Source organism: Gilliamella sp. B3801 (genome assembly GCF_026536645.1).
GTDB lineage: Bacteria > Pseudomonadota > Gammaproteobacteria > Enterobacterales > Orbaceae > Gilliamella > Gilliamella apicola_I.
In genome coordinates this window covers 1-57,671 of sequence record NZ_JAFNNR010000008.1, presented here as the reverse complement: position 1 = coordinate 57,671, position 57,671 = coordinate 1, and the positions used below count along the sequence as shown (strand labels likewise).

60 protein-coding genes and 1 pseudogene are annotated in these 57,671 nt (G+C 40.1%); 52 read left to right on the top strand and 9 right to left on the bottom strand.

Annotation, left to right across the window (positions count from 1 at the left end; genetic code table 11):
* Positions 1 to 193 precede the first annotated feature (193 nt).
* The 11 genes from J3U14_RS08420 (at position 194) to J3U14_RS08370 (ending at position 7,728) form a co-directional block, all read left to right on the top strand.
* Entirely contained in the window at positions 194 to 817 is a 624-nt protein-coding gene (locus J3U14_RS08420; RefSeq protein ID WP_267352255.1) for a DNA cytosine methyltransferase, read from the top strand.
* On the top strand, positions 750 to 1,328 hold the full coding sequence (locus J3U14_RS08415) for a DNA cytosine methyltransferase (RefSeq protein WP_267352254.1): 579 nt from the start codon (positions 750 to 752) through the stop codon (positions 1,326 to 1,328). Before J3U14_RS08420 ends, J3U14_RS08415 begins: the two co-directional genes overlap by 68 nt.
* Before the next feature lie 136 nt (positions 1,329 to 1,464).
* Positions 1,465 to 2,394: a phosphoadenosine phosphosulfate reductase family protein gene (locus J3U14_RS08410; RefSeq protein WP_267352253.1), complete on the top strand. Its 930-nt coding sequence runs from the start codon at positions 1,465 to 1,467 to the stop codon at positions 2,392 to 2,394.
* A 319-nt stretch (positions 2,395 to 2,713) separates the two neighbouring features.
* On the top strand, positions 2,714 to 3,094 hold the full coding sequence (locus J3U14_RS08405; RefSeq protein ID WP_267352252.1) for a hypothetical protein: 381 nt from the start codon (positions 2,714 to 2,716) through the stop codon (positions 3,092 to 3,094).
* Entirely contained in the window at positions 3,091 to 3,777 is a 687-nt protein-coding gene (locus tag J3U14_RS08400; RefSeq protein WP_267352251.1) for a hypothetical protein, read from the top strand. Before J3U14_RS08405 ends, J3U14_RS08400 begins: the two co-directional genes overlap by 4 nt.
* An 81-nt stretch (positions 3,778 to 3,858) precedes the next feature.
* Positions 3,859 to 4,671 (top strand): GTPase, encoded by an 813-nt coding sequence (locus tag J3U14_RS08395; protein WP_267352250.1) that lies wholly within the window; start codon positions 3,859 to 3,861, stop codon positions 4,669 to 4,671.
* A 75-nt stretch (positions 4,672 to 4,746) separates the two neighbouring features.
* Positions 4,747 to 5,139, top strand: a complete 393-nt coding sequence (locus J3U14_RS08390) for a hypothetical protein (RefSeq protein WP_267352249.1) — start codon at positions 4,747 to 4,749, stop codon at positions 5,137 to 5,139.
* A gap of 144 nt (positions 5,140 to 5,283) precedes the next feature.
* Positions 5,284 to 5,817, top strand: coding sequence for a DUF2958 domain-containing protein (locus J3U14_RS08385; RefSeq protein ID WP_267352248.1), 534 nt, complete (start codon positions 5,284 to 5,286; stop codon positions 5,815 to 5,817).
* Between the two features lie 18 nt (positions 5,818 to 5,835).
* A complete protein-coding gene (locus tag J3U14_RS08380) occupies positions 5,836 to 6,135 on the top strand; it encodes a hypothetical protein (RefSeq protein ID WP_267352247.1) in 300 nt (99 codons plus the stop codon).
* Positions 6,136 to 6,211: 76 nt separating this feature from the next.
* Positions 6,212 to 6,949: a hypothetical protein gene (locus J3U14_RS08375; protein ID WP_267352246.1), complete on the top strand. Its 738-nt coding sequence runs from the start codon at positions 6,212 to 6,214 to the stop codon at positions 6,947 to 6,949.
* A gap of 92 nt (positions 6,950 to 7,041) precedes the next feature.
* Complete coding sequence (locus J3U14_RS08370) at positions 7,042 to 7,728, top strand: hypothetical protein (protein WP_267352245.1); 687 nt, start codon at positions 7,042 to 7,044, stop codon at positions 7,726 to 7,728.
* 114 nt (positions 7,729 to 7,842) lie between these two features.
* Here the strand turns inward: J3U14_RS08370 and arsB are convergent, their stop codons facing one another.
* From arsB to J3U14_RS08345, 5 genes are all read right to left on the bottom strand, one after another.
* The gene (gene arsB, locus J3U14_RS08365; RefSeq protein ID WP_267352244.1) at positions 7,843 to 8,898 is read right to left on the bottom strand and encodes an ACR3 family arsenite efflux transporter; all 1,056 of its coding nucleotides are present in this window, start codon (positions 8,896 to 8,898) and stop codon (positions 7,843 to 7,845) included.
* A 56-nt stretch (positions 8,899 to 8,954) separates the two neighbouring features.
* The gene (gene arsA, locus J3U14_RS08360) at positions 8,955 to 10,709 is read right to left on the bottom strand and encodes an arsenical pump-driving ATPase (RefSeq protein WP_267352243.1); all 1,755 of its coding nucleotides are present in this window, start codon (positions 10,707 to 10,709) and stop codon (positions 8,955 to 8,957) included.
* Between the two features lie 68 nt (positions 10,710 to 10,777).
* Positions 10,778 to 11,137, bottom strand: a complete 360-nt coding sequence (arsD, locus tag J3U14_RS08355) for an arsenite efflux transporter metallochaperone ArsD (RefSeq protein ID WP_267352242.1) — start codon at positions 11,135 to 11,137, stop codon at positions 10,778 to 10,780.
* Positions 11,134 to 11,643, bottom strand: coding sequence for an arsenate reductase ArsC (locus J3U14_RS08350; RefSeq protein WP_267352241.1), 510 nt, complete (start codon positions 11,641 to 11,643; stop codon positions 11,134 to 11,136). Before J3U14_RS08350 ends, arsD begins: the two co-directional genes overlap by 4 nt.
* 2 nt (positions 11,644 to 11,645) lie before the next feature.
* Positions 11,646 to 11,966 carry an ArsR/SmtB family transcription factor gene (locus tag J3U14_RS08345; RefSeq protein WP_267352240.1) on the bottom strand — a complete coding sequence of 107 codons (321 nt, stop codon included), beginning with the start codon at positions 11,964 to 11,966 and terminating at the stop codon, positions 11,646 to 11,648.
* 369 nt (positions 11,967 to 12,335) lie between these two features.
* Here J3U14_RS08345 and J3U14_RS08340 point away from each other — a divergent pair, with 369 nt between their 5' ends.
* The 21 genes from J3U14_RS08340 to J3U14_RS08240 all read left to right on the top strand — a co-directional run bounded on the left by J3U14_RS08340 (position 12,336) and on the right by J3U14_RS08240 (position 36,930).
* A complete protein-coding gene (locus tag J3U14_RS08340; protein ID WP_267352239.1) occupies positions 12,336 to 13,817 on the top strand; it encodes a SulP family inorganic anion transporter in 1,482 nt (493 codons plus the stop codon).
* Positions 13,818 to 13,829: 12 nt separating this feature from the next.
* Positions 13,830 to 14,672 (top strand): universal stress protein, encoded by an 843-nt coding sequence (locus J3U14_RS08335; protein WP_267352238.1) that lies wholly within the window; start codon positions 13,830 to 13,832, stop codon positions 14,670 to 14,672.
* A gap of 450 nt (positions 14,673 to 15,122) precedes the next feature.
* Entirely contained in the window at positions 15,123 to 15,689 is a 567-nt protein-coding gene (locus J3U14_RS08330; RefSeq protein ID WP_267352237.1) for a DUF3577 domain-containing protein, read from the top strand.
* A gap of 148 nt (positions 15,690 to 15,837) precedes the next feature.
* Positions 15,838 to 16,227, top strand: coding sequence for an ATPase (locus tag J3U14_RS08325; protein ID WP_267352236.1), 390 nt, complete (start codon positions 15,838 to 15,840; stop codon positions 16,225 to 16,227).
* A gap of 17 nt (positions 16,228 to 16,244) precedes the next feature.
* Positions 16,245 to 16,703 (top strand): antirestriction protein ArdA, encoded by a 459-nt coding sequence (locus J3U14_RS08320; RefSeq protein WP_267352235.1) that lies wholly within the window; start codon positions 16,245 to 16,247, stop codon positions 16,701 to 16,703.
* Between the two features lie 177 nt (positions 16,704 to 16,880).
* The gene (locus J3U14_RS08315; RefSeq protein WP_267352234.1) at positions 16,881 to 17,339 is read left to right on the top strand and encodes a hypothetical protein; all 459 of its coding nucleotides are present in this window, start codon (positions 16,881 to 16,883) and stop codon (positions 17,337 to 17,339) included.
* A 74-nt stretch (positions 17,340 to 17,413) separates the two neighbouring features.
* On the top strand, positions 17,414 to 18,343 hold the full coding sequence (locus J3U14_RS08310; protein WP_267352233.1) for an ArdC family protein: 930 nt from the start codon (positions 17,414 to 17,416) through the stop codon (positions 18,341 to 18,343).
* Between the two features lie 137 nt (positions 18,344 to 18,480).
* Positions 18,481 to 19,419 (top strand): DUF1281 domain-containing protein, encoded by a 939-nt coding sequence (locus J3U14_RS08305; RefSeq protein WP_267352232.1) that lies wholly within the window; start codon positions 18,481 to 18,483, stop codon positions 19,417 to 19,419.
* Between the two features lie 218 nt (positions 19,420 to 19,637).
* Positions 19,638 to 20,135, top strand: a complete 498-nt coding sequence (locus tag J3U14_RS08300; RefSeq protein ID WP_267369623.1) for a hypothetical protein — start codon at positions 19,638 to 19,640, stop codon at positions 20,133 to 20,135.
* Positions 20,122 to 20,811 (top strand): hypothetical protein, encoded by a 690-nt coding sequence (locus J3U14_RS08295; RefSeq protein ID WP_267352230.1) that lies wholly within the window; start codon positions 20,122 to 20,124, stop codon positions 20,809 to 20,811. The genes J3U14_RS08300 and J3U14_RS08295 overlap by 14 nt, the downstream gene beginning before the upstream one ends.
* Before the next feature lie 17 nt (positions 20,812 to 20,828).
* A complete protein-coding gene (locus tag J3U14_RS08290; protein ID WP_416380169.1) occupies positions 20,829 to 21,557 on the top strand; it encodes a TIGR03759 family integrating conjugative element protein in 729 nt (242 codons plus the stop codon).
* Positions 21,542 to 22,087: a transglycosylase SLT domain-containing protein gene (locus J3U14_RS08285; protein ID WP_267352228.1), complete on the top strand. Its 546-nt coding sequence runs from the start codon at positions 21,542 to 21,544 to the stop codon at positions 22,085 to 22,087. The genes J3U14_RS08290 and J3U14_RS08285 overlap by 16 nt, the downstream gene beginning before the upstream one ends.
* Positions 22,088 to 22,101: 14 nt before the next feature.
* Entirely contained in the window at positions 22,102 to 22,629 is a 528-nt protein-coding gene (locus tag J3U14_RS08280; protein WP_267352227.1) for an integrating conjugative element protein, read from the top strand.
* A 28-nt stretch (positions 22,630 to 22,657) separates the two neighbouring features.
* Positions 22,658 to 24,796, top strand: a complete 2,139-nt coding sequence (gene traD, locus J3U14_RS08275; protein WP_267352226.1) for a type IV conjugative transfer system coupling protein TraD — start codon at positions 22,658 to 22,660, stop codon at positions 24,794 to 24,796.
* The gene (locus J3U14_RS08270; protein ID WP_267352225.1) at positions 24,789 to 25,529 is read left to right on the top strand and encodes a TIGR03747 family integrating conjugative element membrane protein; all 741 of its coding nucleotides are present in this window, start codon (positions 24,789 to 24,791) and stop codon (positions 25,527 to 25,529) included. Before traD ends, J3U14_RS08270 begins: the two co-directional genes overlap by 8 nt.
* A 177-nt stretch (positions 25,530 to 25,706) precedes the next feature.
* On the top strand, positions 25,707 to 27,947 hold the full coding sequence (locus J3U14_RS08265) for a type VI secretion system Vgr family protein (protein ID WP_267352224.1): 2,241 nt from the start codon (positions 25,707 to 25,709) through the stop codon (positions 27,945 to 27,947).
* Positions 27,947 to 28,735, top strand: coding sequence for a DUF4123 domain-containing protein (locus J3U14_RS08260; protein WP_267352223.1), 789 nt, complete (start codon positions 27,947 to 27,949; stop codon positions 28,733 to 28,735). Before J3U14_RS08265 ends, J3U14_RS08260 begins: the two co-directional genes overlap by 1 nt.
* Positions 28,736 to 28,779: 44 nt before the next feature.
* A complete protein-coding gene (locus tag J3U14_RS08255) occupies positions 28,780 to 33,918 on the top strand; it encodes a peptidoglycan DD-metalloendopeptidase family protein (RefSeq protein ID WP_267352222.1) in 5,139 nt (1,712 codons plus the stop codon).
* Complete coding sequence (locus J3U14_RS08250) at positions 33,908 to 34,921, top strand: hypothetical protein (RefSeq protein ID WP_267369621.1); 1,014 nt, start codon at positions 33,908 to 33,910, stop codon at positions 34,919 to 34,921. Before J3U14_RS08255 ends, J3U14_RS08250 begins: the two co-directional genes overlap by 11 nt.
* Positions 34,902 to 35,927, top strand: a complete 1,026-nt coding sequence (locus J3U14_RS08245) for a hypothetical protein (protein ID WP_267369620.1) — start codon at positions 34,902 to 34,904, stop codon at positions 35,925 to 35,927. The genes J3U14_RS08250 and J3U14_RS08245 overlap by 20 nt, the downstream gene beginning before the upstream one ends.
* Positions 35,928 to 36,084: 157 nt before the next feature.
* On the top strand, positions 36,085 to 36,930 hold the full coding sequence (locus J3U14_RS08240) for a hypothetical protein (RefSeq protein WP_267369619.1): 846 nt from the start codon (positions 36,085 to 36,087) through the stop codon (positions 36,928 to 36,930).
* 37 nt (positions 36,931 to 36,967) lie between these two features.
* Here J3U14_RS08240 and J3U14_RS08235 read toward each other — a convergent pair whose 3' ends face one another.
* The gene (locus J3U14_RS08235; protein WP_267352078.1) at positions 36,968 to 37,846 is read right to left on the bottom strand and encodes a hypothetical protein; all 879 of its coding nucleotides are present in this window, start codon (positions 37,844 to 37,846) and stop codon (positions 36,968 to 36,970) included.
* Positions 37,847 to 37,935: 89 nt separating this feature from the next.
* On the bottom strand, positions 37,936 to 38,232 hold the full coding sequence (locus tag J3U14_RS08230) for an HU family DNA-binding protein (protein WP_267352079.1): 297 nt from the start codon (positions 38,230 to 38,232) through the stop codon (positions 37,936 to 37,938).
* A gap of 235 nt (positions 38,233 to 38,467) precedes the next feature.
* Here J3U14_RS08230 and J3U14_RS08225 point away from each other — a divergent pair, with 235 nt between their 5' ends.
* The 11 genes from J3U14_RS08225 (at position 38,468) to J3U14_RS08175 (ending at position 47,306) form a co-directional block, all read left to right on the top strand.
* Positions 38,468 to 38,791: an RAQPRD family integrative conjugative element protein gene (locus J3U14_RS08225; RefSeq protein ID WP_267352080.1), complete on the top strand. Its 324-nt coding sequence runs from the start codon at positions 38,468 to 38,470 to the stop codon at positions 38,789 to 38,791.
* Positions 38,788 to 39,027 (top strand): TIGR03758 family integrating conjugative element protein, encoded by a 240-nt coding sequence (locus tag J3U14_RS08220; RefSeq protein ID WP_267352082.1) that lies wholly within the window; start codon positions 38,788 to 38,790, stop codon positions 39,025 to 39,027. Before J3U14_RS08225 ends, J3U14_RS08220 begins: the two co-directional genes overlap by 4 nt.
* 62 nt (positions 39,028 to 39,089) lie before the next feature.
* Positions 39,090 to 39,410, top strand: a complete 321-nt coding sequence (locus J3U14_RS08215) for a TIGR03745 family integrating conjugative element membrane protein (protein ID WP_416380164.1) — start codon at positions 39,090 to 39,092, stop codon at positions 39,408 to 39,410.
* A gap of 9 nt (positions 39,411 to 39,419) precedes the next feature.
* Positions 39,420 to 39,890, top strand: a complete 471-nt coding sequence (locus J3U14_RS08210) for a TIGR03750 family conjugal transfer protein (RefSeq protein WP_267352085.1) — start codon at positions 39,420 to 39,422, stop codon at positions 39,888 to 39,890.
* Complete coding sequence (locus J3U14_RS08205; RefSeq protein ID WP_267352086.1) at positions 39,887 to 40,555, top strand: PFL_4703 family integrating conjugative element protein; 669 nt, start codon at positions 39,887 to 39,889, stop codon at positions 40,553 to 40,555. The genes J3U14_RS08210 and J3U14_RS08205 overlap by 4 nt, the downstream gene beginning before the upstream one ends.
* Positions 40,552 to 41,460, top strand: coding sequence for a TIGR03749 family integrating conjugative element protein (locus tag J3U14_RS08200; RefSeq protein ID WP_267352088.1), 909 nt, complete (start codon positions 40,552 to 40,554; stop codon positions 41,458 to 41,460). The genes J3U14_RS08205 and J3U14_RS08200 overlap by 4 nt, the downstream gene beginning before the upstream one ends.
* Entirely contained in the window at positions 41,450 to 42,847 is a 1,398-nt protein-coding gene (locus J3U14_RS08195) for a TIGR03752 family integrating conjugative element protein (protein ID WP_267352110.1), read from the top strand. The genes J3U14_RS08200 and J3U14_RS08195 overlap by 11 nt, the downstream gene beginning before the upstream one ends.
* On the top strand, positions 42,828 to 43,277 hold the full coding sequence (locus tag J3U14_RS08190; protein WP_267352089.1) for a TIGR03751 family conjugal transfer lipoprotein: 450 nt from the start codon (positions 42,828 to 42,830) through the stop codon (positions 43,275 to 43,277). The genes J3U14_RS08195 and J3U14_RS08190 overlap by 20 nt, the downstream gene beginning before the upstream one ends.
* Positions 43,277 to 46,162, top strand: coding sequence for a conjugative transfer ATPase (locus J3U14_RS08185; protein WP_324169820.1), 2,886 nt, complete (start codon positions 43,277 to 43,279; stop codon positions 46,160 to 46,162). Before J3U14_RS08190 ends, J3U14_RS08185 begins: the two co-directional genes overlap by 1 nt.
* 245 nt (positions 46,163 to 46,407) lie before the next feature.
* Complete coding sequence (locus tag J3U14_RS08180; protein ID WP_267352090.1) at positions 46,408 to 46,761, top strand: DUF3085 domain-containing protein; 354 nt, start codon at positions 46,408 to 46,410, stop codon at positions 46,759 to 46,761.
* 146 nt (positions 46,762 to 46,907) lie between these two features.
* The gene (locus tag J3U14_RS08175) at positions 46,908 to 47,306 is read left to right on the top strand and encodes a hypothetical protein (RefSeq protein WP_267352092.1); all 399 of its coding nucleotides are present in this window, start codon (positions 46,908 to 46,910) and stop codon (positions 47,304 to 47,306) included.
* 201 nt (positions 47,307 to 47,507) lie between these two features.
* On the opposite strand, the gene J3U14_RS08170 is transcribed toward J3U14_RS08175, so the two are convergent.
* A complete protein-coding gene (locus J3U14_RS08170) occupies positions 47,508 to 47,786 on the bottom strand; it encodes a hypothetical protein (RefSeq protein WP_267352094.1) in 279 nt (92 codons plus the stop codon).
* Positions 47,787 to 47,999: 213 nt separating this feature from the next.
* On the opposite strand from J3U14_RS08170, the gene J3U14_RS08165 reads away from it, so the two are divergent.
* From J3U14_RS08165 to J3U14_RS08145, 5 genes and pseudogenes are all read left to right on the top strand, one after another.
* A complete protein-coding gene (locus J3U14_RS08165; RefSeq protein WP_267352096.1) occupies positions 48,000 to 48,407 on the top strand; it encodes a TIGR03757 family integrating conjugative element protein in 408 nt (135 codons plus the stop codon).
* Complete coding sequence (locus tag J3U14_RS08160) at positions 48,397 to 49,329, top strand: TIGR03756 family integrating conjugative element protein (protein WP_267352098.1); 933 nt, start codon at positions 48,397 to 48,399, stop codon at positions 49,327 to 49,329. The genes J3U14_RS08165 and J3U14_RS08160 overlap by 11 nt, the downstream gene beginning before the upstream one ends.
* A 79-nt stretch (positions 49,330 to 49,408) precedes the next feature.
* Entirely contained in the window at positions 49,409 to 50,725 is a 1,317-nt protein-coding gene (locus J3U14_RS08155; RefSeq protein ID WP_416380165.1) for an integrating conjugative element protein, read from the top strand.
* Between the two features lie 12 nt (positions 50,726 to 50,737).
* Positions 50,738 to 51,100, top strand: a complete 363-nt coding sequence (locus tag J3U14_RS08150) for a hypothetical protein (protein WP_267352102.1) — start codon at positions 50,738 to 50,740, stop codon at positions 51,098 to 51,100.
* Positions 51,101 to 51,109: 9 nt separating this feature from the next.
* Positions 51,110 to 52,641, top strand: a pseudogene (locus tag J3U14_RS08145) (conjugal transfer protein TraG N-terminal domain-containing protein).
* A gap of 35 nt (positions 52,642 to 52,676) precedes the next feature.
* On the opposite strand, the gene J3U14_RS08140 reads toward J3U14_RS08145, so the two are convergent.
* Positions 52,677 to 53,039, bottom strand: a complete 363-nt coding sequence (locus J3U14_RS08140; protein ID WP_267352103.1) for a DUF3742 family protein — start codon at positions 53,037 to 53,039, stop codon at positions 52,677 to 52,679.
* A gap of 225 nt (positions 53,040 to 53,264) precedes the next feature.
* Here J3U14_RS08140 and J3U14_RS08135 point away from each other — a divergent pair, with 225 nt between their 5' ends.
* The 4 genes from J3U14_RS08135 to J3U14_RS08120 form a co-directional block, all read left to right on the top strand.
* Entirely contained in the window at positions 53,265 to 54,554 is a 1,290-nt protein-coding gene (locus J3U14_RS08135; protein ID WP_267352104.1) for a hypothetical protein, read from the top strand.
* A gap of 151 nt (positions 54,555 to 54,705) precedes the next feature.
* The gene (mobH, locus tag J3U14_RS08130) at positions 54,706 to 56,661 is read left to right on the top strand and encodes a MobH family relaxase (protein WP_267352106.1); all 1,956 of its coding nucleotides are present in this window, start codon (positions 54,706 to 54,708) and stop codon (positions 56,659 to 56,661) included.
* Between the two features lie 138 nt (positions 56,662 to 56,799).
* A complete protein-coding gene (vgrG, locus tag J3U14_RS08125) occupies positions 56,800 to 57,483 on the top strand; it encodes a type VI secretion system tip protein VgrG (RefSeq protein ID WP_267352108.1) in 684 nt (227 codons plus the stop codon).
* A 103-nt stretch (positions 57,484 to 57,586) separates the two neighbouring features.
* The coding region (locus tag J3U14_RS08120; RefSeq protein ID WP_072075904.1) for a transposase at positions 57,587 to 57,671 on the top strand (85 nt) is incomplete at its 3' end.

Here is a 57,671-nt window from a genome sequence, read left to right as displayed (position 1 = left end):
TTTGACGATGGTCACGGCCTACGAAAACTAGTTATGCGTAAAAGAAAATTAGTATTGACTAAGAAAACGATTTAATCAGCTCTCAGTAAAATACAAGTTAGAGGAAGTTTGTATTTAATAATGTGACTAATGGTCTAACTTAGCAGTATCTCCTGTGTGGCATGTGCCACATTAACTTTTTAGGAGATACACTATGTTTGTATTGAGCTTATTTGACGGAATTAGCTGTGGGCGTGTAGCGCTTGATCGAGCGAAAATTACCGTCACTCGTTATTACGCATCGGAAATAGATAAGTTTGCTATTCAGGTGAGCCAGAATAACTATCCTGATATTATTCGTTTAGGGGACGTTACGCAGTGGCAAAATTGGGATATTGATTGGGCCAAAATTGATCTGGTATTGGCTGGTTGTCCTTGCCAAGCCTTCTCATTTGCCGGTAAACGACTTGGCTTTGATGATCCACGAGGGCAACTCTTTTTTACCTTTGTAGATATTTTGAATCATATCAAGTCACTAAACCCTAGCGTAAAATACCTCCTTGAAAATGTTCGCATGAAAAAAGAACATCAAGAGGTCATTACCGAGTATATGAAAGTAGAACCACAGATGATTGACAGTAATTTAGTCAGCGCTCAGAATCGTAAACGACTGTACTGGTTTAACTGGCAAGCACCACAACCCGAAGATAAAGGTATTTTACTGGCTGATATATTGTTACCCGTCTTCTCTGAAGACTATTTATGCTCTGATGGATGGCATCATTGGTGGGAAAAAAAAACAATTTCAGCTACAAAAGAAATACTCACAAATTGGTAATCTAGCCAATAAAGCTATAACACTTACCAGCCGTATGTATGCCAACTGGCAAGGCAATTTCATCGAAGTTTCGCAATATTTCATCTCTCAGCAACAAACCGAAAAACTCATTTTAAACGAAAACGCCACACGCAAAGTGGGCTATTTTGGTAAAGAACATCAATCTAGTCGTGTTTACCGTATCTTTGATAAATCTATTACGTTGAGTGCTCAAGGTAATCAAACGGGGTTTTATCTATTCAAGTGCAGAACACCTAACAAAGAAAACGTTAGAGGTGATGGAAGGCGCTTTGGCGAGGGTGATAAGTTTTATACCTTAACAACCGTTGATCGGCATGGCATTTTAGCTTATCCGTATATCAGGCGGTTGCATCCTGTAGAGTGTGAACGATTACAAACACTGGATGATGGTTATTCGGATGGGATTTCTGATAATCAGCGCTATCGCTGCCTTGGTAACGGATGGACTGTTGATGTCATTGCCCATCTTTTAAGCTACATGAAAGATTAACTCACTCAATAACATGCGCCCATTGATGGGCGCATCACCTATTAGAAAAAAAAGACTTATTCATTTTATATTGAATAAGGTAACACGTTTACATTTAGTCATGATAGTCATTGTTTATATTATTAGAGACATAGCAATGACGAAAAATTTATACAATATTATTTCGATATCATCAGGTAAAGACAGTACCGCGTTATTATTAAATGCCATCGAGCGCGAAGTACCAAACCTAACTGCTGTTTTTATTGATACAGGAAATGAACATCCTATCGTTTATGATTATATCAATTACCTTAGTCAAGTAACCCAAATTCCTATAACAACAATAAAGGCCGACTTTACTGATGAAATCGCGAGGCGTATTAATTTTATAGCTAATGACTGGCCAAAAAACGGGATTTCTGATGCTATTTGTCAACAAGCCATTGAATTATTAAAACCGACCAATAACCCATTTTTAGATATGTGTTTATGGAAAGGAATGTTTCCATCGGGCAAAAGACGATTTTGTACAGCAGAATTAAAGCTTTATCCCATCTATGAACAAATTTATCTGCCATTATTAGATGCTGGTAATAGTGTAGAAGTCTGGCAAGGTGTTCGTGCTGATGAATCTCATAAACGAGCGAAACTTCCACTGCGTGATTGTGTAGGCATATTTAAAAATGGAGCGGAGCACCACAATTATCGCCCGTTGTTAGATTGGACAGTAGAAGAAGTATTTTGGCAACATAAAAGGCATGGGATAAAACCTAACCCACTTTATAAATTAGGCATGGGGCGAGTGGGTTGTATGCCATGTATCTACTGTAGGAAAAGTGAATTGTTGCAAATAGCAATGCGTTTTCCTGAGCAAATAGAGCGCATAATTGAATGGGAAGCTTTAATTTGCAAAGTGAGCAAAACAGGAAAAGCGACTTTTTTCCCTTCTAGAAAAAATCGAGGCGACGGGATTATCAACGTAGTCAAATGGTCGGCGACTAAGCGAGGATCGAAACAAATAGATCATGACAGAATTAATGAAGCACAAATTCAGTGTCATTCGATGTATGGATTATGTGAATAACCTTTCTCAAAAATATACAAGCTTCAGTTTATTTTTTTTCTTTAAATAAATTCAATAATTATTAAAGTTAGCTCTATGTTTCGCTAACGTGGTTAGCAACATGACCCAGACCGATCTAACCTTTGATTCGGTGGTAGGCCCCAGAGCCTATTTGGTTAGACCACCCACATTAGTTTCCGCTCCGGTGGGGGATCATTGTTAATGCAATGAAGGTTACATGAATTTAACTTGACTTAAATGACTTTAAAAAACACTGCATCCCTGCGGGAAACTTTCCCGTAAAGGTATAAGTTTCTTGCATTGATATTTGGAGAAACTTATGACAGCAGCACTGACCAAAAACTTAATAAAGTACATGAATCGTATTCAAGAAGTAGTAAAAACACGCCTGTTTTTAGAAAATTGGAAAGAAGCCATCGACAATATTGGTTTTGCGTTTTTTGATAATGGGACTTCGTTAGAAGAAGCGTTATTACCGATTGACTTAAAACCGAATCTCAATGTGATTAACCAATTAGCTCAGTGCTTGTCTTGTGATGATCGTCTGTTTTTGAACGTATTGCTTTATTTTTATGATGCAACGCTCGTTTCTAAGCACACAATTATTCAATTGAGTACACTCGATGAGAGACGTAAAAGACTACTGATGCATTTAGTTGAAAATTATTTACCTACTCATTTTGAGGAGGTGAAACAATGAAACGTTATCAAATTAAACGAATATTAGCGTTACTTGATGTTGAAACTAATGCGCTACTATTTATTCCTTTACATGAACAACAGGATTATTTACGCCCTGTTTCAATTACCGAGAAAATTTATTTCAATGAACAATTTGCTTTGGTTGCAAATGATTCATTAATACCGAAGGAACTGTGGTCACAGTGCCCACGAGAAGGTAAGTTTCTGAAACATTGCTATCGAGTAATTGATACTAGCAATGGGATGGAAAATATCTCTCTTGGCATTTATCTAGATAGGGCTTCTGCTCAGTCAATGATCGACCAACTAGTCAATTCTTCAAGTTATGGAAAAGTGTGGGAAATCAGTACCAGACATATAACACGCGAAGCTCTCAGTTATTTACAACAGGAGATCGATAAACAAACGGAATATCAAGCTCTAAATTTTGAACTTTTTGCAATTCCGGGGATTATTGAAGATTTTGTGGCAGTCAAATTAATGGCAATGCCTTGGACAGATGAAAACTTATTCTATCAGTTCGATTTTACAAGGCAAAATTTAATAGAAAGACAAAAACAGGCAGGCTTGCCTGATTGTTTTATTGAATTGTTACATAAAGCCGCACAAGAAGAGGTCCGGATCTTAGTTTTTGATTCGCTTGAAGATCCCATAAATGGGCTTGAAACTTACGACAAATAATCGCTTAACCACCCAATGGGGAAATTATCTCCCCGTGGGAAATAATTTCTCCTTATTTTTTAATTAATTTGGAGAACACCCATGTTAGACAGACAAGAAATCAAAAACACAATCGCTAAACTTGCAAGCCCTCATTTGGGGCGTAATATTCGTGAATTTCGTTATCAAATCATCGATAATTATCATGAACCCAGTGCATTATTAGGTATGGTCTTTGACCATAAACCCTTTGAGGGCAAAATTGTTGCATACACCGATACCATGATGCTGGTCAAAATCAGTCTTAAAGAATTTCGGGTTATTGATTTAACGTATGTGACTGAAAAACCGGCTGTCGGTAGTAAAATTTTAGTTACGCCTTATGCGAGGCGTAATTTCAATCAAAAACGCATTGATGAACCCGAAAAGGAAATCAAAACCACCCGTGATGGTAGTCAGTATGTGGTGACACATCATGTATTAGGTGGTAAAGATGTCGAATTACCACTGCCGATTACAAGAGAGGATATTCAGTGTGATTCTTTAAAAGAATTAATTAATCAACTGGAGCAATTACCCGCCCCAGATGGATTAAGAAAAATTGCCCATGTGTTAGTCGATGCCGGCGCAACCGATTTTACGGTGGTTGACCCTGCATACAAGAACATTGTTGAAACACCACCTAGCGTTTCGTTTACGGTGGACAATCCTAAATGTTGTGGACGTGTTGCGATTAACTATGACCGCTGTGCGGATGCTTATGATATTGAGCACACACACAATGGCCAAGTGATTAAGCGTTTGGAAAATCTTTATTTTGTTGATTTAGCTTCAAACCTTGTTGATTTAATCGATGATGGTGCTTGGCAGCAAATTCATATTGAAGTACTTAAAAAGAGTAAAACAACACATTAATTTGTTTTATAACGTTGTTAACCCATTGGGAAATGTCCCCAATGGGGCATTTCCCTCGACTAAGAGGAACATGAAATGCAGCAACAAGAAATAATCGAACTAGAATTTAACAAGCAATACCTTGAAAGGTATCTTTATCAAAGTCATGAGTATGATGATACCCCTGACGATTTAACGGTAAGTTTTGATAGGTCCTTAATTAAGCAAGCTGAAGAAATTTTTAAACAGTATCCTGCGTTATTTAACGTCACTTTTGATGCTTGTGTGACAAGTAATAGCTTTGAAGGTAAGTTACGCACCGATTTAATTCATTTTTACAACCAGACTAATGCCATTTATATCAGTTTTCGAAATGACTGGACTGGCTGTGTTTATGAGTTATGCCTGTCAGATAGATTAGATACATTAGCAATCGAGCAGTTATCCCCACTTTCTGTTTATGAAACGGTGGATAACCTTGCTAATTAACCGAAATAAAACAACTTAATGAGATTGCTTACTAAATAAACAGTTAGTTAACTAATCAGTTAGGTTATCAATTCATTGTTCACCCTATTGGGATATCTCCCAATGGGGGATATCCCTTTTTTATTTAACTCAAGGAGATATTCGATGACAAATCAAAAAACACTGGCGGAATTAAGTGAAGCCGTTACTCAATTTTTTCCAAAGATTCAATTACAAATCATTATTGATGCCTGTTTTGATCATGAAAATGATGAATGGCAGGTAAATCAACAATACTATCGGGATTTACTACAAGGTTTTGCTGAAATATTTCAGAAAATGCCAAAGACCTATGAAACAAATCCAGAGCAATTTGATGAAAACGGCAATGAAATACTCGAAGAAGATGCCTCTTCAGGTGGTAATGCTATTGCCTATCTGCATTATTTTGTCGGTGGCTGCGATTGGTGGATCACTGAAAAAGATATGGAAGAAGAACAGTTACAGGCATTTGGTGTTGTCAAGTTAGGGAATAACCGTCCTGAATTTGGCTATATCAATTTGGTTGAACTCTCAAACAGTGTGATAAAGCATTCCAGTGGGATGCCGTTATCTGTCGAGCTGGATTTCCATTGGCAACCCAAAAGGCTAAAGGATATTCCAGAGCTTGCCTCATTATTTCCTAACGTCCATCAATAAACTAAGCGGTGATATCTTATGTTTTATGAAAATGATATTCCTCAACCTATTGGTGAACTGGAAAAAATAGCGGATGGTTATGGTATTCGTATTACCGATGTGGATATTTGGCAGCAGGCTAAATGGAGTGAAAACCCACCACATTTAGGGAATGTGTATGTCAGTTTATTATTTAGCCAACTGGCTGAAAAAATAAATGAACACTACCCAAACCTTGAGGTGGACTACTTTATTAATGGTCTTGATACACACTTTTATCTTAACCGAGAAAGCATCACCAGCGTGAAACAATTTAATGCGCTAATTGCCAACAATTAAACCATTAAATCAATAGTTACCCATTGGGAAACAGTACCCAATGGGGCTGTTTCCTTAAACAATTAAGGAGCCAACAATGATACAACGTTTTGTTAATTTTAATCCGTTTCAACGAGGATTTAGCGATTTTAAAATCGAGCGGCTAGCAATGGTGTACACCCAAGATTTACCTTGGTGTTTACATCACGCATCGATACATCCCTCTCACGAGGCAATGAAAGATTTTGAATTTGAAAATCAAGAAGCCGTTTTTGATGATCATCATGTCAGTCTGATGCAATGTGTTGGTAAGACCCGGCTAGATGAATGTCGTTATCGCGGGCAACTCATTAAAATTATCTATCGCGTCTTAGCAACAGAATATGCCTCTCAAGTGATTATTGGTGAAACGTTGAGTTTATTAGAGGCTGAGCGAATGATTTATAATATTCAAATACAAACGGGGCACTATAACCGCTGTTTTGAAATTAGTAGCTCACACCTGCCAGCCAATGATTTAAGAGACTTAAAAGAACGGGCAGAAGAAATTCCTCAAATTGTGGATGCGCCATTTTTACTCGACCTGTTTTTGATTAACAATGAGCGCAATGATAATTTCGATTTAGGAATTCGTCTTAATCGAACACCTTGGACTGAAGATGATCTGCTACAAAAAGTATTGTGCAGTGGTTCAACAGATTTGCGTGAGGACTATCTTGAGGACGGTCTTTCAACGCAGTTGATTGGTTTATTATTACTTGCCGGTAAAGCGGATGTCCGGCTCATTATTTTTAGTGATAATGCGCCCATCTTACCAAGGCTTGCGACTTACTGATTTAACGATTTAATCGTTATTACCCATCGGGAAGTTTTATTCCCGTTGGGAATAGAGCTTCCCCTTATTTTTATTTTATAAGGAGAAATACCATGAGTCGATTTGTAGCGTGTTTAACTGATTGCGAGCAAACCCTACTTGCCGATCTTTGTTACGAATTTATACAACAAAAAGGCGAATTACCAAGTGATGATGAGCTCTATCACATCATTAAACAAAGTCATTCGCTAGATGATGCATTCCATCAAATTAACCAACTATTTGCAATGAAAACTAAGGAAGCCTTATTAAATGCTGTTTCTATTCATCATCGTTATAAAATAGCCGAAAAATTAATCACCAAATTTAAACAAAGCACCGACAGCCCTGCTGATGACAGCTGTTCTTTTCAATTCAGACATTATGATATTGAAAATCCTGATATGGAAAGTTTATTGAATCTTTATGATTATTTAGAAACGATGGAAGTAAATAGACTTTCACCAAACATGAATATTCAGAAGACGTTAATTTTAGATGTTAGTAAGCAAGTGTCTGATTCAGTACTTGATGTTGTCGAGGAGGGCGTTTATTTGCCTGTGGTCGATAGTAGTTGTGGAGAATCTGAAACTATCATCATAGAGCTAGCCTTTTTGCGTGATATGGCAAAAAAAAATGAGAATACGAAACAAATACTTGAAGATTTATACAACGTATTAGCGGAGTCACGAGCTGATTTAAACGCTGTATTACACCAATGTGAGCCTTACTTGTTAGTTCTTCAGGTAAGTTTGGCATAAACAATACAGGAAGAGAACTTTTTCTCTTTTTGAACTGAACCCATAAAGTTGGACAGTAAGTTTACTAAGTATAAAAGATTGTGCTCTAATTTGTAGCACAATCTTTTTATTTTACTATGAATGAAAGTATTTCTTTCTAATCCATAAAGAAACATTAACCAGAAGAATGAGTACAGGCACTTCTACTAATGGTCCAATTACTGCCGCAAAAGCTACGGGAGAAGCTAAACCAAAGGCTACAATAGCCACTGCAATGGCTAGTTCAAAATTATTACTTGCAGCAGTAAAAGACATAGCAGTAACTTTTGGATAACTTTCATTGGCTAACTTACCCATTGTAAAACTTAAGATAAACATGACAACAAAATAGATAGTTAGAGGGATCGCAATACGAATAGCGTCTAAAGGTAGCTTAACAACTTCATTACCTTTTAAGCTAAACATAGCCACAATAGTAAATAGTAACGCAATTAATGTAATAGGGCTGATTTTAGGTAAAAATTTATTTTGATACCAACCATCTCCTTTTACTTTTCGTAAAAAGTAACGAGTTAAAAAACCTGCTAAAAAGGGTATACCTAAATAGATAAGAACTGCTTCAGCAATAGTGCCAAAACTTACATTAATCACACTTCCCGCTAAACCAAATAAAGGCGGTAAGTAAGAAAGATAAAACCAAGCAAAGAGACTAAAAAATAGAATTTGGAAGATAGAGTTGAAGGCAACCAGTGCAGCAACATACTGATTATCCCCCTCAGCTAATTGATTCCAAACCAGCACCATAGCAATACAACGCGCAAGGCCAATTAAAATCACACCGGTCATGTATTCTGGATAATCGCGTAAAAAGATAATAGCCAAAAGAAACATTAAGGCGGGACCAATTAACCAGTTCTGTATTAATGATAAAGTGAGGATTTTTTTATCTTGGAAAATTTTAGGGAGTTCTTCATAACGTACTTTTGCCAAAGGTGGATACATCATTAAGATAAGACCAATAGCAATAGGTATATTAGTAGAACCAACAGATAATGCATTAAGCTTATCTGGCAAGGATGTAAATACCGTACCTAAGATAATACCTAAAGCCATTGCAGCAAAAATCCATAGCGTTAAGTAGCGGTCTAAAAAAGACAGTTTTTTTACAGGTGTGTTCGTTGGGCAAGTCATAATAATTTAACCTATATTATTTGGCTGATTAGTTAACTAACCAGCGCTTCTCTTTATCAATTGGCTAATTTAGTTAAAGCATTGATACCTATCGGCTCTTCTGCCTGTAATGGTACTATTGCTGTTCGTTTAGCATATTCAGTTAATACCTTCTGAATTTGAGGTATCTCGCTTTGCGCACGTAATTGCAGTAGTTCTGATGAGGTTTCAGAGGCCGCAACACTGTTATTAATTATCCATGCCCAAGGCTCTATACCAGCACGACGTAAGTCATCTTGTAAATGAGCTGCCTCGAGTACTGGAGTTGTTTCAGCTAAGGTAGTAATAATCACCTTAGTATAATCAGGGTCTTGTAAACGCATCATGGGTGTAGTGAAATGCGTTTGACTCTTAGCCATTTGTCTAGTGACCTCTTTGTGATAAGCCCCTGTGGCATCAAGTAATAGCAACGTATGCCCAGTGGGTGCAGTATCCATCACTACTATCTTTTTACCTGCCTCACGGATAGTGCGTGAAAAAGCTTGGAATACTGCAATTTCTTCAGTACAAGGTGACCTTAAATCTTCCTCAAGTACCAGACGATCTTGCTCACTCATATCCTTACCTGTGGTTTCCAAAACATGCTGACGATAACGTTCAGTCTCTACTTTAGGATCAATGCGACTAACAGCAAGATTAGGTAGTTGTTTATCGAGTGTGTTGGATAAATGAGCAGCAGGGTCTGAAGTTGAAAGATGAACATCCAAACCCTTTTGTGCTAAATGCACGGCTATTGCTGACGCCAATGTTGTTTTACCAACACCACCTTTACCCATTAGCATAATTAAACCATGCTGTTGAGTCTCTAATTCTTTTAGTAATTGTGCTAATGAGGCGACATCAGGCAGTTGGTTATTATATTCAGCCATCCTAGATTGTGATGTTAAGCTACTATCAAACAGTTGGCTTAATGCTTTAACACCCACCAAGTTAAAAGGTTTTAATGGTAAGTAATCAGTAGGTAGTTTTGTTAGTTGGCTTGGCATTTGCTCAATAGCCTGTTGCTCGCGGGCATAAATAGCGCTAGCCAATATGTCGTTTGTGGCCTCTTGTTTACCTAGTACACCATTAACAACTAAATATTGATTATGTATACCTAATGCAGCTAATTCTTCATACGTGCGGGCAACTTCTAATAACGCCGTTTTCTGTGCTCTGGCTACCAAAACCAATCGCGTTTGTTTGGCATCGGCTAAGGCATCCACGGCATTTTGATATTGTGCTTTTTGTTTTTCTAAGCCAGCTAAAGGTCCTAAACAAGAACTACCCTCTGGATTATCACTAATAAACTCACTCCATGCACCAGGTAGTTGTAACATACGGATCGTATGCCCAGTTGGTGCAGTATCAAACACAATATGATCAAACTGTGCTAGCAATGCTTGATTAGTCAGTAAACCCGTAAACTCATCAAAGGCAGCAATTTCTGTCGTACAAGCCCCTGAAAGCTGTTCTTCAATACCCACTACCACCTCATCAGGTAGTATCCCTTTTACAGGGTCTACAATACGTTTTCTGTATTGCTCTGCCGCTGCTTGTGGATCAAGCTCAATAGCAGAAAGATTCGGCACTGCTTGAATTGGTTTAATTGTTGTACCAATAGTTTGTTCAAAAACTTGTCCAACATTTGAAGCAGGATCTGTACTGACTAATAACGTATGTTTTCCTTGCTTAGCTAATTGAATGGCTGTTGCACAAGCCAGTGAGGTTTTACCAACACCGCCTTTACCCGTAAAAAAGACAAATGGAGAGATATGCGCTAAAAAATTCATCTTAAGCACCTTTAAAGTTAATAATTAAAAAATGTATGTATTATTAGCGTAAACACGCCTAAATCAAATTAACAGCAGCCAGTTTTACTACCACAACAAGGTTTAGTTGTTTCTTGCTCATCTAATTCAATATTTGCCCATTGAGCTAATTCTTTACGTGTAGGGTAACGTCCTGCAAGAGCTACCTCTCCATCAATAAGAATAAGCGGTAACGAGTTAGAACCTGAACGCTCTAAAAACTTTTTTACTATCTCATTCTGAGCAAAAGCCATTGGTTGTTGAGATAAATTAAAACGCTCTATGTTTATGCCTTGTTTTTTTGCCCAATCCAAATCAGCGGCAAAAGTAACTAATACAGAATTTACTTCTGTACCACATACACCTGTACTACAACATAAAGCGGGATCATAAACTTGAATTGAAATCATTTTATTACTCCATCAACTATTAAAATATTTTCGTTAAAAAAATGTTGTCCAACGTCATTAAGAAGCTTTTGCAATTTATCATTAGATAATCCATCGAGAGGTTGTTGCAAGAAGAAAGTAATTGCTTGCTTAAGTTGATTGAAGGTTTGTTCAAAAACAGCTGCAATTTCTTGTTCTGTTCCTCTTGCTTTAGCAGGGTCAGTTAACCCCCAATGACTTCTTATTGCCTTACCTAAATAGATAGGACAGGTTTCACCTGCTGCCGAAGCACAAACTGTAATCACAATATCAGGCGAACTTTTTAAATCATCCCAAGACTTACTAAATAACCCTACGGTATTAATATGATGCTGTTGTAATATAGTAATTGCACTAGGATGAATATAGCCAACAGGCTGGCTACCTGCACTCACAGCACTCCATCCAGTCGGAGCGAGATTATTGAAAATTGCCTCAGCCAAGGCAGATCGGCAGGAGTTACCTGTACATAAAAAAAGAATTTGCATAGTTATATAGCTTCCTCTTTACAATCAGTTTTTCCTGACTGAGCAATGCAACATTGTTGAGTTAAATAGCTAGCTAAATTTTTCATTAATGACAAGTTTGCACGGTAACGTAAAAAGCGACCTTCTTGCACTACAGATATAAGTTGGCAATGAGTAAGTGCTTTTAAATGGAATGATAAGTTAGAAGCCGGTAAACCTAATTTAGTAGCAATTTCACCAGCCACTAATCCTTCAGAGCCATAACGAATCAGTAAACTAAAAATATCTAGGCGAGTGGGGGAGGAGATACATTCAAAATATTTTGCAGCTTGTGTTGTATTCATAATAATCATTTCTATATTTCAACTATAGTTAAAATATAAGGTAGATAATAACTTTTGTCAACTACTATTATTTGTTAGATATATTCTTATAGTATTTAAGATGACGATTTTACATCATTGTATTAGAGAGATTTCTCCTTGTTAAATAACGTTAATTTCATTATTATAAGAAATCTGTTTTTTTACCGTCACTGGAGAATGCCTGTGTAAATTTTTTGCGATAGAGTTCAATAAATAATAAATAATAAATACTCGCGTGATACACAGAGATTTTACTTCCAATCTATCTGAAAAGCTTTGATACTGAAAAAGTATATTGTTTATCATGCTGTAATTTTCTTCTTTTTGTTTTTAATGGTTTTTAATTCAATGCAATCTTTACATAAACAATGGTTTTCAAATATTAGAAATGATGTTTTATCCGGTATCGTGGTAGCACTTGCTCTTATTCCAGAAGCAATTGCCTTTTCAATTATCGCAGGTGTCGACCCCAAGGTTGGATTGTATGCTGCTTTTTGTATAGCTGTTATTACCGCCTTTACGGGAGGTCGCCCGGGGATGATTTCTGCGGCTACCGGTGCAATGGCATTATTAATCACTAGCTTGGTTAAAGAGCATGGGCTAGACTACTTATTGGCTGCTACCATTTTATGTGGTATTTTGCAGATTATTGCGGGCTTCCTAAAACTAGGTAACTTAATGCGCTTTGTTTCTCGCTCTGTGGTGACGGGCTTTGTTAATGCATTAGCTATCTTGATTTTTTTAGCACAACTTCCTGAACTGACCAATGTAACATGGCACGTTTATGTGATGACTATTGCAGGGCTTGGTATTATCTATCTTTTCCCGTATATACCTAAAGTAGGTAAACTTCTTCCTTCACCGTTAATATGTATTCTTATCCTTACAGGTATCTACATGTATACTGGAATGGATATACGAACGGTTGGTGATATGGGCACACTACCCACAAGCTTACCTACCTTTTTATTCCCTAATGTACCTTTGAATTTTGATACGTTACTAGTTATCCTACCTTACTCCATTTCATTAGCGGTTGTTGGTTTATTAGAGTCAATGATGACAGCAACCATTGTGGATGATATTACAGATACACCCAGTGACAAAAACCGAGAGTGTAAAGGTCAAGGTATTGCTAATATCGTGACGGGCTTTTTTGGCGGTATGGCAGGCTGTGCCATGATTGGGCAATCAATTATCAATATGAAGTCAGGTGGACGTACCCGTTTATCCTCAATGATAGCAGGTATTGTATTATTGTTATTAGTCGTATTTTTACAAGACTGGGTAAGTCAAATTCCCATGGCTGCGCTAGTTGCTGTAATGATAATGGTTTCAATAGGTACTTTCAGTTGGGGTTCCATTAAAAACCTTAAGTCTCATCCACTTTCAACCAATATTGTGATGCTATCTACAGTAGTAGTGGTTGTGTTAACCCATAATCTTGCCTATGGCGTATTTGTGGGCGTATTACTGGCATCGTTGTTTTATGCCAATAAAGTAGCTCATTACCTTCATATCAAAACTGAACAACCAAGCAAAGATCAGCGTATTTATAAAGTGTATGGGCAAGTATTTTTTGCTTCTTCTACTAAATTTATTAGTTCATTTGATTTTAAAGAAGTCGTACAAAAAGTAACGATTGATCTTACCTTGGCTCATTTTTGGGATATTACGGCTGTAGCCGCCTTAGACAAGGTTGTAATCAAATTCCGTAGAGAAGGTACGCAAGTGGAAGTATTAGGGCTTAATCAAGCCAGTAGCACTATTGTTGATCATTTTGGTGTATATGATAAGCCAGATGCTGGGCAAAAACTAAATAATCACTAAGAGGAAATCACCATGAATAAAATAATGACCTGTATTGATGGTTCCAATATATCATTTACTGTCAGTGATTATGCGGCATGGGCAAAAAATAAACTTAATGCGCCCGTAGAGCTACTACATGTATTGGATAAAGAGCAATACCCTACCGAGCAGAATCTTAGTGGAAGTATAGGGTTAGGAAGTAGAGAACAACTGTTGGATGAATTAGTTAAATTAGATGAGCAACGTTATAAGATAGCCTTAGAACAAGGGCGTTTAATTTTAGAAGATACTCAGCGTTATATGTTAACCAAAGGTATTTATGATCTTGAAATACGACAAAGACATGGTAGTTTAGTGGAAACATTAGCTGAATTGGAGAAAGAATATCAACTCGTGATACTGGGTAGGCAGGGTGAGCAGACTCAGTCTACTTACCAACATATCGGTAGCCAATTGGAAACTGTCATTCGCACTATTACAAAGCCGATACTGGTTACACCGTCATACTATATAGAGCCAACAAATCTCATGTTAGCCTATGATGGTAGTATTCAAAGTGATAAATGTGTATCAATGTTGCTCAATAATCCGTTATTCAAATCATTACCTATACATTTAGTGACTGTTGGATTAAGCCTAGAAAATAAATTATTAACCGCTAAAACTAAATTAGAACAGCATAAATTCAAGGTGCAAACAGCTATATTATCTGGTGAAGTGGATTTGAAATTAAATCAATACCAAAAGCAACAAGAGATCAGTATGTTATTAATGGGAGCTTATGGGCATACTCGTCTAAGACAGTTCTTTGTAGGGAGTACTACGACTAATATGTTGAGGTATGCTAATGTACCTATAATGCTTTTTAGATAGTCTTATAAGTTAGTGAAAATTTTAGGGTGTTGGTTGCGTTATTTTTTAATAACTCAAGTGTAAACTTTGATAATAAGTACTTGAAACTCTAGAGTGATTCGTTAAACATATTGGCATATTAGTTGCTATTAGAAAATAAAAGATAAGTAAAAAAGCAAGTGTCAATTCCGATTTTTTATTGTGTCAATACAAATATTGGAGAAAATAGCTCCATGTTTCGCTAACGTGGTTAGCAACATACCCAGGCTGGCACAACCTTTAAGTCGGCGATAGACCTTAGCGTCTATAGGTTGAACTACCCACATTAGTTTCCGTTCCGGTGGGGGATCATTGTTAATGCAATGAAGGTTACATGAATTTAAATAAGATATCTTATCAAAACCCTTGCGGGAAACCTTTCCCGCTGGAAATAGGTTTCTCGTTATTTTATTAAATATGGAGAAATCTATTATGTCTAGACAACAAAGCAACCGCAATACACGTAATAACAATAGAAATCGTAACCAAACAAATCAAGAAAACGAAGGTTTTTTTGATTTGAAACTAACAGGTATCGCCTATGTCAATCGACTGGCAGAAAGAAAGTCACAAGATGGAAGTTTATTCACTACTTGTACGCTTGCCGTATTGATTGGTCCCAAAAATACCGAAAAACGACAATACCGTTACATTGATGTGGTCGTTATTGGAGAAAAAAACGTAGATTTACTTTGGCAATATGAACAAGACATTGCTGATGAACGTAATGTCATGATTAAATTTTGTTTGAGTGATATACAAGCTTCAGCCTACGATCGTGATGATAACACCTTAGGTGTCAATCTTCGTTCTAAACTTTACGCAGTTGAGAAAGTGTGGGTTGATGGTGAATTAACCTTTGAAAGTCCTAAACCAAAAAATGATGAACAAACCCCAGCGCCTAGTGAAAATCGTCAATCATCACAACGAGCAGGAAATCGTTCATCAAATAGAAACACTTCACAACGTCAAAATAGACGCAGTACCAGAGCTTCTTAACTGACGCTTTTGCTGATGACTTGATACCTTGTGTATTGAGTCATCGGCCTTATTCAAAAACAGATTGTTCCTCATCCCATCACGGGCATTGTCTTCGTCATGGGGAAGTGCCTTGTTTGATTCATGTTAATCCTATAAGGAGCTTATTATGAGCAGTAAATCACACGTCTCATTAGAAAAACACCAATGTATTGTTTGTGGCAAACTATTTGATACCGGCGCACTACTACTGGACAGACGACTTAAACCAAGTATGGAAATTTGTACTGTAACGGATTATGGTTTATGTCCTGAACATCAGTCCAAATTTGATGAAGGTTTTGTGGCACTCATTGAATGTGATCGCGAGAAATCGGATTTATCGACTGATCCCCAATCCGTAAAACCAGAAGATGTTTGTAGAACGGGTCTGGTAGCTCATTTAAAACGTGACGTTTTTGATAACGTTTTTAATGTACCAATTGCTGATTCAACGCCCCTTGTATTTGTCGATCAAGGCGTTATTGGACAATTACAATCCATGATTGAAAGTGCATAAACCCAGAGGTAATAGCAATGGATAATAATCAAGCATTCTATTATATCGACGGTGATCCACTTAATGGTAATTGGATTGATTTGGATGACATCTATGATCACGATGATATCCGTGAGGCGTTGGCTAAAGACAATATTATTCCTCGCAACAGCGATGGAAACCCCGATTATGACGGAGACTTATTGGTAGCCGACATTGAAGGAGAGCTCCCCGCTATTTGTTATGAAGGCGATGGAAGCTTTAATCTAGCACGGTTTATTGAAGTACGAGATAGCGGTATTGAGCAATCACAAGCGGTAGCATTTATTGAATTGTTTGAAACCTGGGATGAAGATAAATGTATTAGTTATTATGTTGGCCATTTTGACTCACCCGATGATTTTGCAAGAAATCAACTTGAACAATCAGGCGCATTACAAGCTATTCCAGATGACCTTCAAAGCTACATTGATTTTGAACGATATGCCGAGCAATAACTGCTTATATGCAGTTATTGTCAGTACGATGGTCATTATTTTTATAATTGGTAATTAGCATTACTACACTACCATTACAAAGGCCAACCGGTCGTTACTAACCTTAATTAAAACCACCCAATGGGGATTGATATTTCCTGTCTGGGCGTGTCTATCCCCATATCTATTTGGAGAAATATGATGGGATATACACATTACTTTACACAAAAGAAACAACCCTCAACTGAACAGTGGCAGGCACTTAAAGAAAAAGTGATCCGCGTGTTTAACGTTATGCGAACAACGCCGGATGATCGTTTTCGTGTGTGCGATGGCTCAGGTGAAATAACACTTTATCAAGCTCAAGACTTGTTCATAGAGCAAGGTCAAAGTATTTGTTTCAATGGTGCTACTAAATTAGGACTGGACCATGAAACCTTTTATTTAACTCAAAAGTGCAATAAAAACTTTGAATTTTGTAAAACGGCTCGAAAACCTTATGACTTTTTAGTTGTAGCGGTGCTTATTCTGGCTGATTATTACTGTCCTAATTGCTATAACATCAGCTCAGATGGCAGTAAAGACGATTGGCACCCGGTTAGCGAATGGTTGGCTAAGTATCTTTTAAAAGCCTATCCCTTACCTAAAAACATTTAATCATCGATTTATTAATATCAACCCTGATAGGGACTTACTCTATTAGGGTAAGTTCCTACTTTCTGGAGCTTAAAATGACAATAAATAAACGTGAAGAATTATTTAACAATGTAACCCTCAAAATTATTGATGCTTTAAAGCAAGGTGTAAAGCCTTGGCAAAAGGCATGGACGACGGAAGGATGTGGTGGTTTCCCGCAAAATGCATTAACAGGCAGAAGTTACAGTGGTATTAATGTCTTTCTGTTGTGGCTTGAAGCTTACTATCATGATTATCGCTGTAATCGATGGTTAACCTTCAAACAAGCAATTGAGGCGGGGGGTAAAGTTAAAAAAGGTGAAAAATCCACATTGGTTGTAATGTGTAAACCTTTTAAAGCTGCAAAACTTAGCGATGAAGGTGAGCCTATCATTGATATGGAAGGTAATGAGGTACTGGAAGATAAACTCTATACAACGGGATTTCATGTGTTTAATATTGACCAGTGTGAAAACTTGCCGGAATCAATAACGAAAATCCCGGAACACAAACTAATAGATGAAGTATCACGTAATAACCTCATTGAGCAGTTTATCGAAGCGACACAAATCAACATCAAGCATAAATATCAAAGTAAAGCCTATTATCGACCATCAACTGATAACATCATGATGCCATTGGCGAACCAGTTTAACAGTATCAACGATTATTATGCGACGTTGTTTCATGAAATGACTCATGCAACAGGGCATAAAAATCGTTTAAATCGAGAAGGAATTGTTAATACTAACAGTTCTATTGATAAACAATGCTACGCTTTTGAGGAGCTTGTTGCTGAAATTGGCGCTGCTTTTTTATGTGCTGAATTTGGCATTGAGGGTGATATGCAACATGAAAGTTATATTGCGTCTTGGCTTCAAATTTTAGAAGTCGATAATCATGCAATTTTTAGAGCTAGTCGATTAGCGCGAGAAGCCTTTGAACTCCTCATTGCTGATCAGCAATCAGAGCAAAAAGTAGCTTAAGATTGTTATCAGTTTTAAATGTGAAAAATTAGAAGTTAAAGAATTTTATTAACCGTTTTACTAACCCCTACAGGGATAACAATCCCTGTAGGGGATTTGATATCTCTGTTTTTATTACTTTATTAGGAGATATCATTATGCCAAATTGGTGTGTTAATTATGTGAAAGTTTCAGCAAAACCTGTAACCATTGAAAGTATTTTTGATTTTATCAATAGCTCACAAGCGTTTAGTAAGTTATATAACCTAGCATTTAATGCGTCAATAAAATTGTTTGTTGCAGGACAAGCAGGAATGTTGAGAGCTGTTACTAAAATAGATCATCCTATTTATTGCGAATTGTTTAAACAACAAAATTATGGAGTGGGTGAAGATAATAAAGTAAATCGTGCTTTTACTCGATTTGTTGATATGTTAATTTTGAAAACGCCAATGATGGAAGATGTGTGTATGGAAATATTGGCGCTTTTTAAGCAATCAAAATTAGCAAATATTCGTTGGACGGATATTCCTGAACATAGTAAACAGATTATTACCGAAACTTATATTAATCAATCATTTGATTGGTTTCATCGAATTGGTAAAAATTTCAATGTGGCTGATGAATGGGATAGAGTTTCAAATAATGTTCAAGAGGAAGATGGCAGCATAATTTTAGATGCTTATTCATTGATTCCTTTACCGATAGATGTTGCAATAAATAGTTTTAACGGTAGGTTGTTGCCAAAAGTGACAAGTAGCTATGATTGGAATATTAACAATTTAGGAACAAAATGGTCATCCTTTAACATTGATATTATCGACTATACTAATGATTATCTTTGTTTCGAATTTGATACTGCTTGGTCACCCTCGACAGAGGTTAGTCAAGCGTTATCCAAACGATATCAGTGCTATATTGAACATATCTACGCAGAACAAGGTTGTTGTTACTGTGGTTTGCAAGAGTTTCAAAATGGTACGCTTATGGGTGGATTAACTAATGATGATCTGCTCTTTTCTGAAGAAGATGAGGATGGTTTTGTCGATGTTATTGGGCCGTCTTATGTCATGGCATTGAGTCATTTTGGTGGATAGACAAATTAATAAAGCCCTCTCACGAGGGCTTTTGCTTGTCTGACATTCTTTTTTTCAAATAAAAAAGCATTCCCTATTTTTCATTTATCACAGATTCACTCCGTTATATTTGTCACTCTAGGTTTCTTTTTTATTAACCATGAAGAACAACCATGCAAATAAATCAAACCAAAATAAAATCTGTATTTCATTTTTTATCTATTTCCATTTTAAGTGGTATGTTGATAACCGGCTGTACTCAAAATCGTTCGTCGCCTCTACTACAAGATCCAGTAGCTACATCATCCCTGGTAACGAAACATCACTATAAGTTAGAACGAGAGGAAAGCATTCCTGTTATTCGTTATGGGCGTTATCGCTTGGTTGAAATCGTTGCAAAGCCTGAACAAAGGGCATTATTGAGCCAAATCGTCGATATTAATATTCCTTTGAACACTAAAAACAAAACTACCGTCAGCCAAGGCATTAAATACTTACTGCTTAACTCTGGTTATAGCCTTTGCAGTAGCGAAGCGATTGAGCCATTAAGTCGTTTAGAACTCCCCTTAGCGCACTATCATTTAGGACCCATTCGTTTAAAAGAGGCGCTTGATGTGCTAGTTGGAAATGCCTGGCAGATGGATGTTGATGATAGAGAACGAACCGTGTGTTTTACGCCAATCAACGCATTAATTGATGCTCAGTCTAGCAAGGAAGTTAGTCATGAAGCTCGATAATACTTTATTGAAAAGATCCCTTGTGTTTGGATTGTTTATAGCTTTAGTGGTTTGGTTAAGTTTGCTCACACAAAAAAGTAGCCAACATAACCAAACGTTGACGGCAGTGAATCAGAAACTGGCTAGCAATGAAGCTAATATCAATTATCAACGTGTGAGTGAAAAGCTCGATGAACTGTCAGAGCAAGTAAATTTTGCACAAGATAGCAACAGTGAACTGGTTAAGCAAGCTCAGCTCAGTGAAGTGCAAGATGAGTTAAGAAATCGTATTGAGCAAGTCAGTAGACAGTTTGATGATACCGTTAGTCATGTGCAACTGCAAAAACTGCATGTTGATGTGACGACGCAGTTAGCAACGCTCAATGAGCAATTAGCCGCGTTATCAGCCAAGGTGATAGAAATACAAAGCGATGCACCGAAAGCTCAAACCTTAGCAGCAACAAAAAACAAATCCAATACTTTAACTTCAACGGCTCCGTTTATTATTCAGGGGAAAGAACTACGCGCGGGGGAGTGGGCTATCTCTATCTTGTCCAGCAAACAAAAAAATATCGAATCGTCCGTATTACTCACCGTAGGTCAATACTTTGATTCATGGCAGTTAGTCAAGATTGAAGAAAGTCATGCCGTTTTTAAATTAAAAAATCAAAAACGTCGTTTAGCTATTCCCCGTTAATTACCAAAGGATGCACCATGAACTTTTTTAAATATACGTGTTTATTTGTCTTTGGAGTAGGTTTTATTACGGCCTCACAAGCCGCCATTTCAGTTGAGCAAGCGCAGGAAATTAATACCAAGAATCAAATGAGTGAAATCGCGCAAACGATCCAAGCTAAAGAATGGGGGTTGTCCGATGAAGAATGGCAGCGTTATCAGACGTTAATGGATGGGCAACTGGGTATCTATTCGCCTAATATCGATCCGTTGACTGCGCTGGGTATTTCAGCAAGAAGTGAACAAGAGCGACGACATTATGCAGAACTGCAAGTTATGGCAGAATCAGCGCGCATTAATCGAGAACTTGCATATCAGCGTGCTTACGATGAAGCCTTTAAACGTCTGTACCCTGATTTATTGCCGGTGAACTTTAATCAAACTTTAGCCTACAGTCCGATCATCAATACCAACCACACTCAAAACAACCGATTGGCGGTGTTTGTAGAAGATAATTGTACTCATTGCGAACAGAAAGTGCAGGAACTACTGGTACAAGGTGTAGCATTTGACCTCTATATGGTCGGTAGTGGTGACGATGATACCGTAATCCGTCGTTGGGCAAACAAGATAAAGATAGAGCCAAAAAAAGTTTTTTCTCGTGAAATTACGTTAAACCACGATGCGGGGCGTTTCCAATTATTGCAAATAGGTGGTTCTTTACCGGCGGTGCTCAAAGAGGTTGATGGTCAGTGGCAGCGTCAGTAATTAAATCCGTTATCCTGTTTTATTATTTATGCATTGCGGTGGGGTATTGCGTGGCAGAAGTACCGCCACCCGCTTATATTCTTGCCGCTAATAACGCTAATGTTCCACCAGAAATACTTTACGCGGTTGCGCTCACGGAAAGTGGCACTAAAATCGCTAATGGTGAACTGCGCCCGTGGCCGTGGATACTCAATATTAAAGGCAAAGGCTATCTGTTTAAGAACCAAAACGAGGCTTGCGATACCTTGAGGCAAGCATTAACCACAACCTCATCGAAACGGATTGATGTGGGGGTTGCGCAAATCAATATCGGCTACCACGGGCACTATGTTACTAGCCCGTGCGAATTGCTAGAGCCTTACACCAATTTACGTATTGCAGCCATGCTTTTACAACAACATTACCAACAAAGTAATGATAATCAAAATTGGTTAATTGTGGCGGGTAAATACCATGCACCGAATAATCCTGCCAATGCAGCACGTTATCGCAGTAAAGTTAAAAAGCACCTTATTAACCAATCACGATAACCAAGGATTAACTGATGCCGACTTCATTCAAAACATTCATATTATTGATAAGTGTATTCATTTTTTTTAATGCGAGTGCGCAAGCCAAACTGGTTATTATTGCAGATAGAGGCGGGGAGCAGGCACAACCTTATTATGATGAATTGGGATTATCCTCACTCTCAGTAGATGAGACAATTGATAATAAAAATACCCCTGTATTGACTCCAGTGACAGTAGCGCAAATGCTACCTGTGATTTCAACCAAGCTGACACCGGGTCAAGTGGCAACAAGACCTATTAAAGCACAAGGATTAACGCCTTTTTTTATCATTGGTAGTGATTCGCTATCAAAAAAATGGTTACTTGCACGTAAAAATGAACTGATTAATTTGGGCGCTAAAGGACTGGTGGTCAATGTACAAACTAGCGATGAGTTAGAAGCGTTACAGGCCCTAGTCCCTGAGCTGCTGTTACAACCGACCTATGGGGATGATATTGCAGAGCGTCTTAATTTAGCACACTACCCCGTACTCATTACCTCTGAAATCATCACACAGTAGCAAATCGTAACAAAGGATAAGTATCACTATGTCAGCCGATAGTGCCAATGAAGTATTACTCAGACCCGCCGTAGAGCTTTATAGCGTTGCTATATCCGTTGCGAGTGCGATGCTGTGCCTTTTTGCGCCGTGGGCCATTGCGCTCTCATGGCAAATTGGACTGGTGACAGCGAGTGGTTTTTTATTATTTGGTGCAGTAAGGTTACGTGATGCGTATGTGGTTCTTCGTTATCGCCGTCATATTCGCCGGCTACCGCGTTATGAAATCACCTCAAGCGAAATCCCCGTTAGTCATCACCGACTATTTTTAGGGCGTGGTTTTAAATGGCAACAAAAACACACCCATCGTTTAATGCAAACTTATCGCCCTCAATTTCGTCGCTTTGTAGAGCAGCCTTATGCGTACCAACTAGCCCGAAGACTGGAAGAAAAACTCGAATTTGCGCCGAATTATCTGCATTGGCTAATTCGTATTACGGCGCTAGATAGCCCCTTCAATCCCGTTAGACCTTTGCCGCCTGTGGGTGGAATGCCAAGATTACACGGCATTGAACCGATTGAAACCGATGTGTCTTTACCCTTAACTGAGCGTGTAGGACACACATTGGTACTCGGCACCACCCGTGTCGGAAAAACAAGGCTAGCAGAACTACTCGTGACTCAAGATATCCGCCGTGGCGAGGTGTGTATTTTTTTTGATCCCAAGGGCGATGCGGATATGCTGATTCGCATGTATATCGAAGCCAAACGCGCCGGACGAGAAGAGGCATTTTATGTTTTTCATCTTGGATGGCCGGATATATCCGCACGTTATAATGCGGTAGGTCGGTTTGGGCGGATTAGTGAAGTCGCTTCACGTATTGCAGGACAACTATCTAGCGAAGGGAACAGTGCTGCATTTAAAGAATTCGCTTGGCGATTTGTTAATATTATCGCAAGGGCATTAGTTGAACTTGGGCATCGTCCGGATTATCTACTGATTCAGCGGCATGTGATTAATATTGACCAATTGTTTATTGAATATGCACAATACTTTTTTGCCAAAACTGAGCCTAAAGCATGGGAAGCGATTGTTCAAATTGAATCAAAACTCAATGACAAAAATATTCCACGTAATATGCAAGGACGTGAAAAAAGAGTGGTGGCACTGGAACAATACCTCTCGATTAGTCCTAACTACGACCCGATTCTTGACGGTTTGCGCTCTGCCGTTCGCTACGATAAAACCTACTTTGATAAAATCGTTGCTTCACTGTTACCTCTGCTTGAAAAGCTCACCACCGGAAAAATAGCGCAGTTACTTGCTCCCAATTACAGCGACCTTACCGACAGTCGCCCTATCATCGATTGGATGCAAATTATTCGGCAACGTGCAATTGTGTATGTTGGACTCGATGCGTTATCTGATACCGAAGTAGCCGCCGCAGTCGGCAATTCCATGTTTGCCGATTTAGTCTCTGTTGCTGGACATATCTATAAATTTGGTGTGGATGAAGGTTTACCTATTACTACTCAAGGAAAAATCCCGATTAATGTTCATGCGGACGAATTTAATGAACTGATGGGCGATGAATTTTTACCGATGATTAATAAGGGCGGCGGTGCTGGTTTGCAAATTACGGCTTATACCCAAACAGCTAGCGATATTGAAGCCAAGATTGGTAATAAAGCAAAAGCAGGACAAGTCATTGGTAATTTTAATAACCTGATTATGCTCAGAGTGCGTGAAACAGCAACCGCAGAGCTTCTAACAAATCAATTACCAAAGGTCGAAGTCTATACCAGTACCATTATCAGCGGTGCAACCGATACCTCAGACCCCCAGGGCACATCAGCATTCACCTCGAATACCACTGACCGTTTAACCGCAACCAGCGTACCCATGCTAGAGCCGGCACATATTGTTGGACTTCCGAAAGGACAAGCGTTTGCATTACTAGAAGGCGGTAATCTTTATAAAATACGAATGCCACTGCCCAAAAAAGACCCAAAAGAAGAAATCCCCAAAAATATCGAAACACTCGCGCAGTATATGCGTCAGCATTATACGGAATCTGGGCAGTGGTGGACAGCGAGTGCAGTCCCTGCTCACCAAGCTCTACCTGATGAGTTAACGGCAGGGGAGAGCAAAGAACAATCTATTAACGCCGAGGTCAAGGATGAGTAACACCCAACAAGAACAAAGTACGGGTAAACCCAAAACACTTATTGGAAAACTGTTAAGTTTACCTTTCACTATTTTTGGTATTTTGTGTGGTTCATTGCTCTTATCAATTATCATTGAATGTTTAGGCGTTTTTCTATTTTGGCAAGGCCAAGGTTGGCATCATGCTGAAATAATGTTTCTGAGCGAAATAGATAATTTCTCCAGTACGTTTACCCAAAGTTTGATGGTGAATAATCCCATGCAACAGCTTAATGACTTATTATCGGTTTGCTATGACTGGCTATTTATCAAAACAGGGTTAGTTGATCAGCTTAATACCATTATTACACCTAAAGCAACTGATAGTACCGCAAAACTAAGTGTGAGAGCTTATACCGACATGGTTGTAACACAGCTGCACACTTATTTATTGGCAGCAGCTTATACGACCTTAACTTTTATAGTGCGGGTAATGATATTAATACTCAGTATGCCGCTCATATTACTAGTGGTCTTAGTGGGTTTTATTGATGGTTTAGTGAAGCGAGATTTACGACGTTTTGTGGCTGGACATGAGTCAGGCTTTATTTATCACCGAGCCCGTGGTTTTATCAAGCTAAGCATTGCGCTTCCTTGGGTTATCTATTTAACGCTTCCTCTTAGTATTGCACCGCTTTGGATTATGCTGCCTTGTGCGTTATTAGCTGGCATTGTGATGAATATTACCGTGGCAAGTTTTAAAAAATATCTGTAAATAAGCGAATTATTTGTTAGTGTAAATGCTATTAAATTAGAAATATTCATAAACCCTTTATTATAAAATAATACTACTAAATATTCTATTACCTCTATGTCTAATTGTAAAAGCTTAAAATTAAACTAATATCCAATCAATGTGATAAATTATGAAACATAATAAAAGGAGTTTGGCATGTTCGCATCCGCCAATAGCACACACTATTCATTGGACGTTGAGGGCGTGGATAGTTCAAAGTTACAGGTGTTGTCATTTGACGGAATTGAAGGACTCGATGCAGAATATGCCTTTGAAATTACCCTTGTCCATGAACGAGTGCGTTTTGATATCACGCAGTTACTCTCTAAACCGGCTTTTTTATCCTTTACTTCTGGCAAGCAAGAAGGGATTCACGGTATTATCCACGAAGTTCAACGTGGCGCAATAGGTGAGCATTATGCGCAGTTTAAGGTTGTTTTAGCACCGCGGTTTAGTCATTTATACAAGCGGATGAATCAACGCCGTTGGGTTGATAAAACGTCACTGGAAATTATCACTGATGTGCTTTCTGACCATGCGATGGTGCGTGATGAGCAAAATGGCTTTGCGTTTAAGTTAAAAGATGAATCATTGTATCAACCCCGTGAGTTTTGTGTGCAGTACGATGAAACCGATGCGGATTTTATTCATCGGTTGTGTGAAGAGGATGGCTGGGCGATGTCTTATCGTTTTAGTCAAAATAGCCATCAATTGGTGTTTTCTGATGCACAGCCGTTTTTCCCCTCTTTAGATAAAGCGCTTGAGTATAAAAGTGACACGGGGTTTGTGGCGGATTATCCCGTATTAAAGCGTTTTGATGTGTTGTTACAGGCCGCGACAAAGACTGCGAGTTTTCGTAATTATAATTTTACTAACATGAAAATTCCTGAAGGCAGTGCCGAGGGGATGTTAAGCGAAAAAGCCAACAACGCCCAAGAACCCCTACTCGAATCCTACAATTACCCCAATCCCCATTCTAATATTGCCCAAGCAAAACACTATGCTGAAAATGAGATTCAGCGCTTACGAGCCCGACAAGTCTTAGCCGAAGGTGATTCTGATATTCCCCGCTTACATGCGGGGTATTTTTTTGAGGTAGAAGGTTTTCCAGCGCTTGACTCAATGGACAGCAGTCAGCCATGGTTATTGAATCAGGTGCGACATCAGGCCAGACAACCGCAGGTGTTAGAGGCCTTTGGTGGTTCGAGCTCTGCAGATACTTCGCAATCGGCGCGTACTCATCAAAAAATTGAAAAATATTTTCGTCATCCGATTGCCGAAGAGCTGGAGTTTCCGTTTGACGCTTTTACCCAAGGGTATCGTAATTGTTTTATTGCGACCCCGCGAGAGGCGGTTTATCGTCCTGCACGGTTACATCCTAAACCGCAAGTGTTGGGTAGTCAGACGGCGATTGTAGTGGGAAAAGCCGGTGAGGAAATCTATTGCGATGAATACGGTCGTGTAAAGCTTCAATTTATGTGGGATAGAGAGGGAAATTTCGACGAACACAGCTCAAATTGGGTTAGGGTAGCATCCAATTGGGCCCATGATGGTTATGGTGCCGTTGTTATTCCACGGGTGGGCATGGAAGTTAAGGTGGATTTTTTAGAGGGAGATCCGGAAGCGCCGTTAGTGACGGGGGCGTTGCACAATGGGGTTAATAAAGTGCCTTATGATCTACCGGCTAATAAAACGCGCAGTGTGTTTAAAACCAGTAGTAGTAAAGGTGGAATCGGTTCTAATGAACTGCGCATTGAAGATAAGGCGGGTCAGGAACAAATCTTTGTCCAAGCAGAGCGTGACTATGACCAATTAACCAAAAATAACCATACGGTTCAGGTCAATAATAACTCGCACTTACAAGTGAATAACGAGCACTCAGAAACCATTAAAGCTAATCGTTATACCCATAACAAAAGTGAAGAGCACCATCTGACAGACCAAAATCGTATGACGCAAATCATGATGAATGACCATAAAACCGTGGGTATGTCAGAGCATACCTCTGTAGGCACCGTCCAAACCATCCAAGCCGGGCAAGAAGTGCATTTGAAGGCGGGAATGAATATTGTGATTGATGGTGGTCTTAGCTTGACACTAAAAGCGGGAGGACAGCATATTGTGCTTAATCCTGGTGGGATTTGGATGACGATGCCTGTATGGACGGGTGGAGTTCCGATGGAAGGTACACCTGCCATGCCACTGCCACCAATTAATATGGCAAAAAGCATAGCAGCCACCCAATCGCCACCAGTGGTTCTACACCAAATGGCTAAGGCTGAACAAGAACACACCCCTGTTGTTGCGCTTTGCCCCAAAAAACAAGGCAGAAGTCCGATGGAGTGCCCACTTTCTGATTGCCCGTGTCGTAAAAAACTGCTTGAAGGTAACGCCTAATGAACTACTTACTGGCCACCCCTCAAAAAGAAATTATCACCAAAGCTTACAGTGGAAAATTCACTCAGCCTCAAATACACTATCTGTTTGACCATACCGACACCCCCTCACTAAAAGAAGTGGGTCCTGTATTACTAAGCGACACCTCAGTCGATATAACTTTACTTAAAGAAATCCTTGAAGAAAACTCAGGACTACTTATTACCAGTACACATTCACAACAAGACATCTTAGCCCAGCTTCGGCATAATCTATTTGTTTACTTCAAACCTGACCAAATCGGTATCTTTCGCTATTATGATCTTTACATTGCTAGCTATTTTTTCCCAAGCTTAAATGAACAAGAAACCGCCGATTGGCTAGGGCCAATTGAGACCATTGAATGGTTTAATACCGACTGGCGAAACAAAGTTAATCAACCCGACCAATGGCAACGCCACACCAACCCACATGCTAAGCACTGGCAGCCTAATCCCGAAAAACTAAAAACTAAGCCAATCTTTACGCAAAACCAAATACTGGCACTGCAGGATATGCAAGAAGAGAAATTTGCTTATTACTGGCAACAAGACATCAGCAAAAATCTCACTCAAATTGATATAGATAAAACTATCTATTGGGTTAAACAAGGGATCAGTACTGGCTTTACCAGTGAAAACTCACTTAACCAATATTTAACATTAAGAGCACAGTATCCGAGTGTCACACTCCCTGATACATGGCCAAGTGAGCAGGCTCAAGAGAAAATACTATACTTACAGAACTACCTACAAACGGCAACAAACTAAAAACAAAGGTAAGGAAAACGTAACAGTTTAAAAGGAATACGAAGATGGCAGAGTTCTATCATACACATATCATGAAACAGCCAAAAATCTCATGTGCTTACAGAGAGAGACTGCAAAAAGAAAAAACAGGAGAACCTTACGATCACCAAGGTATTGACCTTCCATTATCCAAAGGAACGCCCATTTTAGCCGCAGCAGACGGAAAAGTAACTAAAGTGTATGAAGAGCTAAATGGCTATGGTCACTATGTTGTACTAGAACACAAAGACAAAAAGCAACAAACTGTTTATACCCTCTATGCCCAAATGATGAACAAAAGTCCATTGAATGTGGGGCAACAAATTACCAAAAATAGCATCGTGGGCTATGTTGGTAATACAGGTAATGCCACAGGCTATCACGTACATTTTGAGATCAGGCTTGGCAACTATACTGAAAAGCAAACAACAAACCCTGCTATTTATGATTTATCCCAGCTAAATAGCATCCAAGTAAAAACTCAAGCAAATACTAGCTCGACTCAAAATACTAATACGGGTACAAAATCAACCAACAAAAATGATAAAACGAATAATACAGGGGATAAACCTGCAATTGATCCAATCTGTACTCCCAATGCCTGTACAGAAGAAGAATTTATTGTCCAAATTATCGGTAAAGATCATCCAGAAGGGCAGCGTGTGATCCTTATCGATGGCAATAACAACTTATTAGCCTACAATTCAGAAGAAAAAATAAACTCATCCAGTTATAGCTTATTAAGTACACTCAAAAAATGGGATTGGGAAAAGATAGAATCCAAAAAAGACAACTTAAAAGCCTATTTAGAAATAGATACCGCTGCCGGCAAACCGATTCGATTACTGTTATCAGATCAGATTAAAAAAACACAAAAAGAACTTGATAAACAGCACAACCAAATAACCCCTATTATTCCATTAACACCGCTCTACAGCAGCAACTATATAAGTAGCCCTGGTGACTTTGAAAAAGAACCTTATGAGCCTGTACACGTACGAGAGGGTTGGTTCTATATTTTTAAAAATAATAAACTCTGGCGTGAAATAAACATCAATAAAGATGATACGGGGTATCTCTATCGTGATGTCATACTAGAAAACTATCGTAAAAATGGCAAATACACAGAAGATAAACGAAAAGCCGAAGGTGTTGGTCTACAAGAAATATGGATACAAACTTGTTGGAATAAAGCCGATATAACCGATAATAGTTTTTTCTACTCAGAGGTACAACTTTCAAAAGAGCGTCTTAACTACCTCGAAACCAACAATGAACGAGGTAAACATATTAGCATACAGGCTACTGCGAATAACTTTAGCCGTTTAGAGCGCGATTTAAATATAAATATAAGGCATGGGCAAGTAACTCTTCTGGCAGCAATTGCTTTAAAAACTGATACAACGACAACCATGTTTAACATGGTTTTAGAAAATAGGCGAAAACTCCCTAATCACGCTTTTCCTTTAAGTATTGCCAGTCCACAACGTTATCGCTCAGATACGTATGAACTTATTTTTGATCACCCTCACGAATACTTATTAGACTTGACAGGCCAATACCCCAAACGATGTTTAAGGGATGGGCGAGTATATGTCTTACGTTATACCAAAAACAAACATGTTTGGCCAAAGGTCTCTGATAAAGAGTCAGATCCTGAAATAAAAAGTATACTATCGAGATTATACAAAACATCTAAAGCCCGTCGACCACGTTCTCAGGTAGCACTAGGTATAGCGTTCGAAGAAACATTAGTACCTAAAAGAAATGAGGCAGCAAAAAAAGCCAATCCTAAAATGGATATAGCATCACTGCAAGCTAAGGCAGAAGCAAACTTAAAAGAGCTAATACAAATCTGCAATAATAGTGGTGCAGCACAAGATATTTTACAAGATGCACGTGGACGAAAAATTGTTGGAGTGATGGTAGAAGACCCGCTTTACCGTATGCGACAATTACAATGCCAACTCAATGCGGCGCAAAATACCATCAACCTCGCCGCAGAGCTCGCCAGTTACCAAACCCATCATGGCAGTGCAGTACTGGTAGAAAATATTATTATGCCAGCTACTATTAATGGCAGTGCTAATGGTTTAAGCCAATCTTTTGAAGCAGTATCCGATCGCGTAGATAAAGAAGCGATTAGTTACGCCACCGCTGCTGGAATTAGAGAACAAGCGAAACAAGCCTATAATTTTGCTTTAGTGCATTTTTTAAGAGAATATAAAAAAGAAACCAACCATGCGGTATTGGCTGACTTATGCAGTCTCAATGGATTTGATTATGCTGGAGCATTGTATTTTATCTCAAAACTGGCAACAACCTTGACTATCAAAGCATCCGATCCATTAAGTATCGCTTTAAAGCAAGGTAGGTACGACAGCTCTGCTATCAATTTACTGCTCAATACACTGGATAACGAAAAACACAGGTTAGGCACCTTTATTTGGAAAAGAACTGCGCAGTCTGACGACCTCACAAAACCCTATACAGACCAACCCCTTGAAGAAAATAAAGGGGATGGCCTATGTCGCCCTACTGAGTTAATCAGATTACAAAGCTTAGAAGATACTAAAGTGATGGCCGATACCCAGTTTCTAGAAAGCAAACTCCTTGCCGATTGGTCGACCAAAGAAAGCTCCACGCGCACCGGTGCAAAAGCGGTCGGTGCAGCAGTACTTGAAATCTACAGTAAAATAGTAGAATCAGTTGCCGCAGCCCAAACCGCTTACCACCAAAGCCGAATAGCCGTAGCTGAGGCATCAGGTGCTTTAACAACGAACCGCCAAGCACAATCTCAAAACCATAAACAGATAGATGAGAACCAACGAGGTCAACAAACCAATACAAACCAACAAGCGGATATTGAAAATCGCCAAGCACAAACTGAGGCGGATATAGAGCATACTCAACAGCAACGTCCAACCTTAGAAAATGACAGAGCTCAATATGGCGAGATCAGCGAAGGCGCAAGGCAGGGGGCAGAAGAAGCTCGGGTAGAAGCAAACCAAAGAATATACGAAGCTAGAAACACAGCCAGAACAGCCAGACAAACAGCAGCCACTACCCGCGCCGGTATGCTCGGTGAAGCAAGACAAGCCATTATGGATCTTTATGAAAGAGCCGGTGGTCAACTGCGCCAAGTACACCCAGATTTTTATCCGCTCATTTTAGAGCGTACAGGGCGTGTTAATATCACCGATTACTTCGTACTGCTCTGGGATAACCTAGATGAGCTAAGACCACAACTACTGCGTAACATCAACGGACGGCTCACTGCACCCGATGGCACAACCTTGGCCGTCACCAATCTACAAGAAGCACGAACCAATGGTTTTACACCCGCTAAAAGTGGCCAGCGGCTCTGGATGATTCCACGCAATGCCAACACAGAAAACCTAATCATCAACTATTTTGTCACGGAGGAGGCCGCCGCCCATGCGCAACGAGCCGCTAATGACGTAGTAACCGAAGGGTTACGCCAAATCAATGCATGGCACCTGCTTGCCCAAGAAGCTGATAATGAAATCGCCAATATCAATCGTAGTTTAAGTGATCTAAACGAGCGCGAAGCTTATTTGCAATCAGAACGTGCGCGTTATGAACAGCTACACAGACAAAACCAGATCGATGCAGAAACCTTACAAAAAAATTACCAACAGTTAGAAACTGAACGTGCAGCACTGAATGCTGAACGTACACAGCTAGAAGCTAATCACCAAACTCAACTCCAAGCCAGAGATAATGCTCGTCAACAACTCGGTGCCAGTAATCGACTCTCATCCCGTACCGCCGTAATCCCTGCCTTGGTTCTTGCATTAGAAACCTATAATTTATTTACGGAAACTAGTAATTACTCCTCTACTAAAGATCAAAAAGGTACCATACGCTCAAGGGTGATTTTGGGTACAGCCATGTTAGATTTTGCTATAGCTGCGGATGCTTTGGCTGAACGGATTCGTAATGCCCAGGCGGGTAGAGTATTGGCTTATTATGCGACCAGTTCCGAGTATTTAGCCACCAAGTTAGGCGCAGAATCGATCATTATGAAATTATTGCCGTCACTGACTATTAGATTAAGTGCTCAAGTAATTTCATCAGGTGTCTTTGCGGTGTTAAGCTTATTGGATTTTTACGATGCAGGCCGCGCCGGTAACCCCGCAGCGTGGGGGTATTTACTGATTGCCGCTGGCTCTACCGTGTCCTTGGTCAGTGGCGTCATGGCCGCGATGGCCGCAGGCGGTGCTGAAGCCTCTGCTACTTTCTTAGGGTTAGGCCCTGCAGGTTGGGTGGCTTTACTGTTAATTATCGCCGGTGCTACGTGGGTTGTTTATTTTAACCCTAACGATATTCAATTATGGTTAATCAATGGGCCTTTTGGCTTACCTGCAACTGGCACTATCGATAAAATGGGCGAATGGTTTAAAAGCGATACCGCTTATGATTATCTAAAAGACGTACAACAAGCCTATTATTTTTTACTCAGCTTACTTTCTAATGGCAAAGTGGTGGTCAAACCCAATGAGCTACAGCAACAAGCTAAAGATAAAATTGCACTGTTGAATAGTCAAGGCAATACAGTAGAACAAGGGCTACAAAATATCGCAGATGCCAACGTGCAAGTAGAAGTTAGTAGTGGCTTTGCGGGGCTCGTGGTTGAGCAGGACTTGCATCAAGAAATACGTGCTAAATTTACTCAAATAGATTACCAGACAAGGCTTGATCCCTATGTTGGTAGCATTAAGAGCGATCCAAAAATAACAGTCGTAGCTGACAATTTAAGTTTTTTAGCACGAGAAATGACTATTACCGGCACCACATATTATTATAAAATAGACAAATTAAGCAATGAAATGCTTTCAGGTAATATCTATAAAACGGATCGAAGAAAATATGCGTTACCCGTGAGGGTTCAACTGGCGATGAACACGGTGTCTCAGACTGAAACAAAGGGTACTACAAATACAGAAAATAAAACGAGTGTTGAAAGTGCAGATAAAAATAAACAACCCGAGATAACGCAGTACCAATGGTTTTTCCCTGCACCGACGTTAGCGGCGGAAAGAAAACCACAACCAACCAACAAAGAGCCTAAGTTTATTATCGGCGAAGATGAGGACTATTGGATGAGAGACCCTGTACAGGAGGACACGAGTGTCAACTAACTATTATGCACCAACGGCCTATACGCCGGATAAGATCCCTGATCAACCGGCAGAACCGAATAAATCGTGGTTGCGAAGTTTTGGTAAAATTCGCCTGCCGTGGGGCAATACCTCGCAAGCGGTGCCCATTAGTAAACTCAGTAAGTTTCAGGTGAAAAACTTACGGTATATGGAAGCGAACTACAGTGCAACGCAACGGACGCATCTGAAAAAAAAGATCAACGATCTAGGGGCAGAGTTCAATCATGAGTGTTACCGTATGCCCCATGTTACTATGCGTTTGACTTTGATTGGTTTTTTAATGTCGGGGGGAAAAGTTCTTTTTATGATATCCTCTATTATATTTACAGTTATCTATTTCATAGAAATTATCGGTTCTCTCAATTATGTTAAGGATACATATAATTATTTCGTGGATATGTATCTTTTCTATTTAGTTCCTTTTCTAATTTGGAAGTTAAGCGAATTTATATTCAAACATTATCAAGGATTTTTCTTTGCTAAAAATCTAGGACCTCAGTATGAATTTAATCGCCGTACAGGACTCGTCACCCTGTATGACAGAAAAACCAAACAAGCCTCGCAGCATCCATTTTACGAGTTTGATGCCTATTTAAATAGCTTTGTGTCCAAACAAGGCATTATGCAATACCAACTTTACATTGTGCACCGCTACAGCCCTAAAAAACTGATGAGCATGTACCCCTTGCAAGGTCCTAGCTATAACATTGAACCTCATGGTGCAGTGTGGGATTTTCTGCAAAATTACATGGATATTAGTCAGCCCTTACCCGATATCCCCGAGCTGGAAGAGTACCGAAGCCTAGACCCCGTGACCGCCGAACACGACAAACGCACTGGCCGTCCAGCGGACTATTGGCTAAACGTAGTAGATGAAGAGATCCTGAAACAAAAAATTGATGAAAATGGTCGAATCATCTTTGAACTTCACCTAGAACGTCGCCCAGACATCATGTTGCAACATGTTAACTACCAATCCTAGCTCACCTTATTATGGGAAAGAGGCCTATACGCCCAAGACAATCCCAGACCAACCACCCGAGCCGAATAAATCGTGGTTGCGTAGTTTTGGTAAAATCCGCCTGCCGTGGGGCAATACATCACAAGCGGTACCCGTTGAGATGTTGACTAAGTTTCAAGTAAAAAATTTACGTTATATCAAAACAAATCACTCTAAACAGAAGCAGCAAAAAATGAGAAAAGAAGCTGATGATTTAGGTGCTTGTTTTAATCATGAATGTTACCGTATGCCGCATGTAACTTGGCGTTTAACATTAATAGGCTTTTTAATGACGGGAGGTAAGGGAGCATCTATTATACTTACTCCTATTATGACTTTAGCCTCAATAGCTGGATATTTTTTATCAAATGGTAAGGTGGAGTTTATTGAAGTATTTAAAGTTTGGTGTTGGTGGGTATTTACTCCTTTAATTATCTGGCAAGTATCAGAATTTGCTTTCAAGCATTGCAAAAGATTTTTCTTTGCTAAAAGCTTAGGTCCTCAGTATGAGTTTAATCGCCGCACTGGGCTTGTCACCCTGTACGACAGAAAAACCAAACAAGCCTCGCAGCACCGGTTTTACGAGTTTGATGCCTATTTAAATAGCTTTGTGTCCAAACAAGGCATTATGCAATACCAACTTTACATTGTGCACCGCTACAGCCCTAAAAAACTGATGAGCATGTACCCCTTACAAGGTCCTAGCTATAACATTGAACCTCATGGTGCAGTGTGGGATTTTTTGCAAAACTACATGGATATTAGTCAACCCTTACCCGATATCCCCGAGCTGGAAGAGTACCGAAGCCTAGACCCCGTGACCGCCGAGCACGACAAGCGCACAGGCCGTCCAGCGGACTATTGGCTAAACGTAGTAGATGAAGAGACCCTGAAACAAAAAATTGATGAAAATGGTCGAATCATCTTTGAACTTCACCTAGAACGTCGCCCAGACATCATGTTGCAACATGTTAACTACCAATCCTAGCTCACCTTATTATGGGAAAGAGGCCTATACGCCCAAGACAATCCCAGACCAACCACCCGAGCCAAATAAATCGTGGTTGCGTAGTTTTGGTAAAATCCGCCTGCCATGGGGCAATACCTCGCAAGCGGTGCCTATTAGTAAACTCAGTAAGTTTCAGGTGAAAAACTTACGGTATATGGAAGCGAACTACAGTGCAACGCAACGGACGCATCTGAAAAAAAAGATCAACGATCTAGGGGCAGAGTTCAATCATGAGTGTTACCGTATGCCCCATGTTACTATGCGTTTGACTTTGATTGGTTTTTTTATGTCCCTTAGTAAAATAACCACTTTTCTATTTGTACCTTTATCAACAATAATTTGTTTGTTTATGTATTTCACTATTAATAAAGTTACATTTGAAGAAGCTTTTTTTTCATGGTGCTGGATAAGCTTAACCCCTTTTTTTTTATGGAAATTCAGTGAATTTATATTTAAACATTGCAAAGGATTTTTCTTTGCTAAAAGCTTAGGCCCTCAGTATGAGTTTAATCGCCGTACAGGACTTGTCACCCTGTACGACAGAAAAACCAAACAAGCCTCGCAGCATCCATTTTACGAGTTTGATGCCTATTTAAATAGCTTTGTGTCCAAGCAAGGCATTATGCAATACCAACTTTACATTGTGCACCGCTACAGCCCTAAAAAACTGATGAGCATGTACCCCTTACAGGGCCCTAGCTATAACATCGAACCTCATGGTGCGGTGTGGGATTTTCTACAAAACTACATGGATATTAGTCAGCCCTTACCCGATATCCCCGAGCTGGAAGAGTACCGAAGCCTAGACCCCGTGACCGCCGAACACGACAAACGCACTGGCCGTCCAGCGGACTATTGGCTAAACGTAGTAGATGAAGAGACCTTGAAACAAAAAATTGATGAAAATGGTCGAATCATCTTTGAACTTCACCTAGAACGTCGCCCAGACATTATGTTGCAACATGTTAACTACCAATCTTGATGTAAATGACAGAAGGAAAGCATTGAGTAACACTGAGCTAATGCAACACTCTGTTACCATTCCTTTGAGGTTTGAGGACAGAAATTAACTGATCAAATAAAGGTGTTTTTTTAACCAACGCCTTAAACCCATAAGAACTGGGCTTGGTGATGAGATCCACTAACCCTAAATACGACAAATAACGCTCAAAATTCCTAAAGCAATAACAGTATTTAGCCCTATCCTCGGCAGAAACATAAGGATCAGGGATATTGTGTTTACCCAATAATCCTGGAAAAGCCTTAAAATACTTGTCAGCGTAAAACTCAAGCGTTTGTTGGGTATTACCATACTTCGCCAACAAAACTAAAGTAAATCCGAGCCCCATTCTGCCAATATCGCTATTATCAAAGCCATCAAAGTATCCCCAATTAAACTTATTGGCTAATACATCCAACAGACCATGTACTAATGCGGGTTTATTACCAAGCAACCGCTTACCCTGTTGGGTTAGTGACAGCTTATTATTACGTTCTTTGCTTAAATGAAAGCCACTTAATAGCACCCTGGCTAAATGCACCGCAATTGTATCTTGCTCTTTAATTACATTTTTCGGACTTATTTCAACCGTGGGCTCAGGAGGCCCCAAAACATATAGCGCTTTGACCCATTTGGGCGGTAAGTTACCAGCTTTGGTTAATGCGAGTGTTTGCTGCTCATCCAAAATAGACATCAACAAACACACTTGATTAAGTAGTGGTATTGCTTCGTAAGCTCTATCGGATAACACATTAATTTTGACAGGGGAGAGAGGATCTTTTAAAAAATCAAACAAAGATCCCATCTCCTCGGGAGAATAACCCTCAAAATCTTCATCGGGTACACGATTAAACTGCTCAATAAGCACCTTCATCCATTCATCTTCTGGGTCTACCATCATTTATCCTTAAATAAAAATGTTCTCCGACAGTCGGCTTCTTATTTAGTAACGATTAGCTAACATATAGTAGGCTAAAAAGACAATTATTACTTCTTCTTAGCCTTTTTTGGTGCATCAACCGCTTCTTTTAACCCTTTGCCTGCTTTAAATACCGGCGCTTTTTTAGCTGGAATGGTCATCGGCTTGCCCGTTTGTAAGTTACGTGCTTGACGTTCAGCGCGCTGACGTACCTCAAAACTACCAAAGCCAACTAATGCGACTGGTTCATCTTTTTGTAATGTTTCAGTAACTGTTTCTAACAATGCATTAAGCACTTTTCCTGCTTCTACTTGAGTAATATCTGCCTTAGTGGCAATGGCTTGAATGAGTTCAGATTTATTCATGGTTCTCTCTTTGATTAATTTAATAACATCTATAGCGAATAGATTCGAATCAGTTATTATAATCATGCACAATCAATATGAATAGCTTTAATACCTCATTACTCACTATTTTGCATGTACAGTGTTTAGCTTGTGATTCATTTCGAAATCTGCAATACCTATTTTGTATTTAATCACGTAATTTATTCTTCTTCATCGCATCATAACGACGTTTTTCAACAACGAGAAATGTCATATGGTACTCAAAAAAACATCTCAACAATTTATTTTATGGCTAGTGCTAGGTCTTGCCAGTGGCGTTTGTACAGCGAGTAATCATCTAGAGCAAACCGAACTTGATGATATTACAAGGCAATTAACGATTATTGAATATCGTATTAACGTGCAAGCAAGTAAACCTATCACCGAACGCCAACGTTATTATTTTGATTATCAACGATTAAAGCACGACATCAGTACGATAAAGCAAGGCATTAATCGCTATCAAAACCCTATTCGAGCACAACCGCGTGATCCTATCATTTTAACGGGTGACTATCAGACAGAGGATAAACCATGAGTTTATCGAGTAATCAAAGCGATGCATTCAGTATTAACAGTGGGTTTACTGCCGATCAGCTCAGTTACCTGATTCTCGGTTTTTTCTTTGCCGTACTCATTTTATGGGGTGTATGGGCAATCAAGACTGCCTATGCCGGATGGGTCACTAAACAACTTAGTCACAAAGAGTTTGTGATGGTGGTTGTTCGTTTTGGGGTCATCTACTGCGTTTTAACTTTTCTCCTTCTGTCTTAATTTATTTCAATTGTTTAAGAGGACTTTATATGCTTAACAAATTATCCCGTTATTTCGTCACCATGATTAATGTATGTTCATTGACGATTATCTCTTTCACTTCACAAGCAGCCGGTTTACCGCAGATGGAAGATCCGTCAAGAGGTCGCGGTAATGGTATTTGGCAAACCATTCAGAACTATGCCTATGATGCCGTGATGCTCGTTGCTCTGCTGGTTATCTCCTGCATGTTTATCGGGGTGTGTTATCACGCCTATGTCGTTTATGCCGAAATTCAACAAAACAAAAAGACCTGGGGACAATTTGGTTTAACCGTTGCGGTGGGTGCTATTTTGCTGGTGATTGGTATTTGGTTATTAACCGAAGGTACAGGTATTTTATAAGGATTGTCTATGCGTGATGAAGAATACTTATTGGAAGATGGTACGGTCAATTTCTTACCCAATCGTCTTAATCGTCAACCCGTCATTGTACGAGGTTTAACAGCGGATGAATTGTGGCTAACCGTAGCTATCACTGGCTTATTAGGGCTTGGACTAGGAATTGTGGTGGCCTTGTTGACCGGGCAAATCGGGATGGCACCGACCACCGTCTTAGTCAGTATTGCCGCTGGAGTATTTATTGGCGGCAGTCTTTTAAGGCGTAAAAAACGGGGGCGTCCTGACACTTGGCTATACCGTCAAATGCAATGGCAACTAAAACAACAGATGCCAATGCTCGGAAAACTTACTGGCGGTCAAACATTGATTACACTGACCAGTAGTTGGGAAGTTAAACGAGAGCAATTAGCAAGGCAAGATCCTAAACGTCGCCCTCGTGATCCTGGCAACAATAAAAAAAGAGAGGAGCGACCTAAACGATGAGTCGTTTTAAAAATGAAATAAAGCACCTAACAGCCCATGTGACAACATTGAGAATTGTTGTGTTAACGATGTTTATTCTCACCTTATTTATGGGCTTTGGTTGGTTGCGCTCCCCAAAATCACTCACCATTCATGTACCGCCTGATTTACGCTCTGGGAGTACAAGGCTTTGGTGGGATGTACCGCCTGAGTCGGTTTATAGTTTTGGATTTTATATTTTCCAACATCTTAATCGCTGGCCGACTGACGGTGAAGTGGATTATCAGCGTAACATTCACAGCTTATCTGCCTATTTCACCCCAAGTTGCCAAACCTATTTACAAGCGGACTACCGCATCCGCCGTGATAATGGTGAGCTGCGTAAACGGGTACGCGGTATTTATGAAATCCCCGGCCGTGGTTATGCCGATGATCCGACTAAACGTGTGCAACAACTCAGTAATGATGAATGGTTAGTTACCTTTGATATCGCCGCTGATGAATATTTTGGTTCAGAGCAAGTGAAACGTGCGTTAGTCCGTTACCCCGTGCGCGTTATCAAAATGGATGTTGACCCTGAAAAAAATCCGTTTGGTTTAATGCTTGATTGTTACGATACCACGCCACAGCGAATAGAAGTGTTACCCAATGAAAAAGCCAATAATGCATTAGGAAACAAGCCATGATAAATCATCTAAATAAAATCAGAACGATGTTATCGATAATTGCTCTACTGAGTATGACACCTTTTGCAACGTGGGCGGTTGAGTTAATGAAATGGGATCGAATGCCTATTGCCGTACCGTTACTTGTTGGGCAAGAGCGCGTGATTTTTGTTGATAGTAATGTGCGTGTTGGCGTGCCATCATCATTAGAAGGCAAACTGCGTGTACAATCCACGGGTGGCACCCTTTATTTACTTGCCAGTGAACCGATAGCGCCGACTCGCTTACAACTGCAAGATGCTGAAACGGGTGCATTAATGTTGATGGACATTGTAGCGACAAAGCCTGATCAATCAGAGGTGAGCTTAGAACCCGTACAAATTATAGAGGGCGATCACACACCGATACGTTATGGCAAAAATAGTCATCAAGTTGATAAAGACAGTGAACAAAATAGCGCAACGAAAGCCAAGTCAGTACCAGAAACGCCCATTCCTATTGTGCTTACTCGATATGCATCGCAAAACCTTTATGCACCTCTTCGCACCGTTGAACCCGTTCGAGGTGTGAGTCGAGTTAATATCAATTCAAAACTTAACCTGGCCAGTTTATTACCCACTCAAGCGATTAAATCGAATGTGCTTGCAGCGTGGAAGCTCGATAATTACGTGGTCAGTGCGGTTAAGTTAACTAACACCTGTAACGAATTAATTGAACTTGATCCAAGGTTATTACAAGGTGACTTTATCGCGGCCACTTTCCAGCATCAGACACTTGGTCCCAAAGGACAAGCAACTGATACCACCGTTGTCTATTTAGTCACCTATCAAAAAGGCTTAGCCAACGCACTATTGCCAACAATTAGCCGTTTTGATGCGATGCAAGGTATTTATTACAGTGAACAAGGAGTGGATGATGAAAAGTAATGCGTTACTAAAATGGCTGGTTATTCCAGTGCTCTTTATTGTGATATTTATTGTGGCGAAAACGCTAACGAGCAATAAAGAAACCGAAAGTAACACTGACATTGCGCCACGTTTGACGGCTGAAGAAATGAAGGCCTTGGGCATTGAAGGCGATACACCAAGGGATACACTGGCAACACTGGTCGGTCAAGTTAAACAATTACGTCAAGAACTGCAAGACACAAGGCTAAATTACCAAGATCAAAAAGTGGAGAATGAGCGCTTACGTGCCCGTGAAAGCAATATTGACCAAAAAATTAATTCAGTATTTAACAGTGAAAAAGAACGTTTACGTCAAGAACAACAACGAAATGCAAAAGAACAGCAGCAAACAAGTAAGCTGCTTGGCGAGTTACAAAATCGTATAAGTAGTCTAGGGAATAAACCATCCGTTGATCTTCCTATTGGTTTAGGACTAGAAACAGCACAAACTGTTCCTGAAACCGTGATTTGGGTTGAACCCTCGGACGTTAAACCGACGCCAGACCTACGTAATCAAAATGCAGGAAACCCCTTTGCCACCAGTTTTAACCGTAGCAATAGTGAAGATAAAAGCCTGTTTGCCGGACAAAAAATTAGGCATGAAAACTATGCCGAAAAAAACGATAGCTTAACGCCAGTTTACACCATCCCCGCCAATTCAACTCTCATGGGTTCGGTTGCCATGACTGCCTTAATTGGCCGAGTGCCGGTCGATGGTACAGTCAATGACCCGTATCCCTTCAAGGTATTAGTCGGCCCCGATAACTTAACCGCTAACGGCATTGATTTACCCGATGTCGTCGGCGCGGTGTTATCAGGTAGCGCATCAGGGGATTGGACACTCTCGTGTGTACGAGGACAAATTACGTCCATGACTTTTGTCTTCAACGACGGCACTATCCGCACCGTTCCCAAACCTGCCACAGGTGAATCCACGCAAAATAAAAACAACCGTAACGCCACCGCTGGAGGTTTAGGCTGGATTTCAGACCCTTATGGCATTCCGTGCGTTTCAGGCGAGCGTAAAAGCAATGCGGCTGAGTATATTGGTAATCAATCACTGATTACTGCTGCAGGTGCAGGCGTAGCTTATTTATTACGTGATTCCGACAATAACACCTATTCCAATGGCGGTGATGTCACGACTAGCACTGATGCGGTGGGGCAAATTTTACAAGGTGGCGTGAAAGATATTTCTACCTGGATGAACAAACTTTACGGTGAAGCCTTTGCGGCGGTTTATGTGAAACCCGGCGCAAAGGTCGCTGTACACTTAGACCAAGAACTGGCGATTGACTTTGATGAACAAGGTCGTCGTGTTGATTATAAAAACAACGGAGGGACACATGCCTTATCGCTCGACTAATAATATAAAACTGATTTTAATACTTTCATTCACATTGGTGTTATCGGCGTGTTCAACCAGTAAAGATGAACTATTACCCCATGATAGCACCACCATGCTTGATGTATGGAATCAAGGTACAGGGGGTAGTGTTTCTGTGTCTGGCAATCAAACCGCTCAGCAATTAATAGACGCACGGTTTCAACTACGAAGACCATTAACCGAGTCAGAGCTTGCTTTACAAGTCAGTTTTCAAACTAACTATACACGGCAAGCCCATACCGAAATTACTCATCAATTTAAACGACTGCCTAATCCAGATTTAGTGATGTATGTATTTCCCCACCTAGCCGGAAGCGATCCGGTGCCCGTGCCCGGTTACAGCACAGTATTTCCGCTTTATCAACGTGTACAGTATGCCATGCCTGGTGAACGAGTGGAGCCGTATTAATGTTAAAAAAATTAATTCATTTGCTGCCAAACAAAACCAAGCCAACACAGCCATTGGATTCATTCATCGAAGAGCTAGAACAAGTACAGAAACAAGAGAGTTGGCAAACGTATTGTGAACGGTTAAAAGACGCTAAGCTGTCGATACCTAAAGCTAAAGCCAATAAAGAAAAAGATGCCACATTGGCCGATGAAGAGGCATTGTATCAACGTGGACCTTCTTTTATTGATTTACTGCCTTATGCTGAATTTCAAACCGATTCAAAAACCATGCTACTCGATGACGGACAATCGGTTGTCGCATTTTATGAAGTGATGCCCATTGGTACTGAAGGGCGTGAAGCGAATTGGCTACAAAAAGTGCGTGATAGTTTAGAAAATGCTCTGCAAGATAGTTTTGATGAAGAAGAAAAAAATCCGTGGGTGATTCAGTTTTATGCTCAAGATGAAATCTCATGGGATAGCTACCTCGATCATCTAAACCACTACCGACAACCACGAACCCATGACAGTGAGTTTAGTGAAGCTTACCTTTCCTTATTTGAAAAACACCTCTATGCGATTGCTAAACCGGGCGGTTTATTTACTGATAATACCGTCACTAAACTGCCTTGGCGTGGGCAAAATCGGCGTATTCGGCTAGTCATTTATCGACGTGTACAAGGTATGGCTTCACGCCGTGACAATTCACCCGAACAAGCTTTAAATACCGTGTGTGACCGTTTAGTGGGTGGACTCAGTAATGCAGGGATTAAAGTAAAACGTCTCGGTGCGCAAGAAATTCATGATTGGTTACTGCGTTGGTTTAATCCTTATCCTGATATGCTCGGTAATGAGGCCAAAGACCGCGATTACTTTTATAAACTGGTGGGTTATCCACCTGAAGTGGAAGGTGGTGAATTAGAACTTGCCAGTGGGGTCGATTTTAGCGAACGGCTGTTTTTCAACAAACCACGTTCAGACGTTACTAAGGGCTTATGGTACTTTGATAACTGTCCTCATCGGGTACTGGTGTTGGATAAACTGCGTTCTCCGCCGAGTGTGGGGCATATCACCGGCGAAACAAAAAAAGGCGGTGATGCCATCAATGCACTGTTTGACCAAATGCCAGAAGACACTTTGCTGTGTATCACGATGGTGATTACGCCCCAAGACATTTTGGAATCCCATCTTAATTACTTAGCCAAAAAATCGGTAGGTGAAACCCTTGCGTCCGAACAAACCCGTGATGATGTGGATGATGCCCGTAAACTCATTGGGAGTTCTCATAAACTTTATCGTGCATCGGTTGCATTTTATTTACGGGGTCAAACAGAACACATACTGCAAGAACGAGAACTCGCACTGTGTAATGTCATGCTAGGGGCAGGACTGCAACCTATTCGCGAAGAAGATGAAGTCGCCCCACTCAATAGCTATTTACGTTGGCTGCCTTGTGTCTATAACCCAGCTAAAGATAAAAAACAGTGGTATACCCAACTGATGTTTGCTCAGCATGTGGCAAATTTAGCGCCTGTGTGGGGGAGAAGTCAAGGTACAGGGCATCCTGGTATCACCTTTTTTAATCGTGGTGGTGGAACGGTGACGTTTGATCCGCTCAATAAACTCGACCGTCAAATGAATGCTCATCTATTTTTGTTTGGGCCAACAGGATCAGGAAAATCTGCCACACTCAATAATATTTTAAGTCAAATCACAGCTATCTACCGACCACGGTTATTTATTGTGGAAGCGGGTAACTCCTTTGGTTTATTTGCTGACTTAGCCAAACGTCAAGGACTGACTGTCAATAAAGTACGACTGGCACCGGGGTCAGGTGTTAGCCTTGCCCCCTTTGTCGATGCGAGGCGCTTAGTGCAAACCCCGTATGAAGTTGAAACACTTGATGTCGATCAACTTGATGAAGATAGTCCACTCAATGGGCAAACTGAAAAAAACACAGAAGATGAACAGCGAGACGTACTCGGTGAGCTTGAAATCACGGCACGGATGATGATTACCGGAGGTGAAGAAAAAGAAGAAGCACGCATGACACGGGCTGATCGCAGCATGATAAGGCAATGTATTGTCGATGCGGCTGAGCAATGCGAAAAACATGATCGTATGGTACTCACTCAGGATATTCGTGATGCATTAAGGAAACGTGCGCAAATCGGACAACTCCCGGAAGCCAGAGCAAATCGCTTACTTGAAATGGCGGATGCGATGGACATGTTTTGTCAAGGAATGGATGGCGATATGTTTAATAAACCGGGAACACCTTGGCCAGAAACCGATATTACCATTGTGGATCTCGCCACCTTTGCGCGAGAAGGTTATAACGCACAGCTTTCCATTGCTTATATCTCACTGATTAATACCGTTAATAATATTGCAGAGCGTGATCAGTTCTTAGGACGCCCCATTATCTTTGTCACTGATGAAGGTCATATTATTACCAAAAATCCACTGCTTTCACCTTATGTAGTCAAAATCACCAAGATGTGGCGAAAGCTTGGTGCTTGGTATTGGCTTGCGACGCAAAACGTAGATGATTTACCGAAAGCGGCTGAGCCAATGCTTAATATGATTGAATGGTGGATTTGTCTCAATATGCCGCCCGATGAAGTGGAAAAAATCGCTCGTTTTCGTGAACTCAATGATGCCCAAAAAGCCTTGATGTTATCCGCCCGAAAAGAATCCGGTAAATATACCGAAGGCGTTATTTTATCAAAATCAATGGAAGTGCTCTTTAGAGCAGTGCCACCGAGTCTTTATCTAGCGCTGGCCATGACAGAGCCAGAAGAGAAGAACGAACGTTATCAACTGATGCAAAAGCACGGTATCAGTGAACTTGATGCCGCTATCCTAGTGGCCCAAATGATGGATAAAAAACGCGGGATCTAATTTGGATAAACTCTTTATTCATCATTTTTTGCTCCTAAACTAACCAAGAATGGCAAGCACCGGTTCGGTGCATCCTGCTTGTTCACTGAGCATTATCAGTGAAACCCAAACTGGCGACATTCTGTGAGTCAGTGTCATTGCAAGACAATGATTGAGTGCGGAATTATAAAACAACATTACTTACTCGCAGGCTTTTTAACGCGAGTGTACTGAATTTTTATTAAAAAATAAAAGAGGATATCTTTATGAGTATATTATTTTATTCATCGGTCGCTATTCCTATCATTATAACGGCAAGAAAATATGATAGCCGCATCATGTTAGTTAAAGACGGTGGAGTCTATTTGATGGTAAATACGCACAATAAAATGAGTATTGGTTATGCGAAAAATTGTAATCCTGATATTGATCCCGATTATTTTGATTACTCTAGTCGTCATCTTGGAGGTAGTGATTTTTTTGAATCTTTTGATCCCCATGACAAGATATTTGATTGGGTAATCAATTATCAATTAAATCTACAAATCAGTAGGAAAGGTAAAAAAATACTTTTATCCGCAGTACGTGGTGAATCCTATGAATTATCTGAATCAGCATGATAGAAAGAATGCTGACTTTTTAAATTGACTTATAAGCACAATAATTATTTGTTTTTTTTAATAAATGTATTTAACCCTATGGGGAAGTGACTTTTCCCTGTGAAAAACATTTCTCCTTTTTTAATTTACTGAAATGGAGAAATGGTATGTCAAAACCAACTAAAAAAACTGATGCTAAACACTTAAAACACTATTACGGTATTGCTAAGATTTGCTTTTTCATCATGGTCTTTAATATCGTCGTGCGTCTTGACCTTTGGGTTAGTATCGCAGGAATGATTGTTTTACTGCCGTATTTATTACAGAAGTTATTGTTAAAGAAGTTGGATGCTGCTAAGTATCTAAATCTTTTTAATCACTATGTTGATGCGATTAAAAAAGTGCATCAAGAACCTAAGATTAACCAAACACAAGAAAATACCCATACACCTGCGCAGACGATTGAACCGACTCAATCAGAAATGAATGATTTTGTTGATCCTTCTTTTGAAGCCATTTGGCAAGATTATCCGCAAAGTAATTTTATGTGGGATGAACAATTGTAAGGAGTTAACATTTAATGTTTAAAGAGTAAATTAATATTCAAGAAGGTTCCTTAACAGGAACTTTCTTTTTTAGATGTCAAAGACTCATCATGTAAATTAGTATTTATGCGCTATATATAAGCAAAAATAGAGAAAGGCAAGTCCTAATATACCGCCCTGTATAACGCCGAAAATAGGTTTGATATCAACTTTAACACTATCTTAAGTATCAATGTTTTCAGTACTACTAGTTGTCTTTTTTTGTTGTTTTAGGTCTTCATTTTTATTTGTATTTTTTGTTGGCTTTTTGCCGCTATTTACCCATATAGCTAATCCAATGGGAATACCCAAAGCCAGTATTATCGATACAACTGCTAATGGAAGCCTGTACTCAGGAGGACCTTTATAACCTCCGGCGCTTTGGAACATACCATGATAATAAGCGAAGCAGGGAGAGTTACAAAAAAAGATAAAAAATAGCAAAATAAATTTTTTAAACATTATCAGTAGCAGTTAAATTAATCTCTAGCATTATAACAAAGTCATAACCTAATGACAAAATACCCACTTATCCTAATATGATGGATAGGATTGACAGATTTTTTATCTATTTAAAGCTATTAAAATAAACAACGCCTATTTTCCATTAATCCTCGTTCAAACAGCCTAACTGCGTTTAAATCTCATGCATTGTAATCTTAATGAAGGCAATTCATGAAAATCAAATCCTTATTATTTATCGTCAGCATACTGCTGGGTAACTTCAATGTTTATGCTTCAGTGATTATCGTGACTGATAAACTACATCCACTGCACAATATTCCTAATGATGCCGAAATTATTATGCTTGATGATAGCATCGAGCTTCATGCTACCTTATCAGACAATCTGCCCAATGATCCTGTACAAGCTGAGCAACTCGTCAAAGCGCGGTTAACGGCGTTAGGAAACAGCTATCAACAAAACATGAAGCAAGCATTACAAGGTGCATTAGCGGCTTATCAGCTAGGTGTCATCAAAATTCCTGCTGTGATTCAGGATAATCGCTATGTCGTTTATGGTGAATCAGATGTTTTAGCTGCGTTAGCGCTTATTAAGCAGCGAGGACAGGATGAGCCGTAAACATTTCTCAATCACCGTATTAGTAGCCTTTTTTGCAACGTTCAGCGTCAATGCCAAAATTAATACAGTCGATATTTCCGCATCAACGCTGTCTCCAGATTGCCTCGAATACCGAATTGCCGGTATTTGTTATTGGCTTTTGTGTACACCATTAGGTTGCAAAGTCAAAACATCGGTAAAAGTCAAACACTATGTCCCTGATGCTGTGGTCACAAGCTATGTCAGTACGGGCGACAGCCCTTGGACCGAAACGGCTATTATGGGAACCCCTGTACCTGGTGCACAAAGTGGAAGTTATGCAACATCCAATCAAGCTAACGAAAATGCCATTGCTAAATTTAATAACGTTGATGTAATTGGTCATCCGAGTAGCAGCTTATTCAACCAGTTTGTGAGTAGTTACGGTTATAGTTGCCTAGGGGCAGGCCAATCCTTTATGCCTTATTTTATTTCAACCCTTGATACCGTGGCTTGGCGTTACAACGTGCCCGAAGTCGCCTATCCAGAATCGTTAATCCCAGGAACGCGAGAAATCGGTACACGTACTTCAGCAAATTTATGGGGCAATGTTTATCCGCGTGGCGGTTTTACGCATCAAGCCGATGATTACAAAGCAGCCGCAACCAATGCACAACGAGCAGGTGATATCGTCACGCGCCGTGGACAACCGCATGTTTACTTGCCACTCCTTGCTAACAAAAAAGACGGCTATTGGCCCGCTGGTGAATTAATTGAGAGCAAAGCGTCCACCGGAAAATGGCAGGCACTGACCCCAAAAACGTCCTCCAGTTGCCAAGTGTTTCCCGACAACCAAACCCTGCATGAACAAGCTGACGATGGGGCTTATGGGTGGACGTTATGGCGACCTTATAGCTGCTGTAAACGCCGTGGGCAAACTTTTTTATATAGCATTGATTTTTAATAAGGACCCAAACATGATTGATTTATATAAACGCACGTTGCTTATTAGCTTGTTAAGCCTGGTTGGATTTACTGTACCAATGACCAGTTACGCGATTCAAACCCAAATCGATGACACCAGTATTAATACGAGTGGTGCTGTCATTGATGATTATGTTTTTTACAACATCGGTGGTGGTCGCGCGGTATCTATGTCAAAGCACAACAACATGCAAAGTATCAAAATTGGTGCGGGTTGGAATAGTAACTTAATTTGTGGTGACATGAACTTGGAAACCACCCTACAAAACCAACTCAACGGCGTAACGAATGGCTTTCAGCAAATCATGGGTAACGTCATTAACAACGCGACCAGCGCTGTAGCCTCATTACCCGCCATGATATTACAACGGGCTGATCCCGCGCTATATAATCTGTTAACCAATGGGATCTTACAAGCTCGCTTAGATTATGACCGTTCAAAACTCACTTGTCGTGCGATGACCGAAAAAATGGCAGATATGGCTGGTGGTAGCTATGGTTGGGGGCAACTTGCTCAAGGGACTGCATTATCGAGTGCGGTGAGTCAAAACAAAGATGCGGTTGATGCGATTGATAAAACGGAAGCTGACAAAGGCAATAATGGTGTGCCGTGGGTGGGTGGCAGTAATGCCGGTGGCAACGGGCAAAATCCAATAAAAGTCGTGTCTGATGTGACAAAATCAGGGTACAACCTACTTAATGGTCGTACAGTGACGGACAACAACAGCACCAATAAAAGCCAATGTGGTAATAATTTAGTGTGCCAAACGTGGTCATCCCCTGAAAAAGCGAGTGCCTTTGCCGTGCGAATACTCGGTGAACAAGTGCATCAAACGTGCGAAGGATGCACGAAAACCCAAACCACCGCAGGCGTTGGATTAACACCACTCATTCAAGAAACCTACGAAGAAAAACTCAAGAATATTCAAGAACTCGTTTCTGGAAGCCAAACGATGACCTTTGAAAATCTGCAAAATGCGGGCAGTCAATCGCTGCCCATTACCCGTGGTGTGATAGAAGCGCTTCGTGATGAGCCTGATTTAGACATGATGACAACTCGTCTTGCTTCTGAAGTCGCGTTATCGTCTGTCATGGAGCAAGCACTATTACTACAGCGTGTAATGATCACCGGTAGCAAAGAGCCGAATGTCGCAAGTAATGATTTAGCTCAGAGTGCTCTAGCACGAGAAAACAGCATACTAGAGCAAGAAATCAACAACCTTAATGCGGAGCTAGATTTACGACAAAAACTCGCTAATAATGCCGCCAAAACTATTTTAGATCGGCATCAAATTCGGAGTGAGAACTCACGCACTATTTACCAAGGTGATCCAGATCGTAATCGCTTACAACAAATCCAAAAACCAAGCGAATAGAGGCTATTCTCCATGTACAAAAAACTAAAACTACACTGGCTCTTCAATCGTAGTGTTGCTCTGTTCTTACTCAGTTTAATTGGATTGATGGGCGTTGCAATGATGATTAATGTAGTAGGTATTCAAATAACCGGCACAATGGGCAACTGGCGTAATTGGCTAGCACATCACTCATATTATTTCTTAATTTGGCGAATCGTTTTATACACGCTAGTGATTATGGGCTGGTTGTGGGCTAAAAGGCGTTTGACTGCCCGTGAGTTACGCCACTATCCACAAAGCCATATCACACTTAAACAGCGCTTTCTACGTATTGAAGTCGCAACCGTGATTGCTTTCATTGTATTAGAGCTGAGCAATGGGATCGGGAGATAGTAACGCGTGATGACACTTTATACCTCCGATTATCTTGAATACTACTTAACCCTGGTTGGTTGGATTGTCAGCAATGGCATTTGGCAAGTACTGGAAGCTTCAGGGCTCTTTGTTTTACCCTTTATCAGTATTATTTTACAAGAATGGCTTAAAGCCAGAGCTGAAGGTGCTGATGAAGGTAACAAAGGGGCACTATCGGCTATCCGCGTTGAAAACCGTATTTGGGTGGCGATAGTGGTGATTTTATTTGCCGGTGTGCCTTTTATTGATATTAACCTAGCCAGTATCAAATACGACAGTAGCCGCTCCGAGCAATGCCAAGTACTAGTTGCCAAGCCTGAAGAGACCAATTGGAGCAATGCGTTTACTTCACTGAATAATCAAACCGCTAAAGTACCGCTATGGTGGTTTTTAATTCATTCCGTTTCCAAGGGCATTACCAGTAGTGCGGTCGCCTCCATCCCGTGTGGTATTGATTTACGGCAAATGCGTATCGACATTGATAATACCCGTATCAATGATCCACTGCTTGCTCAAGAAATCGCTGATTTTACCCATGATTGCTATGGACCGGCACGGGCTAAACTCTTTATGAATAGACCAATCCTCACGGATAAACAAATGAGTGATGTGAACTGGATAGGTTCACACTACTTTTTAGATAATGCTGGCTTTTATGACACTTACCGCTCGCATACCCCAAGAACCGCCTGGCCGTATAACACAGCTCGTGATGCAGGGCTTGCTCAGACCAATGACGGCGGAGGCTATCCCAATTGCACAACGTGGTGGTCAGACAGTAACAAGGGGCTACGTGCAAAGATTATCAAACAAGTCGAACCCGATTTACTGTCTCGTTTTGCTCGTTGGCTGCATTTAAAAAGCCACGATGAAGTGATCGATGAAATTGTCAGAGCGATTGCCTCGCCAAGACAACAAACCATGAACCAAGGCTCTGTCTATACCGATTATGGTGGTGTGGTGGGCGGCAACATGGATAATCGAGTGGTAGGAGCACTCGGTGATATTGGGCTTGCGGTTGGGTCATTGTCTTATTTTCCGTCAATGGATGTATTACGGCAAGCCTTACCACTGGTGCTGTCTTTTTTAAAAATGGCACTGGTGATTTGTATTCCACTCGTACTGCTCATTGGCCTGTATGACTTAAAAACCGTAGTAACAATAAGCTGTGTTGAGTTCGCGTTATTTTTTGTGGATTTTTGGTTTCAACTGGCCCGTTGGATTGACAGTACGATTTTGGACGCACTTTATAGTTGGGACTCGCCTCATAGTAACTGGAATCCGTTTCTAGGCATTGATAATGCGATGGGAGATATGCTCTTGAATTTTGTAATGGGGGCGATGTTTATCGTATTACCAATGTTTTGATTAGTGCTCTAAGTTGGGTTGGTGTTCGCGCAGGGAACATGGTGCAAATGTTAACTTCTGGTAGCAATGATGCTAAAGGGGCTGGAGGAAAAGGTGTTGGAACATTAATGAAGGTTGGCAAGATGGTTGTAACAAAAGGAGCTAGTAAGTGAGAAAAATACTTTCATTGATACCAAAATATAGTTTTTTAATCATTCAAATCATCTGGGTCATCTTTCCAAATGATGCACTCATCACCTTTATAAAGTCCCCAACCAGAAGGTCCCATTCTCCACTCTTCTTGTGGGGGAGGAGAAACATCAATATCCACACCAGCTAATAACAATGCACCAATGATTAAGGTCACTAATCCCATCCACATAGGGAACAAGATAAACAGTAAGGAAATAAGAATGAACAGATTAATCACTACAGTGAGTTTTTTAGCAAAAGAAGCTGATAATCCTTTGCGAATCAGGAATTGGCACTCTTTACGTAAAATCCAGCCAACAGACTGCCTTAAACGTCCTCGAACGCTTTGTGGGGCTTTGTGGTTAGTGTTGGTTTTCACAGTAGTCACCTTGCGGTATCGGGCTGATGGTCAAAAAATAACATGAGTAGCGGGTTTTATCAACAAAAAACAACATTAAACCGATAAGAAATTAGATTGATCGTTATCGGCGATCAATGGGGTTTTATTGATCTATATAAACGATTTTTCTAAGACTTTATTTTTTGTTAAAAGAGTCTACTACCTAAAAAGATGAAACCGAGAAAACAATGAGGACAAGTTAAGATGATCAGTAACACACAGATAAAACGCTATTGTCTCGTTCGGCAAGCAACCCTAAAATTTTTCTTGTTATATTGTTGCGTAGTACTGTGGCTTGCCGGTTACAGCCATGCCGCCGTATCTGCGGTCACAAGCCATTTTATTATCGGCAGCGCTCCAACATTTAATCCTCAGCTTGAACAAGAAATAGCACAACAACAGTTTAGCTTATTAATGTTCAATTATCAGGGGAAGACTTACGGTAATAGTACAATGCAATCTTTCCCTGCGGTTGATCCGCTCTCGACAATTCAAGATTTTATCCAACACGTCACGATAGCCCCGATGGTATTAAATGAGGGGGATGCGCTTGATGTGGATGGTGATGGTGTATTTACGGTTACATTTAACAGTGCGTCATTGACGCTTCGAGACAAATATAATGAGATAATCGATGTGAGTCATACCTTTTGTGAGCTGGTCGATAAAGCCCCCTTTACCTTGCATCTTAATGCAGCGCTTAATTTAACAACTCGTTATGGTGTTCCTAATACAACCGCTTACAATGTTAGTCAACAGTATCTTATCCCTTTAAAACCCACGCTTTGTTATCTAAAACCGAGTCTGACTTATGGCAGTGGTAACTATGCGGGCGTGACGACTATTTGGAATCCACAGCAAGGGTTTATTTACGATGCAAGTAAAACCCCTTTCCCAACAACGGGGATGGATGGACTGAATTTTGATATTAAAGTACTCGGTGTGGATGTGTTAACACAAGACATTAACACGATTTATTCTCATTTAGCCAATGTTAGTCTGCAATTAAGTCCGATGGATAGTCAAACGCTCCATGTTAAACTCAGTGGCCCAACGGCGAATAATCCCAAACCGTTTACTGCCAATGTCTTTAATATTCTGATTGGTCCAGCCCTAACTTACCGCTTTAAAATCAACCATTGGTTTATTTATAACAACGATCAATTACTGACGTGGGGTAATGCCAATAACTGGTGCAATGGGCTTGGGGGGAATCAACGTTATCAATTACCTGCAATAACACAACTGTCCAATGCGAGCCAGGATGTATCGGGTCAAGCCGGGGTTAGAAACTATACTCGATCTATTGGACAAGGGTTATTACCTGAATGGGGATCGCTTGTCAGTTATGGTCTCATGACCAGTCATTATATTTGGTCAAGTACCTTGCGACCAAATAGCGGTGGACATTATTACGATACCCACAATGTTATAGGCTCTATTTCTTCACCTGTGCCTGCGTTTCAAGAAATGAATTTGTGCGTTTCAAAATAATTTACGTGGTTTTAAAAGGAAAAGGGAAAAAGGTTTTAAGCGATAAAAGGTATTAATAGGTCGTTAAGGGTAAGAGTGCCATCACAAACGTGATGGCCTCTACCTCTGAAAAGATTATCGACGAAAGCAAAAGGTAAAAAGGAAAAGGGCAATGTGGTTAGGATTATTTAGGGGTAAAAAGGCACAAGCCATGAGCAATTCCCCCTTTGAAGTATCTCGCACTGTCCCCGATGGTTTTATCGCACCACAAACCGCAGAAAACCTATTATCCAACGTGCGCTGTCAGCAGTTATTAAAAGTTATCTGGCAGCGCACGTCGTTGTCATCCTCACAATTTAAACAACTCTATTTAAACCCCATTGAACGCTATGCCGAACTCGTTCAACTGTTTCCTGCTTCAGAAAGTCACCATCATGCCTATTTAGGTGGAATGCTTGAACATGGGCTTGAAATCATGGCTTATGCATTAAAATTTCGCCAATCCTATTTATTACCTATTGGCTCATCACCTGAAGAGCGCAGTGCCGTAGAAGATTGTTGGACAGCCGGTATCGCTTATGCGGCGCTGCTTCATGATATTGGCAAGATCGCCGTTGATATCCATGTAGAATACCAAGATGGTTCAATCTGGCATCCGTGGCATGGTCCTTTAAAAGCCTCGTATCGATTTCAATATCAAAAAAATCGTGAGTATCGTTTGCACAGTGTTAGTATTGGACTGTTATATCGGCAAATAATCGATACGAAGTTACTTGATTGGTTAGCTGAAAGTCATGAGTTATGGACACTGTTCACCTACTTTATTGCAGGACAAATGGAACAAGCAGGCGTATTAGGTGAACTTGTCACCAAAGCAGACCAAGCCTCCGTTGCACAGTCACTAGGTGGGAATACCAACCAAGTGATGAACTCACCTAAACATTCACTGCAACGAAAACTGCTTGATGGGCTACGTTACCTGGTCAAAGAAGAACTTAAACTTAACAACAATGGGCCGAGTGATGGTTGGCTTACCGAAGACGGGTTATGGTTAGTCAGTAAAACTGTGTCTGATAAACTCAGGGCTTACTTATTATCACAAGGTATTGAAGGGATCCCTTCCAAAAATTCGATACTCTTCACCGCACTTCAAGAACACCATATTATTTTAAGTACAAATGAAGATAAAGCCATTTGGAATGCCACCGTCACCAGTCACAGCAATGGTTGGTCGCAACCCTTTACTTTTTTAAAAGTGATGCCTTCACTGATTTGGTTAGATGAAAAGCCACCTGTTTTTGAAGGAACCGTTGTTATCAATCTGTCAAAAGATGACAGTCATGCTGAGCAACAATCTGATGATAACGCGACACAAAAAATGCCATCCCCATTTACAGAACAGAATGTATCCGACACAAACCATAAAGTTGAACCAGTCGTAACACCTAACGATTCACTGCCTGCCGATAGTTTAGAAGCGGTATTCAATTTACTTGAACTGAATGACGAGGATGAGCAACCAGTGTTAGAGGAGATAGCCAGTCAATTGTCTGTCACTGAAATCAACCCAACTGAGTCCAACTTAAACATTGATAGTCATCCAACTAATCTTTTTAATACTTATTCATCAATATTACAAGAGCCTACTGAGCAAAAGAGTACGTTGATTGAATTTACCGATACGGAAAAGCAAGTAATGAAACAAATTGATGAAATAATCCCATCGGGCGAACATTTTATTCAGTGGTTAAAAGACGCTATCTTAATGCAAAAACTCATTATCAATGAACCACAAGCTTTAATTCATACCGTGGATGATACCTTGTTTATCATTACACCAGGTATATTTATGCGTTATGTGATGGAATTTCCACAGGTGCAACAGATCGCCAAAGTCGAAAAAATTCCCGCATGGCGATATATGCAAAAAGCCTTTGAAAAGCTTAAATACCACAAACGATTAGAATGTGGCTATAGTATCTGGACGTGTGCGGTTGAAGGCCCCAAAAGTACCAAAAAAGTGCATGGGTATTTATTTGATGATCCGACAATACTTATTCCTGATATTGTTTATAATAATCCTTATTTGAAAATTATCGTCAATATAAACAATACACTAACCTCATAATTTAAGTGTAAAAAAGATTGATCTGCTTTAAAAGATCAACTATCTTAGGGTAACGAATCTGCTTATCGTTATTCATTCATAAAATTACTCAATAAATAAACAATAATAAATATTGAGCGCAAATAATAAGGGATCGCTATGGCTACGGTAGAACAAGTGGCAGGTACGCTAGCCTCGGTGGTGAGTGGTGTTGCCAATAATCAATATACATTAACAATTGAAGAACTTAATCTTAGCACTAGGCTATCCGTGTTATCGCTTGATGGGCATGAGGCTTTAAACCAACCTTGGCGCTATGAAATTACCTTTACCTGCGCTGATAAACAGATCCCAATAAATTCAGTACTGAGTCAATCAGCATCGTTAACCTTTGAAGTTCCAAATCTTGTTGAGCAAGTCGTTCAAATCAGCTCCCTTAAAAAGCCAACCTTACCACGCACATTATATGGTGTGATTACTGAGTTTAGTTTGCTATCTGTCAGTAAAGAGGAAGCCCGTTACCGTATCGTCTTACAGCCACGCCTTGCCTTATTTGCCAATGACCATTTTAGCGCAATTTACCAAAACCAGAGTGTGGTGAGCGTAGTTGAGGAAGTGCTACGCCGCCATGGTTTTACCGGCGTGGATTATCGCCTTGAGCTCAACGATAGCTATCCTGCGCGCGAGTTTATTACTCAATGGCAAGAGAGCGACCTTGAATTTATTCAGCGCTTACTGAGTGATGTCGGCATTTGGTTCCGTTTTGAAAGCCACTCAGAGCATCACTGTGATGTTTTAGTGCTGAGTGATTACGAGCAGGGACTTGAGGATGCGGGGCACTGATGAATCCCCTAATGATTTTTATCAAAATCATTAAGTTAAGGTAGATACACATCTTGTCATATGATCAAATGGTTTCGCCAAAAATCAATAATCAGACAACAAAATGTGCGAACTCGATATTTTACACGACTCTCTTTACCAATTCTGCCCCGAATTACACTTAAAACGACTCAACAGCTTAACGTTGG

What these genes read in the sequence shown, in the direction of transcription:
- J3U14_RS08420 (WP_267352255.1), top strand. Translation starts at nt 194, where the DNA reads ATGTTTGTATTGAGCTTATTTGACGGAATTAGCTGTGGGCGTGTAGCG.
- J3U14_RS08415 (WP_267352254.1), top strand. Translation starts at nt 750, where the DNA reads ATGGATGGCATCATTGGTGGGAAAAAAAAACAATTTCAGCTACAAAAG.
- J3U14_RS08410 (WP_267352253.1), top strand. Translation starts at nt 1,465, where the DNA reads ATGACGAAAAATTTATACAATATTATTTCGATATCATCAGGTAAAGAC.
- J3U14_RS08405 (WP_267352252.1), top strand. Translation starts at nt 2,714, where the DNA reads ATGACAGCAGCACTGACCAAAAACTTAATAAAGTACATGAATCGTATT.
- J3U14_RS08400 (WP_267352251.1), top strand. Translation starts at nt 3,091, where the DNA reads ATGAAACGTTATCAAATTAAACGAATATTAGCGTTACTTGATGTTGAA.
- J3U14_RS08395 (WP_267352250.1), top strand. Translation starts at nt 3,859, where the DNA reads ATGTTAGACAGACAAGAAATCAAAAACACAATCGCTAAACTTGCAAGC.
- J3U14_RS08390 (WP_267352249.1), top strand. Translation starts at nt 4,747, where the DNA reads ATGCAGCAACAAGAAATAATCGAACTAGAATTTAACAAGCAATACCTT.
- J3U14_RS08385 (WP_267352248.1), top strand. Translation starts at nt 5,284, where the DNA reads ATGACAAATCAAAAAACACTGGCGGAATTAAGTGAAGCCGTTACTCAA.
- J3U14_RS08380 (WP_267352247.1), top strand. Translation starts at nt 5,836, where the DNA reads ATGTTTTATGAAAATGATATTCCTCAACCTATTGGTGAACTGGAAAAA.
- J3U14_RS08375 (WP_267352246.1), top strand. Translation starts at nt 6,212, where the DNA reads ATGATACAACGTTTTGTTAATTTTAATCCGTTTCAACGAGGATTTAGC.
- J3U14_RS08370 (WP_267352245.1), top strand. Translation starts at nt 7,042, where the DNA reads ATGAGTCGATTTGTAGCGTGTTTAACTGATTGCGAGCAAACCCTACTT.
- arsB (WP_267352244.1), bottom strand. Translation starts at nt 8,898, where the DNA reads ATGACTTGCCCAACGAACACACCTGTAAAAAAACTGTCTTTTTTAGAC.
- arsA (WP_267352243.1), bottom strand. Translation starts at nt 10,709, where the DNA reads ATGAATTTTTTAGCGCATATCTCTCCATTTGTCTTTTTTACGGGTAAA.
- arsD (WP_267352242.1), bottom strand. Translation starts at nt 11,137, where the DNA reads ATGATTTCAATTCAAGTTTATGATCCCGCTTTATGTTGTAGTACAGGT.
- J3U14_RS08350 (WP_267352241.1), bottom strand. Translation starts at nt 11,643, where the DNA reads ATGCAAATTCTTTTTTTATGTACAGGTAACTCCTGCCGATCTGCCTTG.
- J3U14_RS08345 (WP_267352240.1), bottom strand. Translation starts at nt 11,966, where the DNA reads ATGAATACAACACAAGCTGCAAAATATTTTGAATGTATCTCCTCCCCC.
- J3U14_RS08340 (WP_267352239.1), top strand. Translation starts at nt 12,336, where the DNA reads ATGCAATCTTTACATAAACAATGGTTTTCAAATATTAGAAATGATGTT.
- J3U14_RS08335 (WP_267352238.1), top strand. Translation starts at nt 13,830, where the DNA reads ATGAATAAAATAATGACCTGTATTGATGGTTCCAATATATCATTTACT.
- J3U14_RS08330 (WP_267352237.1), top strand. Translation starts at nt 15,123, where the DNA reads ATGTCTAGACAACAAAGCAACCGCAATACACGTAATAACAATAGAAAT.
- J3U14_RS08325 (WP_267352236.1), top strand. Translation starts at nt 15,838, where the DNA reads ATGAGCAGTAAATCACACGTCTCATTAGAAAAACACCAATGTATTGTT.
- J3U14_RS08320 (WP_267352235.1), top strand. Translation starts at nt 16,245, where the DNA reads ATGGATAATAATCAAGCATTCTATTATATCGACGGTGATCCACTTAAT.
- J3U14_RS08315 (WP_267352234.1), top strand. Translation starts at nt 16,881, where the DNA reads ATGATGGGATATACACATTACTTTACACAAAAGAAACAACCCTCAACT.
- J3U14_RS08310 (WP_267352233.1), top strand. Translation starts at nt 17,414, where the DNA reads ATGACAATAAATAAACGTGAAGAATTATTTAACAATGTAACCCTCAAA.
- J3U14_RS08305 (WP_267352232.1), top strand. Translation starts at nt 18,481, where the DNA reads ATGCCAAATTGGTGTGTTAATTATGTGAAAGTTTCAGCAAAACCTGTA.
- J3U14_RS08300 (WP_267369623.1), top strand. Translation starts at nt 19,638, where the DNA reads ATGTTGATAACCGGCTGTACTCAAAATCGTTCGTCGCCTCTACTACAA.
- J3U14_RS08295 (WP_267352230.1), top strand. Translation starts at nt 20,122, where the DNA reads ATGAAGCTCGATAATACTTTATTGAAAAGATCCCTTGTGTTTGGATTG.
- J3U14_RS08290 (WP_416380169.1), top strand. Translation starts at nt 20,829, where the DNA reads ATGAACTTTTTTAAATATACGTGTTTATTTGTCTTTGGAGTAGGTTTT.
- J3U14_RS08280 (WP_267352227.1), top strand. Translation starts at nt 22,102, where the DNA reads ATGCCGACTTCATTCAAAACATTCATATTATTGATAAGTGTATTCATT.
- traD (WP_267352226.1), top strand. Translation starts at nt 22,658, where the DNA reads ATGTCAGCCGATAGTGCCAATGAAGTATTACTCAGACCCGCCGTAGAG.
- J3U14_RS08270 (WP_267352225.1), top strand. Translation starts at nt 24,789, where the DNA reads ATGAGTAACACCCAACAAGAACAAAGTACGGGTAAACCCAAAACACTT.
- J3U14_RS08265 (WP_267352224.1), top strand. Translation starts at nt 25,707, where the DNA reads ATGTTCGCATCCGCCAATAGCACACACTATTCATTGGACGTTGAGGGC.
- J3U14_RS08260 (WP_267352223.1), top strand. Translation starts at nt 27,947, where the DNA reads ATGAACTACTTACTGGCCACCCCTCAAAAAGAAATTATCACCAAAGCT.
- J3U14_RS08255 (WP_267352222.1), top strand. Translation starts at nt 28,780, where the DNA reads ATGGCAGAGTTCTATCATACACATATCATGAAACAGCCAAAAATCTCA.
- J3U14_RS08245 (WP_267369620.1), top strand. Translation starts at nt 34,902, where the DNA reads ATGTTAACTACCAATCCTAGCTCACCTTATTATGGGAAAGAGGCCTAT.
- J3U14_RS08235 (WP_267352078.1), bottom strand. Translation starts at nt 37,846, where the DNA reads ATGGTAGACCCAGAAGATGAATGGATGAAGGTGCTTATTGAGCAGTTT.
- J3U14_RS08230 (WP_267352079.1), bottom strand. Translation starts at nt 38,232, where the DNA reads ATGAATAAATCTGAACTCATTCAAGCCATTGCCACTAAGGCAGATATT.
- J3U14_RS08225 (WP_267352080.1), top strand. Translation starts at nt 38,468, where the DNA reads ATGGTACTCAAAAAAACATCTCAACAATTTATTTTATGGCTAGTGCTA.
- J3U14_RS08220 (WP_267352082.1), top strand. Translation starts at nt 38,788, where the DNA reads ATGAGTTTATCGAGTAATCAAAGCGATGCATTCAGTATTAACAGTGGG.
- J3U14_RS08215 (WP_416380164.1), top strand. Translation starts at nt 39,090, where the DNA reads ATGATTAATGTATGTTCATTGACGATTATCTCTTTCACTTCACAAGCA.
- J3U14_RS08210 (WP_267352085.1), top strand. Translation starts at nt 39,420, where the DNA reads ATGCGTGATGAAGAATACTTATTGGAAGATGGTACGGTCAATTTCTTA.
- J3U14_RS08205 (WP_267352086.1), top strand. Translation starts at nt 39,887, where the DNA reads ATGAGTCGTTTTAAAAATGAAATAAAGCACCTAACAGCCCATGTGACA.
- J3U14_RS08200 (WP_267352088.1), top strand. Translation starts at nt 40,552, where the DNA reads ATGATAAATCATCTAAATAAAATCAGAACGATGTTATCGATAATTGCT.
- J3U14_RS08195 (WP_267352110.1), top strand. Translation starts at nt 41,450, where the DNA reads ATGAAAAGTAATGCGTTACTAAAATGGCTGGTTATTCCAGTGCTCTTT.
- J3U14_RS08190 (WP_267352089.1), top strand. Translation starts at nt 42,828, where the DNA reads ATGCCTTATCGCTCGACTAATAATATAAAACTGATTTTAATACTTTCA.
- J3U14_RS08185 (WP_324169820.1), top strand. Translation starts at nt 43,277, where the DNA reads ATGTTAAAAAAATTAATTCATTTGCTGCCAAACAAAACCAAGCCAACA.
- J3U14_RS08180 (WP_267352090.1), top strand. Translation starts at nt 46,408, where the DNA reads ATGAGTATATTATTTTATTCATCGGTCGCTATTCCTATCATTATAACG.
- J3U14_RS08175 (WP_267352092.1), top strand. Translation starts at nt 46,908, where the DNA reads ATGTCAAAACCAACTAAAAAAACTGATGCTAAACACTTAAAACACTAT.
- J3U14_RS08170 (WP_267352094.1), bottom strand. Translation starts at nt 47,786, where the DNA reads ATGTTTAAAAAATTTATTTTGCTATTTTTTATCTTTTTTTGTAACTCT.
- J3U14_RS08165 (WP_267352096.1), top strand. Translation starts at nt 48,000, where the DNA reads ATGAAAATCAAATCCTTATTATTTATCGTCAGCATACTGCTGGGTAAC.
- J3U14_RS08160 (WP_267352098.1), top strand. Translation starts at nt 48,397, where the DNA reads ATGAGCCGTAAACATTTCTCAATCACCGTATTAGTAGCCTTTTTTGCA.
- J3U14_RS08155 (WP_416380165.1), top strand. Translation starts at nt 49,409, where the DNA reads ATGACCAGTTACGCGATTCAAACCCAAATCGATGACACCAGTATTAAT.
- J3U14_RS08150 (WP_267352102.1), top strand. Translation starts at nt 50,738, where the DNA reads ATGTACAAAAAACTAAAACTACACTGGCTCTTCAATCGTAGTGTTGCT.
- J3U14_RS08135 (WP_267352104.1), top strand. Translation starts at nt 53,265, where the DNA reads ATGATCAGTAACACACAGATAAAACGCTATTGTCTCGTTCGGCAAGCA.
- mobH (WP_267352106.1), top strand. Translation starts at nt 54,706, where the DNA reads ATGTGGTTAGGATTATTTAGGGGTAAAAAGGCACAAGCCATGAGCAAT.
- vgrG (WP_267352108.1), top strand. Translation starts at nt 56,800, where the DNA reads ATGGCTACGGTAGAACAAGTGGCAGGTACGCTAGCCTCGGTGGTGAGT.